Origin of the sequence: Pontibacter saemangeumensis, assembly GCF_039541895.1 — a bacterium.
In the GTDB taxonomy this organism is placed as follows: domain Bacteria; phylum Bacteroidota; class Bacteroidia; order Cytophagales; family Hymenobacteraceae; genus Pontibacter; species Pontibacter saemangeumensis.
Map to the genome: position 1 here is coordinate 1 of NZ_BAABHC010000005.1, position 57,671 is coordinate 57,671.

The window sequence follows — 57,671 nt, forward strand, 5'->3', positions numbered from 1 at the left end:
ACAGAGGAGCGCCCTCCCCGGAAACGGGGCAGGGCGCTCCCGCGTTTACAACCCACCCACCAAAGGGCAGACCGGCGCAGTGGGCATAGAGCAAAGGCGCCTGCCCCAGCCGTATGCGCCCGGGGCAGGCGCCTTTGCCATGGAAGCGGGCGTTCAGCGGGGCCGGCCCTGCCGGTCCCGCTGAACGCACAGCAAGGAGGCCCTGGCTATATATAGCCAGGGCTTTATTTCTGTTACCAAGATCCCTTTATCATCAACAATCCTCATACCGGCTATTTGCTGGTATAGCGTGCACAAAATTAAATAAGCATCCCCTGCTTAATTTCCAATCAAGGCCTTCGTTATATATACCATTGTCGATCTTGTAATACCTAAAGCATTGTATATTGGACTATATATAACTGCTGCTTCATTTTATAAGTATAGCACATTGGCAACTGTTGTTTTTCGGCGCTTTCCTCTATAACTTGTCGTATGGCTTTTTTATACCCGACTTTTCTTGCCGCCCTTGCTGCTGTGGCTGTGCCAATCATTCTTCACTTGGTGCAGCTAAGGCGGGCGAAACGGGTAATTTTCAGTAACGTCAGGTTTATTCAGGCTTCTAAGGACTTGACAGCCAGCCAGCGCAACCTGAAGGAACTGCTGATACTCCTGTGCCGGATCTTATTCATTGTTTTCCTGGTGCTGGCTTTTGCACAGCCTTTTCTTCCTGCCTCTGATGCCGCCGCACCAGCCGATGCCTCAGAGGTTGCCATCGTAGTAGACAATTCCTACAGTATGCAGAACCTGCATGCGGAACAGGATTTAACGCTGCTAAACATAGCGTCAGACAGAGCCAGGGATATCATCCGGATGTTTCCGGGATCCACTTCTTTTAAAGTAATATCGGGCAACAGTCCTGGCCATGGAGCACCGGTGCAGGAATCGGAGGCAGAAGGATTTTTAACCGAGCTTGATTTTTCTGCAAAAGACTTAGTTTTCTCCCGGACAGCTACGGCGAGTCGTGCCTCCCACACTTTTATATTGTCTGACTTTCAGAAAAGCACTTTTAAGCCTTCGTTGCTGCAAGGATATGACAGTACAACCCAGGTGCACCTGGTGCCTATCGCAGCGGCAGCCACCTCAAACGTCGCGATTGATTCTGTTTATTTGGAAGATGAGTTTATCCGTTCCGCAGCGGACAATGTGCTTCATGTGAGTTTGTTCAACGCAGGCGAAGAAGCGCTGGAGGACGTGCAGGTCAGGCTCATTGTCGAGAACCGGCAGGTGGCGGCGCTAAGCGTGAACCTACCCCCGCAGCAAGCGACAGAGGCAGTGATGAATTTCAGGGTGGAAGGTGCCGGAACGAAGCGCGCTTATATAGAAGTGGAGGACTACCCCGTAGAGTTTGACAACACCTATTACTTTGTGTTATCGCCGGCGTCCAACATTGCCGTTACCGAAATTACGGACAATGCTTCCTCATCGCTGCAGCGCCTGTATCAGAACGAGCCTTTTTTCAGCTTTACCTCTTATACGGCGGGCAATATAAATTATGCGCAGGCAGGCACTTCAGATATTATTATATTAAACGGTGTCGCCAACCTTTCTTCTGCGCTGGCTGCCACGGTCGCTAATTTCGTGAAGGAGGGGGGCACCGTGGCTGTTATACCCCCTGCCGGTGGCGAGGAGGCAGGGTATGCTGCCCTGTTCCAAAACCTGAACATTCCTGCCAGCTTTACCGGGGCAACTGCCGCAAGCAGCAAAACCAACGTTGCCCCCCCTGATCCAAACAACCCTTTTTTCAGGACCATCTTCTCTGAGTACGACCCAAAAATGCAGATGCCGGCGGCTGTGCGCAGTGTTGCCTGGTCAAGGGCGTCCGAAGACATTCTGAAGTACAGGGGCGGCGCGCCCTTTCTGTCAAGGTTCGACAGAGGCAACGGCCACCTATATATGATGGCAGCGCCGCTGGAACAGGACTTTAGTGCTTTGGCCAATCATGCGCTCTTCGTACCGATCATGTACAAACTGGCGATCGGGAGTTACAAGCAGCAGCAGGCGCTGGCCTATACCCTGTCTGGCAGCACGATTCAGGTGCCCGCCATCAGCAAAACAAAGAAAGAAGGTGTATATGCGCTGCAGAAAGACAGCCTTGCGTTTATACCGGAGCAACAGGTAAGGGGCGGCAAGCTCTTTTTTGATACACCGGCAGCCATGGACGAGGCCGGCTTTTACACGCTCCAAATGCAGGATTCCACCATCACCACCCTGGCATTTAACTATGGCAAGGCCGAGTCCAATTTGGCGCAATACGCGCCGGATGAACTGCGGGCGCTGGTGGGGCCGGGCCGGGAGAACGTGCACATATATGATGCGGAGGATGCCTTCTCGGTGAAGGATGCGTTTGAAAAAAGATATTTTGGCGTGAAGCTTTGGAAATATTGCCTAATATTGTGTCTGTTTTTCCTGATGGCCGAAATAGCTCTTATTAGATTCCTCTAGCATGAAAATACTTCTCCAAGCAGCAACAATCTACAACCCGCAATCCGACTACCACTTACAGCAGCAGCATATCCTGATCGAAGACGGCATTATTACCTATATAGGCCAGGAAGCGAGAGAGGCGGACGAGACTGTCGCCGCGGAAGGCCTTTGTGTGTCGGCGGGGTGGGTAGATCTGCATGCCTTTGTGGGGGAACCCGGGCTGGAGTATAAGGAAGACCTGCATTCTGTGGCGGCGGCAGCGGCGGCGGGGGGCTTTACCGAAGTGGTTTGCCTGCCGAATGTAGAGCCGGTGGTACAGTCGAAAGGAGGCGTGAGTTATATCCGAAACAGGTCGCTCCACCTGCCTGTCACGCTGTTGCCGGCAGCAGCCATCACCGTAGGTGCGCAGGGAAAGGACCTGACGGAGATGATTGACCTGCACCAGGCGGGAGCCGTTGCGTTTACCGACGGCACCAACCCGCTGCAGGGCGCAGACATCCTCCTGAAAGCGCTGCAGTATGTGCAGCTGTTTGATGGCCTGCTCATGAACAAGCCGGAGCACACGCGCCTGACAGAGCACGGGCAGATGCACGAGGGAGAAGCCAGCACCCGCTTGGGTATGAAAGGCATTCCATCGCTGGCAGAGGAAGTGATGGTGACGCGCGACCTGCAGTTGCTTGCCTACACGGGCGGCAGAATCCATTTCTCCCTGCTGTCCACGGCAGCGGCCATAGAGGCAGTGCGGCAGGCGAAAGCCGCCGGACTGCTGGTTACCTGCGATGTGGCCAGCTACCAGGCAGCATTTACCGATGCGACCATCCTTCCATTTGACACCAATTACAAAGTGGCGCCCCCCTTCAGAAGCGATGCCGATGTGATGGCGATCAAGCAGGGGTTGCAGGACGGCACCATCGATGCCCTTGTGTCGGCGCATATGCCCCACGACACCGAGGCAAAAAAACTGGAGTTCGACCTGGCGGACTTTGGCATCATCAACCTGGAAACTGCCTTCGCCGTGGCCAGCACCACCCTGAGAGATGTGCTGACAGTGGAGCAGCTGGTGGATAAATTCACCTCTGGCCCACGCCGCATCCTGCGTTTGCCGGAGCCGCGCATCGCCGTGGGGGAGGCCGCCAACCTGACCCTGTTTAATCCGAATGCCACCTGGACGCCGACGGCGGAAGCCACGAAGTCAAAATCCAAGAACAGCCCGTTCTTTGGGCAGCAGCTACGGGGGGAAGTGATCGGCACTATTCACCAGGGGCAGGTGGTGCTCCGTTAATCTTTTTAATTTATTTATATTATATTGAGGTGGTGTTGCCGCAATGGCAACAGCGCCCGCAAGCAGCATGTTGAATCAGACAATAATAAGAGTCGGGATACGCTACGGCGTTGTTGGCAGTGTGGCTTGTTTCGTGCTGGTGCTGGTCCTGTACTTTTTGGGTTATAACCCCTTCGGAGACCTGGGCCGCCTGACTTACCTGCCGATCCCGGTATGCATCTTTCTGGGGATACGGTATTTCAAACTTTTCCATGAGGGGGATGTTGGGTTTGGCAGGGCGCTGCGGGTAGGCCTTTCAGTGGCTTTTTACACGGCGCTTACCACCGCGATGCTGGTGTTCCTGTTTATATATATAGCCGGCGCCGAAGTGCTGCAGAACCACGTCGCGGAGATGAAGGCGCTGCTGGAGGAAACAAGGGAGGAACAGGTGCGGCTGCTGGGGGAGAATATGTACAACGAGGGATACAAAGCTTTAGATAACATTACGCCTGGCATGCTGGCGGCCGACGACTTTGTGAGAAGAATTTTTGTGGGAGGGATATTCTCGTTGATTGCGGCTGTTTTTTTCCGGAAGTAGAAACGTAAAACCTATATAACCCAACCCCATGACATTGTCTGAGAAACAACCCTCCGTCGCATCTGTCGCTTTAAAGTACGGGGCCATCTTTGGCCTGATCGGCATCATCTACCAGGCCATCATCATGATAGCTGACCTGGGCGATAACCGCTGGCTGAGCAGTGTGGCCTATATCATCCTGATCATCGGCCTGGTGGTAGCCATGAAAAACTACAAGGAACTGAACTTCGGCTATATGTCGTATGGGCAGGGGCTTGGCCTGGGCACCTTGCTGTCGGCGGTTTTTGGCTTCTTCACGGGCATCTTCACCTGGATCTATACCTCGTTTGTAGACACCGGTTATATGGGAAGGATTATCGAGAAGCAGCGGGAGCAGATGATCGAGCAGGGCCTGTCTGACGAGCAGATAGATGCAGGCATGGCAATGGCGCAGAACTTCCAGGGGCCGTTGACCATGATTTTGGGAGGAACGGTTATCACCTTAATTATCGGTTTTATCCTGTCGCTGATCATCGCTGCGGTGATGAAGAACAGCCGGCCGGAGTTTGAATAACACATGCAATACCCCTATGATATTTCGGTAGTGGTTCCCCTCTTCAACGAGGAGGAGTCGCTGCCTGAACTGGTGCGCTGGATCAAACGTGTGATGCACGCGCATGAGTTCTCTTATGAAGTGATACTGGTGGACGACGGCAGCACCGACCGCTCCTGGGACGTGGTGTGCGACATCAGTACCGAAGACAATACCGTGAAGGGCATCAGCTTTAACCGCAACTACGGCAAGTCAGCCGCCCTGAACGAAGGCTTCCGGCGCTGCTCGGGCGAGGTGGTCATCACGATGGATGCCGACCTGCAGGACAGCCCGGAGGAGATTCCGGCGCTGTACGACATGATCAAGAACCAGAAGTATGACCTGGTGAGCGGCTGGAAAAAGAAGCGCTACGACCCCCTGAGCAAAACCGTCCCCACGAAATTCTTCAACGCCGCCACGCGCAAACTGTCCGGCATACAGCTGCATGACTTTAACTGTGGCCTGAAAGCCTACCGCCAGCTGGTGGTAAAAAGCATTGAGGTGCACGGCGAGATGCACCGCTATATACCCGTTATCGCGAAGTGGAACGGTTTTACCAGGATAGGTGAAAAGGTAGTACAGCACCAGGAGCGAAAGTACGGCACCACCAAGTTTGGGCTAGAGCGCTTCGTGTACGGCTTCCTCGACCTCCTTTCCATTACGTTTGTGAGCCGCTTCAAAAAGCGCCCGATGCACTTCTTCGGCACGGCGGGCACGCTGATGTTTGTGGTGGGGCTGGGCATAACTCTGTGGCTGATCCTGCAGAAGGTGTTCGGCATATACCAGAACGGCCGCGTGCGCGACATCGTGGACCAGCCGCTGTTCTTCCTGGCGCTGGTAGCCGTGATACTGGGCGTGCAGCTGTTTCTGGCCGGTTTCCTTGCCGAGATGATCTCCCTGGCAGCCAACAAACGCAACGAGTACCTGATTAGGGACCGGGTAGGGGCGCTGAGGAAATAATGGCGGCACGGCGCGTAATCATCGTGGGCCCGTCATATCCTTTGCGCGGCGGCGGCATGGCCACGTTCAACGAACGCCTGGCCTACGCTTTTCAGGAGGCGGGGGACGAGGTGGAGATCGTGACGTTCAGCCTGCAGTATCCTTCTTTCCTGTTCCCCGGCAAGAGCCAGTACTCGGAGGAGCCGGCCCCGGAGGGCCTTCGCATCAAAGTCCTGCTTAACTCCGTGAACCCAGTTAGCTGGTGGCGCACCGGCAACTATATATATAAGCAGCAACCTGACCTCGTGATTTTCCGTTACTGGTTGCCGTTCATGGGGCCTGCTTTCGGGACCATCGCGCGCCTCATACGACGGAACAGGCACAGCCGCATCCTGGCGATCACCGATAATGTGGTGCCGCACGAGAAGCGCCCCGGCGACGTGCCCCTCACCAAATACTTCCTCAGTGCCTGCCACGGCTTTATTACCCTCTCCCGCGCGGTGCTGCAAGACCTGAAGAAGTTTGAGCCCCACAAGCCAAGCCTGTACCTGCCGCACCCGCTCTACGACAACTTTGGCGCTGCCGAGCCCAAAGCCGTTGCCTGTGCGGCGCTTAACCTCGATCCAAGCTACAATTATATCCTGTTTTTCGGCTTCATCCGTGCCTACAAGGGGCTGGACCTGCTGCTGCAGGCCATGGCGGAACCTGCCCTGCGGCAGCGCCCCGACATCAAGCTGATCGTGGCCGGGGAGTTTTACGAAGAGGACGCTCCCTACCAGCAACTCATCGCGGACCTTCACCTGCAGGACCGCCTGGTGCTGCACACCGATTTTATACCCAACGCCGCCGTGCGCCACTATTTCAGTGCCGCCGACCTGGTGGTGCAGCCTTACAGGCACGCCACGCAAAGCGGGGTAACGCAGGTAGCCTACCATTTCGATAAGCCGATGGTGGTGACAAACGTGGGGGGGCTGGCAGAACTGGTGCCGGACGGGGAAGTGGGTTATGTAGTAGCGCCCGATCCGAAGGAGATTGCCGCCGCGGTCACCCGCTTCTACACCTGGAACCAGGGAGAGACTTTCAACCAAAACATCCAGACCTACAAAAAGAAATTCAGCTGGGATTATTTTGTGAAAGCCGTCTGGGAGCTTGCCGGGAAACGATAAGGAAGTCCTTCCCGTGCTTCACATTATATGATGCAGACAAGTGGGAGATTTCCAACAGAGTCGGAGGCCCTTGAGCAAATTCTCTATAACCGGAGAAATAATTATCACTTTCCGGAAGCCGGATTCGTAGGCATGTTAATTTTTACCTGCGCCTGGCTTCCGGAAAGGTAGATTTCATAACAAGTCGCTTAAACCTTCTTCCATCTACGGCTTAAGCTTTTAGAATAATACGGGAGCAGCATCTTTATTATAGAGAAGGTATATATAAGCTGGTATTATATATAACAAACATCGCTGCATGTTATATAGAGAAAGCTGTCAATTCTGCTGATGCTGCGCTCCGGTTGAGCTTTATAGCGGCCGATGGCGTGCAGACGTGGCTATACCATGGCACTGCGCCTATATAATCCACCTTAGAACGGAATTACAGACTGGGTGCGGCAGGCGAAACGGGAGCGGCTACGGCTACATTTTATCTCATCCTTTAGCCTGTTTTGGCCAGGTGAAAAAGAAAGTCGAGCCCTTCCCCAGCGCCGACTTGATCCAGACGCGGCCGCCTTTGTCCTCCACGATCTTTTTGACGGTAGATAGACCAATACCTGATCCCCGTGCTTTTTCTGTGTCACGCAGGAGGCGCTCGAATAAGCCGAATACTTTATGTTGATGCTGGTGCGGAATGCCGGGTCCGTCGTCTTTTACACAGAAGGTATAGCGCTTCGCCGTCTCCTCCGCTTCTATCCATATATTGCCTTTGCCCGTGTGATGGTACTTAAAGGCATTGGAGATCAGGTTAGCGAACACCTGCTGCAGCAGCACCTTTTCAGTGGTGAAGACAGGTAAGTCAGGCGAAATATGGACCTTGATATCCGGGGACGTGCTGTACTCCTCCACCAGCCCCTGTACCAGGTTTTGTACGTTCACCTTCTCTTTGGGCAGGTCCTTTATCTGCACCATTGCATACTGCAACAGCCCCTGCACCAGGTTTTCCATGGCGGCGGTCCGTTCCTTTATCAGGCCCAGGTTCTCAGAAAGGCTCACGTAATCTTTAGCAGCCAGGTCATCCTGCAGCCATTCTGCCAGACTGTTTATGTTCATGATAGGCTCGCGCAAGTCATGCGATACCATGTGCACAAACTCATCCAACTTCTCGTTCGTGGCATACAGTTGCTGCTTCTCCTTTTCCAGTTGCTTCTGTTTCAGGCGAAGCTCCAGGTTCACTACCACTTGCCTGGCAAGCACAAGTAAGGCTGTTTTCTGTTCCTCTGTCAGCTGTTTCGGCACCGTGTCCATTACGCAGAGAGTTCCCACTTTGTAGCCTCCGGAGCTTATGAGCGCAGACCCGGCATAGAACCTGATATGCGGCGGGCCCGTCACAAAGTTACTGTCCCGGAAGCGGTCGTCTTCAAGGGTGTCTTTTACCTCCAGAAGACCCTCAGTGACAAGTGCGTGCTGGCAGAAGGAGATGGCGCGGGGTGTTTCCGCAATATCAAGCCCTACTTTCGATTTTAGCCACTGCCTGTCGTTGGTGATAAGGCTGATAGAAGAGATGGGTGTGCTGCAGATATGCGACGCAAGGGTAGTGAGATCGTCAAAATCTTTTTCAGCAGGTGTGTCAAGAATTTCATAAGCTTCCAAGGCTCTAAGCCTCTCCTTCTCCACGTGATCAACTGAGCCCATTGCTTTCTATCCAAACATTGGTTTTAGTTCTTTATGCTTATAGAATTATATACGTATAAATGAGATTTTCAAGCATTAGATAAAATTTTAAATATTGAACTGGATAAAACCATTGGAAATGCCGTATAGGTGCGGCTACCTACGGTATTGAACAAATGTAAAACGCTCGCTAAGTGCTTTATCTTATCGTTTTGGTGAAAAACAGCAAAGCCCCAGCAGGCATCCTGCTAGGGCTTCTTCGTTTGCTGCTATATATAGCTTTGCTTAAATCAGATCAACACCAGTGTAGTTGAAAGGGGAAATCTGCTTCAGTTCGGCCTTTACCGCATCGCTCACCTGCAGGGTGTCGATGAAACGGTGAATGCTCTGCTCCGTCATTTTCTCGTTTTTGCGGGTCAGTTCTTTCAGGGCCTCATATGGCTGCGGGTAGCCCTCGCGGCGCAGCACCGTCTGTATGCCTTCGGCCACTACCGCCCAGTTGGCCTCCAGGTGCGCATGCAGGGCTGCCTCATTCAGTTCCAGCTTCCCGATACCGCGCTCCAGCGATTTCAGGGCCACCAGGATATGCGCCAGCGGCACCCCCACGCTGCGCAGCACTGTAGAATCTGTCAGGTCGCGCTGCAGGCGGGAGATAGGCAGCTTGGCAGACAGGTGCTCAAGCACAGCGTTTGCGATACCGAAATTCCCTTCCGCGTTCTCGAAATCAATGGGGTTCACTTTATGGGGCATGGCCGACGAACCCACTTCTCCGGCCCTGATCTTCTGCTTGAAATACCCCATGGAGATATACTGCCATACATCCCGGGAGAAATCCAGCAGAATGGTGTTCAGTCGCTTCAGCCCGTCGAAATAGGCAGCCATGTTGTCATAATGCTCAATCTGGGTGGTGTACTGGCTGCGGCGCAGGCCCAGCGTTTCCTGCACGAAGTTGTTGCCGAACTCGGGCCAGTTAATACCCGGGTAGGCCACGTGGTGTGCATTGAAGTTACCGGTTGCGCCACCGAACTTAGCCGAGAAAGGCACCCGGCGCACCTGGTCCAACTGCGCTTCCAGGCGCTCAGCAAACACCATAAACTCTTTGCCCAGGCGGGTAGGCGAGGCAGGCTGGCCGTGCGTGTGCGCCAGCATCGGTATGGCTTTCCACTGCCGGGCCAGGTCGGCCAGTACCACGCATATGTTCTGGTAAGCCGGTTGCAGCACCTGCGTGTCAGCCTCCAGCATCGAGAGCGGGATTGCGGTGTTGTTCACATCCTGCGAGGTAAGCCCGAAATGGATAAACTCCTTGTGGTCGCCGAGGCCCAGGGTATCAAACCTGTCCTTGAGGAAGTACTCCACGGCCTTCACGTCGTGGTTCGTCACTTTCTCCGTCTCCTTGATGAGCAGGGCGTCCTTTTCAGAGAATTCAGCATACAGGGTGCGCAACTGCGGGAACAGGTCCTTGTCAACGCCTGCCAGTTGGGGCAGGGGCAGCTCGCACAGTGCAATAAAGTACTCCACCTCTACCAGCACCCGGTAGCGGATCAGGCCGAATTCAGAAAAATAGCCGGCGAGTTCGGAGGTATGGCGGCGGTAGCGGCCATCTACCGGCGAAATAGCAGTAAGTGAGGTCAGGTTCATACAGGAGGTAATGCTTTGTCCAAAGATACACAGGTTTGCCGCAGGATGCCAAAAGCACACCCGCTGATTTCGCTGCACGGGGTTCCCGGATAAATAAGTTTGCTTCTAACTTCCTGCTAATTATATGTTTATATGGGCGGGATACCGTAGCTTTGGCACTATGCTTGTATAAAGGGCTTGTATAATATATCTTAACCTACATACTTCCGTAGAACGAGTGGTGTGATTGCGCCGCTCTCCGGCATGAAATTGACTATATTGTGTGCTGCCTGGGCAGAAGAAAACCATTTTTAATTCGCATCAGAACATTTTGGACCATCGTTTAAGAAACAGACTATTAGCTATATTTGGCGGTATCATCGCCTTCTTTTTGCTACTCATTGTACTGCTTTTCGCCTTCAGAAGCCGGGTGCTGCAGTATACCCTCGGCCGGGTGGAGGCGAAAGTGGAAAACAGGTACCCCGCTGACTTCAACATTGGCAGTGCCGAGTTTGATGACTGGAATTCTGTGGTTCTCACAGATATTTCCTTCGTGCCGCATCAGCAGGACACCCTTTTCAGGACCGACAGCGTGTATGCGGCCATCAGTGTCCGGTCTATCTTTGCAGGTCGCATCGTGTTCAAGCGCCTGGAGGTGGATAACACTTACCTGACGGCGGTGAAAGACGAAAATGGCTCAAACTTCAGTTTTCTTCTGAAGAAGGAGGAGGTACCCGGTAAGAAAGATGCCGCACCGCCGGCAGACTCCACTGCCGAAGAGCGCAACTACGGCGCCCTGCTCAACCGCGTAATTGAAACCGCTTTCAAGAACGTGCCGGACCAGGTCGACTTTAACAACCTGAACGCCTCTTACGTCTCCACCAACCGCACCATCAACATGGCCATGCCGTACCTGCGCATTAACGACGGGCAGATCGCCTCCCAGTTGTCGGTGCAGACAGACTCGCTGGAGAATAACATGCGGGTGTTCGGCACCATCGACCCGAAAGCTTACCGCATTGCAGGCCGCTTATATGCCTACGACGACATGGGCGTGCGCATCCCGTACATCAAAAAGAAGCTGGACGCGGCCGTTACGTTCGACACCGTCCGCTTTAGCCTGGATAGCAAGCAATTCAGGAATGAGAAGCTGACCATCCGGGGAAGTGCCATGGTAAACAACCTGACGCTGAACCACCCGATGCTGTCCGGCGAGGATGATATAAATGTGCGGGAGAGTGAGCTGGACTATGTCGTCACGCTTGGGCCCAACCTGTACGTGGTCGACAGCCTGACGGAGGTGCGTGTGAACAGGGCAAAGGCCAATTTTTATGCCTCCTACGAGAAGGTGGATACCACCAAGATCATCGACCTGATGGTGAAGACAGAGCAGATGCCGGCAAATGACTTTTTCCAGTCGCTGCCCACCGGCCTTTTCGAAAATCTGGAGGGCATACAGGCGCAGGGCTGGCTGCAGTATGACATGAAGTTCCACGTGAACATGGACAGCCTGAACCAGCTGGTATTCAACTCGGATTTGGATGCCTCAGAGGACTTTGAGATAAAGGAGTGGGGCAACACGAACATTGAGAAGATTAACCGTTCTTTTGTGCACACGGTATATGAGTATGGCAAACCGGTGCGCACGTTCACGGTGGGGCCGTCAAACCCTTTTTACAGCCCGATTAGCGAAATCTCACCGTACCTGCGCAACGCGATCCTGAGTGCCGAGGACGCAGGCTTTTACAGCCACAACGGTTTCCATGAGGAGGCGTTCAGGCAGGCGATTATTAAGAACCTGAAAGAAGGCGAGTTTGCCCGCGGCGGCAGTACCATCTCCATGCAGTTGGTAAAGAACGTTTTCCTGTCCAGGAAAAAAACCGTAGCCCGCAAAGTGGAAGAAGCCATCATTGTCTGGCTGATCGAGAACGAGGATCTCGTCTCTAAAAACAGGTTGTTCGAGGTGTATCTCAACATTATTGAGTGGGGCCCGAACGTATATGGCGCCAAAGACGCTTCCCGGTTTTACTTCGGGAAGCAGCCTTCGGAGCTGAACCTGGCAGAAGCCATTTTTCTGACGAGCATCATCCCAAGCCCGAAACGCTACCGCTCTTCCTTCGACAGCTATGGAAACTTGCGCAGCTACAAAGGCGGATACTACCGGCTGATTGGCGGCATAATGCGCCGGCGTGGCCTGATTTCGCAGGAGGAGTACGAAAACCTGACCCCGAACGTAAGTCTCTACGGCCGTGCCCGCGACCTGATCGTGACGGCGCAGGACACTACCGCTGTGGAAGAGGATACTACCAGGTTTGAGCTGGAAACCATCGACCTGCTGGAGTTTTAAAAGAAAGCGAACCTATATACAACGGCCCCGCATGTTTGTGCGAGGCCGTTGTGCTTTCATTTAAGACTGTGGATAGATTATAAGTAGCGGGTAGTAAAGTTTATGCTTGGACTTCTGTCAGGAACCGAAGCAATTCATTGAAACCAAAAGTAAAAATCATATATAGTTTTATGTCTTGTGCCATGATAAGGGTGCCGCTTAACCTGCTTGTCCCATGAAAAAAGAGCGACAGGCAACCGAGGGGCTGGTGGGGCTTATCCCGAGAGCCGGCGCATTGGCGGCCCGGGCGGGGCTGGATTGGTTTCTGCTGGCTCTGATCGGAATGATCTTATTGGCCTGGCTGTTTCCGGAACTCGGTGTAGACCGGGAGCCGCTTTCGCTGGGCGATGTGGCGAATTACGGCGTGTCGCTGATCTTCTTTTTCTACGGGCTGCGTCTGAGCCCCGGTAAGCTGAAGGCCGGCCTGAGCAGCTGGCGCCTGCACCTGGTGGTGCAACTGAGCACTTTTGTGCTGTTTCCGCTGCTTATTCTGCCGCTGCGCTCTTTTTTTGAGGGAGGTGAGCAGGAACTGCTCTGGCTGGGCACGTTTTACCTGGCTGCCCTGCCGTCCACGGTGTCTTCGTCGGTGGTGATGGTGTCGATAGCGGGAGGCAATATCCCGGCGGCCATTTTCAACGCCAGTATCTCCAGCCTCATCGGCATCTTTGTGACGCCGCTTTGGATGGGGCTGTTCCTGACCAGCAGCTCCGGAGCGTTTGATTTAGGGAGCGTGATGGGCAAGCTGGTGCTGCAGGTGCTGCTTCCCGTGGTGCTGGGCATCGTGCTGCACCGCTACTGGGGAGTTTTCGCGGAGCGCAACAAGAAAAAGCTGCGGATTTTTGACCAGGTCATCATCCTTCTCATCGTGTTCACCTCTTTCTGCGAGTCCTTCGCCCGTGATATGTTCAGCGGCTACAGCCTCTTAGACTTAACAGCGCTTGGTGCAGCCATGGTGGGGTTGTTTTTCCTGGTATACGGCATCACGAGCGCCATCAGCCGCCTGCTGGGCTTTAACCGCGAAGACCGCATCACCGCCATCTTCTGCGGCTCTAAAAAGTCGCTGGTGCACGGCACGGTCATGTCCAAAGTGCTGTTCCCGGACGCCAACATTGTCGGCATTATCCTGCTGCCGATCATGCTCTACCATGCGCTGCAGCTGCTCGCCTCCAGCGTCATAGCCCAGGCTACCGCGCGTAAAGCCGGATGGGAGGCAACAGGGGAATAGTGTGGTGTGGTTTAGATAAAAAAGCCAGCCGGCTATATATAACCGGCTGGCTTTTTTATCTAAACCACATATAAACCTAAGCGGTTTGCCGCTGACGGAGCGCGGCTTTTTCCTCCTCTGCGTGCAGCAGCTTTTTATCCAGGATAAACGGGCCGAAGGGCAGGAGAGAGGCAAGCACGCCGGCGGCCACCTTCAGCACAGACCAGCGGTGCACCAGCGTTACCTGCAGCAGTGCCACCATATATAGGACAAAAAGCACGCCGTGCGCCCAGCCGACATATTTCACAACTTCCGGAATTCCCAGCATGTACTTGATCGGCATGGCTATGCCCAGCAACAGCAGGTAAGAGATTCCTTCGTAAATGCCCACAGTGCGGAGGCGGGAAATAGGAGTTTTCATGTTGAAAAAAGCTTAAGTTTGATGCTGCTTTGCAACAGCGCAAAGGTAAAAAACGTGCCCTTGCTAACACAGTTTCACCGCAAGTTTCTGCCCGGCCGTGCCTATAAAAGGCGAAGCGTTATAGCTGCTACGGCCATAACGCTTCGTCTCTATTCATATATGAGAACATATAGCATACCCTATGCCTTGCTACCGGCTATATGGAGCCGGAATGGGCTTGGGTTTCAGTTACTTCTCTACGGAGCTTTCTGAGGTTTTAGGCGCCGGAGCGGCATTCATTACCTCGTTCTGTACACCGATAGAATGCTGGTGAATAGCGTCGAAGATAGCTTTGATAAAGCCTTCGTCCACACCGATTTCGTTAGCCAGCCTCAGTCTGTCCTGCACGATCTCTTTCCAGCGGCCTGCCTGAAAAATGTCAAGCGCATTGGCACGCTTGTACTCCCCAATGCGCTTCGACACATCAGAGCGCAGGAACAGCAAGTTCACCAGGTCGTGGTCCAGACGGTCGATGAGGCTGCGCAGGTCCTGCAGCTGTCCCGGTCCTGCCACATGCTCATGGTCAAGGTCCAGGCTGTTCAACAGCAATGTCAATCCTTCCGGCGTTACCTGCTGCGAGGCGTCGCTCAGGGCCACATCCGGGTTTATATGCGATTCAATCATCAAACCGTCCACGCCTAGGTGCAGTGCCTGCTGGCTTACGGTTTGCAGCAGGTCGCGACGGCCTGCTATATGGCTTGGGTCGCAGAACAACGGAATGCCCGGTGCCAGCGCACGGATCTGCTGGATGGTTTCCCACTTGGGGTGGTTGCGGTAAGGCTTGTTGTTCGGGGTGGAGAAACCTCTGTGAATTAGTCCCAGGTCCGTGATACCGGCACGGTTCAGGCGCTCCAGGGCACCCAGCCACAGCTGTATATCCGGGTTTACCGGGTTTTTCACCAACACAGGAATATCCACACCCTGCAGGGCATCAGCCACTTCCTGCACCGAGAACGGATTAACCGTTGTGCGCGCCCCTACCCATAGAATATCGACACCATACTCCAGCGCCTCTTCCACGTGCTGCGTGTTCGCCACTTCTACGGCAGTTGGCAAGCCTGTTTCCTGCTTCACGGTCCGGAGCCACTCTAAACCTACTCTACCTACTCCCTCGAACAAACCCGGGCGCGTGCGTGGCTTCCAGATACCCGCTCTGAAAATATGCACCCGGTGGTCTTTGATCAGCCCGCGCGCTGTCTGAAGCATTTGCTCTTCGCTCTCGGCGCTGCAAGGGCCACTGATGAGGGTAGGAATGGTACGACTTTTCAGAATTTTTGAGTCGGTAGTGATGTTTAGTTTTGAATTATTTGAGCTCATGGTTAATGGTTTGTAAAGTATGATGTTTGATTCTTTTGGTGGCTTCTTCTAACAGGGCTGCTGATACACAAAGCGATACACGTAAATATCGTTCCCCCTGGCTGCCGAAAATTTTACCTGGCGTGATAAAAACCCCTGCTTCGTAGAGCAGTTCGTCCAGGTACGCTTCCACATCGGCAATGTGGTCCGGCACGCGCGCCCACACAAACATGCCCACCGTGTTGGGCTGGTAGCGGCAGTGCAGCGTGTCCAGCAACTCAAGCACCAGCTCCTTGCGGGCGGCATATACCTGGTTGCGCGCCTCGTGCCAGGCACTGTCGTTTTGCAGGGCCTCCACGGCCGCTTGCTGCACAGGCAGGAACATGCCGGAGTCCATGTTGCTTTTCACGGCCAGTATGGTAGCCAGGTACTCCGGGTTGCCGAGCACCATGCCCACGCGCCAGCCCGCCATGTTATGCGATTTGCTCAGCGAGTTCAGCTCCAGGCAGCAGTCCTTCGCGTCCGCTATGCTTAATAAACTCAGCGGTGACTGATTCGGCAGCACGAGGCTGTAGGGGTTGTCGTTGATGAGCAGGATCTGGTGCTGGCGGGCAAAGGCCACCAGTTTCTCGAGCATGCCGGCAGTGGCCTCGGTGCCGGTAGGCATATGCGGATAGTTGATCCACATCAGCTTTACGCCACCCTCCTGTACCAGTTGCAGCAGTTCCTGCTCCTGCGGGAGCCAGCCGTTTTCCTCGCTCAGGGTATAGCTTACCGGCTCTGCGCCAGCCAGTCGGGCCGCTGAAGAGTACGCCGGGTAGCCCGGGTTTGGCACCAGCACCTTGTCACCGGGGTTCAGGAACGCCAGCGATATATGCACGATGCCTTCCTTCGAGCCCATCAGCGGGAGCACCTCAGCCTCCGTTAGCGTTACACCATATACCTGGCTATACCAGTCAGCCACCGCCTGCCGGAAAGCCGGAATACCGTTGTAGGGCTGGTAGCCGTGGCTCTGAGGCCCGGAGGCCGAGGTGTGCAGCGCATCAACGGTCGCCGTGGAGGGCAATTGGTCGGGGTTGCCGATGCCAAGGTTGATGATCTGTTTGCCCTGCGCGTTGAGTGCCCGCACTTCGGCCAGTTTCCTGGCGAAGTAGTATTCCTGCACGTGCTGGAGGCGGTCTGCTTTCGGAATGATCATGGGTTAAGCTTGTAAGGTCTTCACCTTCTTTTTAGGGTTCGGGTGCTCCGGGTATTTCGTCTTGTGGTAGAGCCCGAGCAACTGCTGGTACTCCACCAGGGGCTCCAGCGACGCGATGGTCTCCTGCAGGTTCACGCTCGATTCTCCCTCCAGCTCTATCACCATATAATGCGCGTAGCTGCGGGCAATGGCCGGAAGCGTCTGTATCAGCGCGGTGTGGATGCCGTGCAGGCTCAGTTGCGTGAATATATCAGCCAGCGACCTGTCATGCGACACCTGCAGCAGGAGCGTTGCCTTGTTGGCCGTCCCAACTTCCTTTGGCCGCTCCCGGTTCACCACCAGGAAGCGGGTGAAGTTGTCGCGCCGGTCCTCGATGTTCTCTGCCAGCATCTCCAGGCCATAGAGGGCTGCTGCCTGCTTGCTTGCAATGGCGGCTACGCCTTCCAGGCCTTTTTCCCTGATTTCTTTTGCGCTGTCAGCGGTGTCGTGGCTTTCCTGCAACTGCAGCTGCGGCTGCAGCGTCAGGAACTCGGTGCACTGGTTCAGGGCCATCGGGTGCGAGACCACTTTGCGCAGGTCCTGCAGCTGCTGGCCCGGCAACGCCATCAGGTTCTGCTCGATCGGCAGCCACAGCTCGCCCGTCACAAACAGGTTGTACTGGTGCAGCAGGTTGTAGTTCGGCAGAATGCTACCCGCCAGGGTGTTCTCGACAGCCATCACGGCCTGGTCGGCCTTGCTTTTGTGCAGCACCTCGCACAGTTCCCGGAACGACTGGCACGGCATGCTTTTTACTTCATACTCGGGGAAGTACTGCTGGGCGGCCACCTCGTGGAAGGAGGCAGGGCCTCCCTGAATCGCTACTTTAATTTTTTTCTGTATCATGTAAAGAAAAAAGCCCCGCTTAAGGCGGGGCTTCCTGAGTTATATACTGTGATGCACTTACACAATAGCTTATCTCTGGAGCCCCGGCGGAGTACCAAAAAAGTAGTAGCTAAAGTAAAGTGTAATGTGCTGTATCATTGCCTGCTTCTAATATCTGGGCTAAACTTAGTAAAGTAATTCTGTAAAGTCAAAACTTTTCTGTTTTTTGTTGCTAAAAATTGAAAAAAAGGACAAAAGCGGTTCCAAATTGGTGATGTTGCCGTTGCTCTGGGCAGCTGCCCCATATAAATTCAGATGAAGGGCACCATGCGGTTGCGCTATATATAGCTGTTCTGTTTTCTCTTTCTTTCCCCCCTGAATACAACCTATATAAACAAAAGGCGGTACCTGCCCTATATGCCCGGCAGGCACCGCCTCTGCTCCCTAAATTATCGCGGACGCCCCTAACCCGGTGTTGCGAGTGTTCTGCTGCTGCAGCTCATTCAGGACTGCCGCCACCAAGCTTTTATCGGCGCCGTTGGATGTGGTGCGCTGCAGCCATTCGTGCAGCTGCTTCTGCCAGCGCTGTGCCTGCAGGCTGGGTTGCAGGTCACCGACCTGGCGCTGGCTCATTTTCTTCGACATCGCCGTGCGGCGCAGCAACAACTCCATCAGTTCATCATCGAGGCTTTCGATCTGCTGGCTCAGCTCATCCAACTGCTCTACCAACTCGGTGGTGCCCGTCAACTTCACCTTAGATGCCACGGCATTCACCAGCAAGTCCAGCTCCTGCGGCAAGAGCTGCTGTTGCGGACTGCTAAGGGCAGCCGGCGGGTTGGTGTGCGACTCAAACAGCAAACCGTCAATTCCCAGATCCACCGCCTTCTGGCTCACCGGGTACAGCAGGCTGCGGCGGCCCGCTATATGGGCGGCGTCGCACAGCACCGGCAGTTCCGGGTACAGGTCCTTTAACTGCAACATGTGGTCCCAGCGCGGATGGTTGCGGTACGGGTACTGCTCATCAGTGGAGAAGCCCCTGTTTATCACCCCGAAATCAGACAAACCGGCCTGCTGCAGGCGCTCCAGCGCCCCGATCCACAGTTCCAGGTTCGGGTAAACGGGGTTGTTTACGAGCACCGGCATATGGGTGCCCTTCAACACCGCGGCTATCTCTTCCATGGCAAACGGGTTCACCGTGGCCCTGCCGCTGATGGTCAGCAGGTCGATGTTGTGCTTCAGGGCAGCTTCGGCATGCTGGGCATTGGCAATCTCGCAGGCTGTGCGGAGCCCGGTTTCCTTTTTCACCATGTCCAGCCATTGTAGCCCCACCGTGCCGACGCCTTTGAAGGAGTCGGGGCGTGTGCGCGACTTCCAGATGCCTGCCCTGAAGACTGAAATGCCCTTGATGGCTTTCAGTTGCTGGGCTGTCTTCAGCATCTGTTCTTCGCTTTCTGCACTGCACGGTCCAGCAATCAGCACCAGGGAGCCGTCCGGGTTGCGGAAGCTGCTCTGCGGCGCTACATTGATGGTTGTTCTACTTGCTTTCATGATTACCTGAATTTAAATTGAGTTTATGCTTGTTTGGGCTTAAAATGAATAATTGGCTGTAAATGAAAGAGGCCCCGTTTTTAGCGGGGCCTCTTAGGTATATTTAGTTCGAAAACTATGTGCAACGCACTACCATGGGAGCCCCGACTGAGGAACCTTGAAGGAATTGGTTAGAATTTGCGCGACTAGCCTTGTCATATCTTTTCTTATTTCGAATCAAAGGAAATAAATAATTTACAGTAATGCAAGTGATATATAGATTATTTGATAATGTTTTAATGATTCGAATTTTTTTATTTAAATTTTTCAAAAGTCTCTTTCTTCTAATACGGAATTGGTTAAAATCAGGATAAAAAAATGATAATTTTTTATTAACGAGTAGCACAAAAGGAGTGAAACGCTTTAAAACAGGGTGCATCCGCATATCATTTCACAGTTTGGGTTAAATTAAAACAGCCGGCCGGCGTTTGTATAGCTGCTATACAGGCGCCGGCTGGCTGTTTTGCCAAGGCTATATATAATTACTGATGCACCGGAGGCTGGGGCTGCTCTTCCTCTTTCTTCGGGAACAGGAGCGATGCGATGACTGAGATCGCAAGGATTGCGCCCACCACCACCAGCGCATAGCGCATGTCAACTTCCACGATGTCGCTCAGGAGCAGCTTCACCCCGATAAACACCAGGATCGCGGAAAGCCCGTAGTGCAGGTAGTGGAACAGCTGCATGATGCCGGCCAGGGCGAAATACAGCGCCCGCAGCCCCAGCAGGGCAAACACGTTGGAGGTATATACGATAAACGGGTCCTTGGAAATCGCCAGGATGGCCGGGATGGAGTCGGCGGCAAACACGACGTCTGTGCTTTCCACCATGATCAGCACCAGGAACAGCGGGGTGGCGTAGAGCTTGCCGTTCTGCTTGGTGAAGAAGTTACCCCCAACGGCCGTCTTGGTGATGCGCATGTGCTTGCTGACCCATTTGATCAACGGGTTGTTCTCGGGGTGTATCTCCTCGTCACCGTGAGAAAATGCCATCCGGATACCGGTGATCACCAGAAAAGCCCCTAGTATATAGATGATGAAGTGAAACTTGGCGATCAGCGCCACGCCCACCAGAATGAAAGTAGCCCGCAGCACCAGCGCGCCGATTATGCCCCAGAACAGGATCTTGTGCTGGTACATGAGCGGCACTTTAAAGAAGTTGAATATGAGGATGAACACAAACAGGTTGTCCACGCTCAGCGATTTCTCGATCAGGTAGGCCGTCAGGAACTCCAGGGCAGGGGCGGGGCCCTTCCAGTAATAGATAAACACATTGAAACCCAGCGACAGGCATATCCAGAAAAGGCTCCAGAGCAGCGCCTCCTTTATCTTTACCTCGTGTGATTTGCGATGAAAAACAAACAGGTCCAGCCCGAGAAGCAGGAGCACAAAAGCATTGAATAAGACCCAGAAAGTAATGTCATTCATATAGAGAGACGTAAGCAAGTGTACCCGGCGCAGATCAGAAGAACTACGCGCGCTAAACCCGTAAATTTAATCGGAAAAGGTCAAAGTACGGCAAGCCGGCTGAAGTATAATTTACAGAAGCTGTAAAAAGAATCAGGGCAGGCAGGTTGCTCCAGTCCTGACTATAAGTAGGTTATATGCCGTATAGAGGGCCCGGGGATATGTGCCGCGATCAGGGGAAACAACCTACGGCAGGCGGGAATAGGACTTCCGTAACTGCAAGGCCGTTCTTATATTATATATAGATAGCTGCCTGTGGTCCTGTGCGGCGGCCGTTTTGGTCAATAGCGGTCGAAGTGGCGGAAGTAGCTGTTGATCTTCATCTGCAGGACACCTAGCACGGCCTCCTTAAAGATGCCGGACGACATTTTAGACACCCCGCGGGTGCGGTCGGTGAAGATGATGGGTACTTCCTTTATTTTGAAGCCGTACTTGTAGGCCAGAAACTTCATCTCGATCTGAAAAGCATACCCCACGAACCGGATCTGGTTGAGCTGGATGGTTTCCAGCACTTTGCGGCGGTAGCATTTGAATCCGGCAGTGGTGTCGGCGATGGGCATGCCGGTGACCGTGCGCACGTAAGAGCTGGCGAAGTAAGACATCAGCACGCGGCTCATGGGCCAGTTCACCACGTTCACGCCCTGTATGTAGCGGCTGCCAATGGCCAGGTCGTAGCCGTCGACGGCGCAGGCGTAGTAGAGGCGCATCAGGTCGTCGGGGCTGTGCGAGAAGTCGGCGTCCATCTCAAAGATATACTCATAGGCGCGGTGCAGGGCGTACTTAAAGCCGTGGATATAGGCGGTGCCCAGCCCGAGTTTGCCCTGTCGGGTCTCGAGGTACAGGCGCCCGGGGAACTCATACTGCAGGTCGCGCACAATGTTGGCTGTGCCATCCGGCGATCCGTCGTCTATCACCAACAGGTCGAACGGGTGACTCAGCTGCATCACCTTCCTGATCATTGCCTCAATGTTCTCCCGTTCGTTATATGTTGGGATAATCACCAACGAATCTTTCATGCCTCAAATATAGGCAATCACCTATTGAGGTTTTCAGGGCGCTTTAAATTAATTTTATGCGCCAGCTCCTTTGCATAGCGGAGGCAGCGTGCCACCGACACGCCCGATTGCCAGTTAGCGGCGATAAAAAGACCCTCCGGCTCCAGGCTTTTCGCCATTTGGTGAGCGTCCTCTATATACATGTCGTACTGCGGCAGGGAGTGCTTCCAGAGGTGGGCGTACTGGAAATTCGGTTTTTCAGCCGAGATCATGTGCAGCGCCGCCAGCTCCGTGTGCACCCGCTCCATCAGCTTCGTTCGCTCCGTCAGGGCGTTTTTAGGGGCCTGGCTGCCGCCCACAAACGTGGTGAAAAGCACCTCATGCGGCCGGCAGCGGCCATCGAAGACAGAACTGCTCCAGACGGACCCGGATGCAAAGGCCGCTTCGGTCTGCGGGTGTAGCGCCCCAAAACCCTTCAGCTGGCCCGTTACTTCCTTTCTGTTATATACCGAGTGCACCACAGCCAGGGGCGGGTAGTTGATGTTCTGCAGCGCCGCCGATAGCCCGGGGAAGGTGTAATGCAGCAGTTCCGCCGCCTGGTGGGCCGGGAGCGCCAGCACCAGCAGGTCGTACTCCTCAGTGTCATAGTCGCCGGAGGAGGCGCACGACACGATATACCTGCCCTGGCTACGGGTGATCATCTCCACGCGGTGCTCCATGTGCAGCGAAACGAGCTTGTCGGCGATGGCATTGGGCAGCGTGCGCATCCCTTTGGCAAATGAAAACGACTTCTGGCGGTTAAAGCCCCTGTTCTGCAGTGTCAGCCCCTTCAGCACAGACCCGTAGCGCATTTCAAGTTCCTTCAGCCCGGGCAGCACCTTCTTGATAAGTTGCCGTTGCTGGTCTCCGGCATATAGGCCGGTCAGGAAGGGGTTTACCGTATACTGGGCAACCTCTTGCCCGAAGCGGCGCTCAAAAAACTGGGCCACGGTCTCGTAGTCTATGTCGGCGGGCGGCACGTTTTTCTCCTGCAGGATGCGGTATTTTGTTTTCCAGGAGAAAAAATTGCTGGACAGGAGCGCGAAAGGAGAGGAGGGAAGCCGTTTATAGATGCCGTCGCGGAGCACGAAGCGGTGGTCGTTTTCGGGAGAGGCGTGTATCACGTCCCGCTCCAGTTTCAGCTCCCGCACCAGCTCGTCCAGCTCAGGCGTGCACTGGAGCGAGTTGGGGCCCAGTTCCAGCAGGTACTCGTGCATTTTCACTGTCCGGATGTTGCCCCCCACTTGCGCGCCCGCCTCAAACAAATCGTAGGGCACGCCTAGCTTCTGGAGGTAGTACGCCAGCGAAAGTCCCGATATGCCCGCACCAATTATTGCTACTCTCATGTAAAACTACCTCTTGTATATATACGTGAGTAAGCGGCTCAGTTTTAGTTTCCAGGCTGATGCTTACCTCCCGTTCCGCTTTTAGTGCTTAGACCTAAACGTAATATTCCCTATTTTAGCGCCTGTACCCATTCTGCTACACCCATGCAAAAGCAAAAATGCGTCTTCCTGGACCGCGACGGCGTGCTGAACCGCGAGCGGGGAGACTATACCTATAAGTTGGATGATTTTGAGGTGCTGCCCGGCGTGCCGGAGGCCCTCGCGCTGCTGAAGGAGAACGGCTTTCTGCTGATCGTGGTTACAAACCAGGCGGGCGTGGCCAAAGGGCTGTACCAGCGCAAGGACGTGCTGGCCTGCCACCAGAAGCTGCAGGAGGCCAGCAAAAGCCTGATCGACGCCATCTACTACGCCCCGCATCACCCGGATTATTCTGAGTCGCTGTCGCGCAAGCCCGACAGCCTGATGCTGGAGCGGGCCATCGCCAGGTATGGCATCGACCCGGCGCACTCGTGGCTGGTGGGTGACTCGCTGCGCGACCTGCAGGCGGCAGCCAGAGTGGGCGTGAAGGCGGTGCTGGTGGGCGCACAGCACCCCCCGCAGACGCACGCGTGGCAGACGGCCGACCTATGGCAGGCGGCCCAACTGATTTTAGCGCAAACAAAAAAGCCGGCTTAGTGCCGGCTTTTTTTATGGTAAGATCTTATCTTCTGTGATTTTAGCTGTTAGAAACCTCCGCTGTTTTCTGCACGGGGGCAACTGCTGTTTCTGTTTCCTGAGCCGATGTCTCAACTGTAGCATAGTTGTAGGCCGGGCAGTAGGTCTTACAAGAGGCCATGCCTAAGGCTAAGCACATGGAGCCCATTAAAATTACTTTCTTCATGATATAAGCTTTTGGAGGATTTCAGATCAAATATAGCGTTTTTCTATTGAATGCAAAATAAGCCGGATAATTTCTTTTCTCTCAAGCATTTATATACCTGCCCGGGCAAAAGACACAAAACACCGGCCTCTTTGGTTCAACGTATTGACTCACTTTATATTATATATAGCCAAGACGGGGCGAATATGCTCCCCTTTGTTGGACTTTCCTATACTTCGTAGCCTAAAATTTTCATCATCGACTCCGGCGATTGCTCCGGCGCAAACTGCCGCGTAATAATGTCGCCGTTTTCATCGCGGTCCACCAGTATGTGCTGCGGCGAGGGGATGAGGCAGTGCTTGATGCCCCCATAACCGCTCAGCTGCTCCTGGTAAGCGCCCGTGTGGAAAAACCCGATGTACAGCGGGTCGCCCTTCGGGATGTTCGGCAAAAACACCTGGAACGAGTGCATCTCGGAGTTGTAGTAATCCTGGCTGTCGCAGGTCATGCCGCCGAGCTGTATCTTGCGGTACTCCTTGTCCCAGTGGTTGACGGCCAGCAGCGGCCAGCGCTGGTTCAGGGCCCACGCATCCGGCAGGTTCGTGATAAAGGAACCATCGATCATATACCATAGTTCCTTGTCGTTCTGTAGTTTTTCGTCCAGAATCGAATATATGTTCGCGGCGCTCTCGCCCACCGTGAAAATCCCGAACTCCGTGAAGATGTTCGGCTGCGGCACGCCTTCCTCCGCGCAGATGCGCTGGATGATGCGCAGGATCTCCCCGATCATATACTTGTAATCGTAATCTACCTGGATAGAAGTCTTGATCGGGAAACCGCCGCCAATGTCGATCGTGTCCAGCTCCGGGCAGACCTTCTTCAGTTCGCAGTATTTGCGCAGGAAGCGGCTCAGCTCAGACCAGTAGTAGGAGGTGTCCTTGATGCCCGTGTTGATGAAGTAGTGGAGCATTTTCAGCTCAAACCGCGGGTCGTCCTTTATCTGCTTCTCGTACAGGTCGATCACGTCGTTGTAGCGCACGCCCAGGCGGGAGGTATAGAACTCGAATTTCGGCTCCTCGTCCGACGCCAGCCGCATCCCCACCTTCGTTTTCACTTTCACATGCTCTTTGTAATAGTCTATCTCGCCAAGGTGGTCCAGGATCGGCATGCAGTTCACAAAGCCCTCGTTGATCAGCTCTGATATCCAGTGGCGGTAGCGCTCGCGCTTAAAGCCGTTGCAGATGATGTAGGTGTTCTTGTCGAGCTTGCCTTTTTTGTAAAGGGCGCGCACAATCTGCATGTCATAGCCCGAGGAGGTCTCGATGTGGATATCGTTCTTCAGGGCCTCCTCCATCACAAAAGAGAAGTGCGAGGCCTTGGTGCAGTAGCAGTAGGTGTAGGTGCCCTTGTAATCCAGCTTCTCCATCGACTCAGCAAACAACCGCTTTGCCTTCTGAATCTGGGAACTGATCTTGGGCAGGTATGTTAATTTGAGAGGTGTGCCGTACTCTTTGATGATGTCCATCAGCGGAATGCCGTTGAAATGCAGCGCATTGTCAACAACCTGGAACTCTTCCGTGGGGAAGTCGAAAGTCTGGTGTATGAGGTCTGTGTATTTATCCATTTACGGGGGCAGTGATATAAGAAAAAATGCAATATTGTTCGTTATTTACCATCTTTGCAAAAACTTTGTTCGGATTATGTAGCGCGCGCCCTGATATATTTCAGAATCGGGCAGCAAAGCCGGTGGAAAAGCGCACAGGCGTTCCACAAGGGCCGCTGAGGAGCTAACGACAATTTATGAAAAAAATTAAGCTGATAGAAGTAAGGTCTGAGTTGGGAGCCGGGACACGCGGGGCCAGCATGGGCATCGAAGCCTTGCGGGTGGCCTGCTGGGACAAGGGCTCTGACTACTTCAAGCGCTTCAACTCCGTCAGTGTGCCCGACCTCAACTACACCCTGTTCGACAAGGACATGTTCCCGAATGCGCACCGCATCGACAGCATCCTGACGGTGCAGAAGAACATCGCGAACGCCGTGGAGCAAACCATCGCCATCGACATGTTCCCGCTGGTGCTCTCTGGCGACCACTCCAATGCCCACGGCACCATCGCCGGCATCAAGGCGGCTTACCCGGACAAGACACTGGGGGTGATATGGATCGATGCCCACGCCGATATCCACTCGCCGTACACCTCGCCCTCGGGCAACGTGCACGGCATGCCGCTGGCCATGGCCCTGAACATCGACAACCTGGACCGCCAGATAAACGAGCCCGCCCCGGAAACTGTTTTCTTCTGGAACTCCCTCAAAAAGCTGGGCTTCGACGGCCCGAAGCTGCGGCCAGAGCACCTGGTTTATATCGTGGTGCGCGACACCGAGGAGCCTGAGGATTACCTGATGGAGAAACTGGGAATCAAGAACTACACGTACGCCGAGTTCACGCAGAAAGGGGCAAAGCAGGTGGCAAAAGAGGCGCTGGAGCGACTGCGCGGCTGCGACATCATCTATGTCTCGTTTGATGTGGACAGCCTGGACTCCAAATTCTCAAAAGGCACCGGAACGCCCGTAGCCATCGGCCTGACCGTGGAGGAGGCGAAGCAGTTAAATTACCTCCTGCTGCAGGACCCGCGCGTGGTGTGCTATGAGATGACCGAGATCAACCCGACCCTAGACACAGAGAACACGATGGCCGAGAACGCCTTCGAAATACTGGAAACGGCGACTGCCGCTATCCTACACCGAGAATCTAAAAGTACAGCGATACACTAATGCTACTTCAAAACGCCCTAAGCCAGCACATCAGCGAGGCGCTGCAGGCCTTGTTTTCTATTTCAGTTGACGCCGGCCAGGTGGCCCTGCAACCAACCCGCAAAGAATTCGCAGGCTCTTTCACCTTCGTTACCTTCCCCTATACCAAACAAGCGGGCAAGGGCCCGGAGCAGATTGGGCAGGCGCTGGGCGAGTACCTGAAAGAGAACGCCGCCGAAGTCCGCGGTTTCAATGTGGTAAAAGGTTTCCTGAACCTGGAGATAGAAGAAACCGAGTGGCTGCGCCTGTTCCGCAACCTGATGCAGGACGCCGACTATGGCCAGGGCGAACCGAGCGGGCGGAAAGTGATGGTGGAGTATTCATCCCCCAACACGAACAAACCGCTCCACCTCGGGCACCTGCGCAACAACTTCCTCGGCTACGCCACCTCCGAAATCCTGAAGGCAAACGGCCACGAGGTGATGAAGGTGAACCTGGTGAACGACCGGGGCATCCATATATGCAAGTCGATGCTGGCCTATGATAAATTCGGCAATGGCGAGACACCGGAGAGCAGCGCCATCAAAGGCGACCACCTGGTGGGCAAGTACTATGTGCTGTTCGACAAGGCGTACAAAGAGCAGGTAGAAGAGCTGGTGGCGCAGGGCACCGACAAGGAGGAAGCCAAGAAAAAGGCCCCGCTCATGCTGCAGGCACAGGACATGCTGCTGAAATGGGAGCAGGGCGATGCGCAGGTGGTTAACCTCTGGAAGAAGATGAACGGCTGGGTATATACCGGCTTCGAGGAGACCTACCGGACCATCGGCGTTGACTTCGACAAGTTTTACTACGAATCCGAGACCTATATGCTGGGCAAGGAGCGCGTGGAGGAAGGCCTGCAGATGGGAGTTTTCTTTAAGAAACCGGACGGCTCGGTGTGGGTAGACCTGACGGAGGAGGGGCTGGATGAGAAGCTGCTGCTCCGCGCCGATGGCACTTCCGTCTATATCACACAGGACCTGGGCACCGCGGAACTCAAGTACAACGACTTCCCCTACGACCAGTCGGTGTACGTGGTGGCCGATGAGCAGAATTACCATTTCCAGGTGCTGGCCGCCACGCTCAAGAAACTCCAGAAACCTTATGCAGAGGGTATATACCACCTGTCTTACGGCATGGTGGATCTGCCGTCCGGCAAGATGAAATCCAGGGAAGGCACCGTGGTGGACGCCGACGAACTGGTGCAGGAGATGGTGGACACGGCGCGCCAGCAGACAGAGGAACTGGGCAAGATCGAAGGCTTCACGCCGGAGCAGGCGCAGGAGCTATATCATACGCTGGCGATGGGCGCGCTCAAGTACTTCCTGCTGAAAGTGGACCCGAAAAAGCGCATGCTGTTCAACCCGCAGGAGTCGATTGATTTCCGGGGAAACACCGGCCCGTTTATCCAGTACTCGCACGCCCGTATATCCGCCATTCTGCGCAAGGCAGCCGAAATGGGCATCAACGTTGATGTGGCGAATTTCGATAAAGTGGCGAGCCTGCATGAGACGGAGCAGGAGGTAATCATCCAGCTGGTGAATTACCCGGCGGTGGTAAAAGAGGCCGGCAGTTTGTTCGCGCCTTCCATCGTGGCCAATTATGCCTATGAACTGGCCAAGGCGTATAACCGCTTTTACCAGGAGGTGTCCATCTTCAACGAGAATGACGAGCAGGCGCGCAATTTTCGCATTGCCCTCTCCGCGATGGTAGCCCGCTTTATCCGCCACAGCATGCGCCTGTTGGGCATCGAGGTGCCGGAGCGCATGTAGGTTTTGGAAGATTTATATATGCTGCTGGTAGGCAAAAGTGAATAGAAAAGATATATGAGAACAATGAAGGCTGCAATGCTGATTTTACTTGCTATTTGCTTTAGCTGCCAAGATGAATCAAATCCAAACTTTCCTGACATTAAAGTAGCGATGAATGATATAAGTGGAGTAGCCATTTCTGATTCAGTTTACTATATCATAGCCGATACCCTTCCTAACATAGTTACAGCTGTCTCGGAAGTTTCAGACGCTGACATGTTCTACTCTGTAAATAATGCTGCATTTACAATGAGAATTAACGAACCCATACCTCTCCAAAAGCAGGATACGGTACTTCAGTTCCACCTTACTAAGAAAGGTTATAATGAGTCCGGACTCAAAACCGTCATCTTACAGGCGCACTCAGAGAAATTCTTAGAGAAAGTAAATGTTAGCAGCCCAGTTTCTGATTCAAGCCTTACCATTAGCATGGATGATAAGTCCAGAGGAATGATGCAGATTGAAATATTTAGTACTACTGGAAAAAGGCTGCTTCGGCGCAATCATCTAAAAAACGTGGATTCATTCATTATCAATTATGCATTACCAGAATACCCAAAAGGAATCTATATGGTGTTTGCTGCATATGGGAAAGATAAAAAGGTGTATAAATTCATAAAAGAATAATTACCTATGCCCAACACTGCAAAGTTGTAGCTGCTGACGCTTATGCCGACATATATAAACATACTGCCGGTCTGCCTGTTAAAATTACCCATTACATATATTTGATACCATAATGACGAACACGTCTACTTTTTTAATGCAGGTGGCAGCACTAATGGGCCTGCTCACTGCTTTTGTCGCTTGCCAGGATGGCGCAAGCAAGACCTTAACCACAGATACGATGGCAACAGAAACGAAAACAAACACAAGCACCACTGCGCAGGCCAGTGACTTCTATGGCTTCCAGATGAAAACCCTGGATGGCAAAAGCGTTGACTTCTCACAGTACAAAGGCAGGAAAGTGCTCTTGGTGAACACCGCTTCCGAATGCGGTTTTACGCCGCAGTATGCCGAGCTGCAGCAACTGCACGAGCAGCTTGGCAACGAGGTTGTCGTGTTGGGCTTCCCGGCGAATAACTTTGGCGGCCAGGAGCCCGGCAGCAACGAGGAGATCGCCTCTTTCTGCCAGAAAAACTACGGGGTCTCTTTCCCGATGTTCGAGAAGGTGTCGGTGGTGGGCCAGGACAAGCACCCGCTGTATGTGTGGCTGCAGCAGCATAGCCCCAACCAGGAGGAGCCGAGCTGGAACTTCTGTAAATACCTGGTGAATGAAGAGGGCCAGGTGGTCGCATTTTTCCCGTCGAAGGCAAAGCCGATGGGCGAGGAACTGCTGGCAGCCATCAGGCAATAGAGCACGGCCTATATAGCTGACCTGACTCGTGGCAATTTCCCAGTTAGCTATATAGGACTGTTGTATGAGGTAGAATAGCAAAAGCATCCTATATAAATTGGACACCACCGAACATATATCCCCGAATCCAGGTCTGGCAAAGGCCTGGATTTCGGCTTTTAGGCCCCGCACGCTGCCGCTGGCGCTATCTTGCATTGGCATGGGCGGGTTTATGGCGGCTGCCCACGGGGTTTTCAACGGCACCGTTGTCGCGCTTTGCGTACTCACCACGCTGTTCCTGCAGATCCTGTCGAACCTCGCCAACGACTACGGCGACTCAAAGCACGGTGCCGACAGCGTGCACCGCGAAGGGCCGAAGCGCGCAGTGCAAGCCGGCCATATACAGGCGGCGCATATGAAAAAGGGCATGCTGGTGTTCAGCCTGCTCTCGCTGGTGTCGGGGCTCTCGCTGCTGTGGGTGGCTTTTGGAGCGGAAGGGCTGCTGCTCTTCCTGGTGTTCCTGGTACTCGGGCTGGCCGCCATATGGGCGGCCATCAATTACACGGCCGGTGACAAGCCCTATGGCTACGCAGGCCTCGGCGATATAGCCGTGTTCGTGTTTTTTGGGCTGGTAGGCGTGTTGGGCACTTATTTTCTGCAGGCGCAGGAGCTGCAGGCGGAGGTACTGCTGCCCGCGCTGGTTTGCGGCTTTTTCGCCACGGCGGTGCTCAACGTCAACAACATCCGCGACATCAAGTCGGACACGCTGGCCGGTAAAAACTCAATTCCGGTGCGCCTGGGCCCAAAGCGGGCGCGTATCTACCACCTCGTGCTGCTGCTGGGCGGCGTGTTGAGCGCTGTTCTATATGTGGTGCTTACGTTTTACAGTATATGGCAGCTGCTGTTTGTGCTGGCGCTGCCGCTGGTGGTGGCAAACGGCCTGAACGTGTGGCGCAAGCAAACGGCGCCGGAACTGGACCCTTACCTGAAGCAGATGGCCCTTACCACGCTGCTGTTCGTGCTGCTGTTCGGGATCGGGCAGGTGGTGTGACTTTTGATGGCGCTCTAAAGCAAAGCCGGCAGCACCCAGTGGCAATCGCCGGCTTTCCTCTATAAACAAGCGAAGCGGGTCTCGTGTGGAAAAAAGTCAGCACTGGGACTCCATCACGCCTCCAGCCCGTTGCAGAACCGGAGCAGTTCTTTCAGGTCCTCCTCATCGTTCAGGTCCGGGGAATGCTCCTTCAAATATCCCAAAATTTCTTTTTTATGCGCCGGGAACAGTCGCAACAGGTTGGCCTTGTTTACCTTGTAGAACAGGTTGTTCTGGTCTACCAGCAGGTAATCCACTTTCTCCGTGAATAAGACATCCCCTTTTTGCACCAGCTTGTACCCTTTGCTGTTTGCATCTACATAGGTGCTGGTGTTCCTGATGGAAGAGGCGCCCGATGACTGGTTGTAGGCTCCTACCTTTTCAGCTCCTGCAAACCCCAGCTTTTGTCTCTTCCCCAGCTTTACTCGGCTGTTATCCGCTACCACTTCCAGGAAGCCCTCCTGTGTATTGTATAAATAGGTGCTTTCCCCGACGAGGACTGATTGGATCGTCGGCCCGCCGGCCATGGACATCGTGTCACCTTTCGGGTCGATGAACTGCATTTCTTCAAGCAGGAAATTGTAGTTGATCATCGCAGGTGAGGAACTGCCATTTATATAGACCACCTTACCCTTTTGGAAAGAGGGGTAGCGGTACTTGATTTGGTTGGGGATCACTTTTGCCGCATCCTCTCCGCCTTTCACCCGGTAGGAGGAGGGCGCATCCTGGGCCAGTGCGAAGCCGCTGCCGCTCAGCAACAGCAAAAGGCACCATGCAATCTTTTTCATAAGCCTAAAGTTAAATGTGACAAAAGTTAAAGTTTATCAAGCTCTTATCTATAAAGATAACTCTTTTGCAGGGGAAAAGATTTATCCGGGCGCAGTTTCTGGTCTCCTCACAGGCTAGCGCATATTTTGAACCCTTCCAAAAACCAGGTTTGTATATATAAACCTGAACGCCATAGCCTGATGCGTGCTGTTTCCGCCCGTGCTTTCGCCACCTTTTAGGTCATCATTTTGATGCCGCGCCAGTTCTTCTGGCGTTGCTGTACATATAAGCGCACGCGTTTTTTCCGGCTTGGCACAGGAAGTACCAGTGCTCTCTTTCAGACCTATTCCCTTCTTCTTTGCCCATATCGCTGACTTAAAAGCTAAAGCACGATAAACAAAATAGCGGATCCTGCTTCTTTACCAGTACAAGGCAGGGAGCGCCTGTCACCTATCACTATTTTGGATTAAAGACTTCTTGTTTAGACACTGTATGCTTTTTGATAACAATGCATTATGTTTAAGGCTTCTGAATTTGCGGTAGTAGTTTTTCACGATTATGACTACTTTCACAAACTATACTGCTAGGAAAGCCTGCCTCAGCGTTGTGAATAAGCACCTATGTTGAAGGCTGAATAGAATAGGAAAGAAGTTAAACAATAAAGAGACAATATGTTTTTGAAGAGAGCCTTTGTGTTTTTACTGTGCCTGTATGCTTTCTCTGTAAGTGGGCAGAACTGGCATAAGAAGCAGGCTGCGGTTGTGCTGACATATGATGACGCGCTGAATGTGCACCTGGATCAGGCTGTTCCTGCCCTGGATTCCTTGCAGCTGAAAGGGACCTTCTTTCTGACTGCCGCGTCGCCGGCTTTCACAAAGCGCCTGGGCGAATGGGAAAAGGTGGCCGCCAACAAGCATGAGTTGGCGAACCATACGCTTTTCCATCCATGTAATGGAAGCCAGCCGGGCAGGGGCTTTGTCACACCGGAGTATGACCTTGCCACGTATTCTGTTCGCCGCATCACCGATGAGATTAAAATGACCAACGCCGTGCTGCAGGCACTTGACGGGAAACGGGAGCGTACGTTTGCCTATCCGTGCGGCGACACAAGGGTTGACGGTGCCTCCTATATAGATTCCCTTAAAAATGACCTTGTTGCCGCGCGCGGGGTGCATGGCGAAATGATACCGAACAAGGCGACTGACCTATATAATGTGGGTTCCTATATGATCAATGGCCAAACCGGGGAGGAGTTGATCGCGCTGGTAAAAAAGGCGATGCAAACCAAAAGCATGATCGTGTTCCTTTTTCACGGCGTGGGCGGAGAGCACTCCTTAAACGTATCGCTCGACGCGCACCGGAAACTGCTGCGCTTTCTGAAAGACAATGAGAAGAACATCTGGAATCCCACATTCATAGAAGCGGCGCAGTACATTAAGGCCAACAGCACCGTTAAATAAACCGGCAGCTAAAAGCGCCTCCTGTTCTATACCTGCTCCGAACGGGGCAGCGAGAAGGGGCCAGGATATAAATTGCTTGCGTTGCGCCAATCAATTGGGAAAGCCTCCTGCAGCGCCTTGAAAAGCATGTTACAGAATGCTGTGGCTTTGCACGATTTCCCCGCCACCGGCTGTAATATGCAGCTTCGCCTTTTCGAACCCTTCGGGACTGATGGCGCGGGTTGCGTCTTCAATGATATAGGCTTTGAAACCCTCCTGCAGGGCGTCTTTCGCAGAGTAGTAGACACAGTAATCGGCGGCCAGCCCGGCAAGGTACACCTCCGTGACATCCTTGCTGCGCAGGTAGTCGGCCAGGCTGGTGCTTCTCAGGTGGCCGTTGTCGTAGAAGCCGCTGTAGGAGTCAATCTCAGGGTCCATGCCCTTGCGGAAGATCGCCTCTACCTTGTGCATCCGGAGTTCTTTCGAAAAATCAGCCCCGGCGGTGCCCTGCGCGCAGTGGTCCGGCCAGAGCACCTGCTCCAGCCCCTGCAACTCCACCACATCATACACCTCTTTGCCGGCGTGCTGCGAGGCAAAGCTCCTGTGGTTTTGCGGGTGCCAGTCCTGCGTCGCCACCACCAGCCCGAACTGCTCCTGCAGCCTGTTTACGATGGGGATAATGGCGTCCCCATCGGGCACAGCCAGTGCGCCTCCCGGCAGAAAATCATTTTGTATATCAATTAGGAGTAAAGCACGCATATATAATAAATGTTCGCTTCGTGTACGGTCGCCGCAAAGATAGGGGAATGCAACTGCCTCATCAAGGTTTTCCTGCGTTTGGGTGAATACCGAGTGGAGGGTAAGTATATGGTATTACATAAAACAGAGAGAGCCGCTTCCAAAAAGCGGCTCTCTCTGTTTGTATGCTGCCTTTAAGAGGCGGGCTGCTGGTTTTCGCCCTGCGGCTTGTTGCCTTCGCCACCACGGTTTCTATTGCGGTTGCGGTTGTTGCGTTTCTTTTTTTCGCCTCCTCCAACTGCTACGGCCGCTTCTCCCTCGCCCTGCGGGCGCGGGGTATGGCTCGCTGGCTTTATCGGCCTGCTGTTGCCGTCTTCGTGGCGCCTGCCTGTGTGCTTGCTGCCTCCACCATGGTGCTTGCTCCGGTGGTCTTTGCCTCCAGCGCCGGGGCGTCCGCCGCTTCTGTGGCGGGGGCTGCCGCCGTCATGGCGTTTGCCCGGGTCATAGGCCGGTCCAGGTCCGAAATCATCCGGCAGTGGCAGCTTGGGCACTTCACGCTCTATCAGGCGCTCCACCTTCTGCACACGGTACATGTCTTTCTCGTTCACAAACGTAATGGCCATGCCCGTGGAGGCGGCGCGTGCCGTGCGGCCCACGCGGTGCACATAGTCCTCGGCGTCCTGCGGCATGTCGAAGTTCACGACGTGGCTCAGGCTGTCGATGTCGATGCCCCTGGAGAGGATGTCGGTGGCCACCACAATCTGGTACTGCTTGTTCTTGAAACCCTGTAGGGCCTTCTCGCGCTCGTCCTGCGTCATATCCGAGGAGATGCCCTCGGCAGTGAACTTCAGCTTCTGCAGCGACCGCACAATCGGGTTCACATTCGATTTGCGGGACGTGAAGATGATCATGCTCTGCACGTCCAGCTCGCGCAGGATGTGCTCCAGCAGGGGCAGCTTCTGGTTATCATAGGTCAGGTAGATGCGCTGGTCAATGCCTTCGGCCGGTTTGGCGACCGCCAGGTTGATCTCAGCCGGGTTTTGCAGAATCTGCTGCGCCAGGTCGCGGATCTTGCGCGGCATAGTAGCAGAGAAGAGCAGCGTCTGGCGCTTCTTCGGCAGCTGGCTGATGATTTTCAGGAGATCGTCCATAAAGCCCATATCCAGCATCTTGTCGGCCTCGTCCAGCACCAGGTGGTTCAGCTGGTCCAGCTTCACGTAGCCCATGGCCAGGTGCGAAAGCAAACGGCCCGGTGTGGCGATGATGATGTCGGCTCCCGTGGTAAGGGCACGCTTCTGCAGGTCCCAGTCGTCTCCTTTGTTGCCGCCATAGATGGCGATGGAGGAAACGGAGGCAAAGTAGCCGAAGCCTTCCACCTGCTCGTCTATCTGCTTGGCCAGCTCACGCGTCGGCACCAGGATCAGGGTACTGGTGTGGTCGTAATTGCCATGGGAAATCCGGTCGATGAGGGGAAGCAGGTAAGCCGCCGTTTTGCCGGTGCCGGTCTGGGCGCAGGCAATCATGTCCTGGCCTTCAAGTATAAGCGGAATGGCCTGTTCCTGTACGGGAGTGGGGCTGTTGTAGCCCATCGAGTTTATTCCCGTTGTTACATCCTCGTGTAAATTAAAAGAACTGAAATTCAAAGTCTGGTTGATTTTGTGTTTGGTATCGCGGCTCCTGTATATGCTTTACACAGAGCGTCTGCAGGGTAAAGATACTAAAATTATGGCTTTTTTCCAGTCGTGCACCTATGAAACATTTTCTCTTGAAATATTTAAATTCAATTGGGATAGTACTATTATTTGTTTTAATTTGCTCTAATATTCGCGAGTGCAAAATATGAAGTGGCATTGTTCACCGTTTTATAGCACGAAGAGGGGTAATAGGGGCAGAAAAGAAGCATTTGATCTAAATATGTTAATCTATATATTTAGATATTTATTTAAAAAGTCATAGACGGCGCAACATTGCACCGCCGCAGGCGTAAAACTGCTTATAATTGAAAAAAAAGAAAGCGTCTAAATAAATATATAATACATTATATATAGTCATGAAAAAAGTTATACAGGAATCACCTAACTTCTTTTTGCTGGTAGGATTGAACATCGTAAACGCCATCTTTATGTTACTGCTATAGAGTAGCGTTTTAACATAGGAAACAAAACGGAAAGAGCAGCCTCGCTACAGGAGCGGGGCTGCTCTTTTGTGTATCCGCCGGAATCAATGCACACACTTGACGTGTTTCTGTAGCAGACTGCCTGTCTGTATTAGCTTTCTCACATGAAATATATAGCATATGTCAGGACATAACAAATGGTCGCAGATCAAGCGTAAAAAGGGTGCCTTGGATGCCAAACGGTCCAAGGTTTTCACCAAGCTGATCAAGGAGATCACGGTAGCGGCGAAGGCGGGCGGCCCGGACCCCGACGGCAACCCGCGCCTGCGCCTGGCCATCCAATTGAGCAAGGCCGCCAACATGCCCAAGGATAACATAGAGCGCGCCATACAGAAAGGCGAGGGCACCGGAGGCGACTACAGCGAGGTGACATACGAGGGCTATGCCTCCAACGGGGTGGCCGTGTTCATCGAGTGCCTCACCGATAACATTAACCGCACGGTCCAGAACCTCCGCACCGTCTTTAACAAAGGCAACGGCAGCCTGGGCACCAACGGCTCGGTCGAGTTCCTGTTCGATAGGAAAAGCGTTTTTGTGGTGAGGCGCGACCCGGAGCCGCCCCTGGACGAGGAGGAACTGACGCTGCAACTGATAGACGGCGGCGCCGAAGAGGTGGTGTTCGAAGACGGGCATATCACCATCTACTGTGCCATGGAGGATTTCGGGGCCATGCAGAAGCAGGTGGAAGCGCTGCACCTGGAGCTGGAAAGCGCAGAACTGCAGCGGATCCCACAAACCACCGTCACGGTGGAAGATCCCGAGGCCGTGCGAAAAATCCTGCACCTGCTGGACGCGCTGGAAGACGATGACGATGTGCAGAAAGTGTACCACAACCTGGAGCTGAGCGAAGAGGTGCTGGCCGTACTGGAGTAGCGCACCCTCTATCGGCAGACTGCTGCGGAGCACGGGCTGCGGCAGGTGGCTTTCCGGGTGGCAGGGCAGGAGCAGGCAGCACTGTTGCCCCCGCCTGCGTACGACTCTTCGGGCTGAGACGCTGAAGCGGCATCTGACACTAGTAAGATATTAGTCTCTGGTTTACAGGGCTTCAGCGGGAGCAGGAGAACAAAGTTCGGCTCGAAAGGGTTAAATAGAACGTCCTATTTACAAATTGCGCTACTGCGACAGATTATGGAAGATAAATTAGATGATATTGTAAACGGGCTGCACCAGAAGTCGAAGACAAAGCAGGCCATTTACCGCTATACTAAAGAGACCTTTGACCGCCTGAAGGTAATTTCGCAAAAATTGGTGGAAGAGCTGACTGAGCGGATCACAAAGCAGGACGCGGAAATACTGATTGAGTACCGGAACATCGGGGAGCATGAGTTCCAGATCAAGTTCTCAGGCGACCTGCTGGTGTTTGTGATGCACTCCAACATCATCACATTTCCGGAAGATTACGAGATCATGCGAAGCGAGTATGTGGAGGAGGACTTCAGGCGCAGGTTTTTCGGGCACATCATGGCCTATAATTTTATGGCCGACACCATCAAGTACAACCGCCTGGATGACCCGGGGTACCTGGTAGGACGCATGTTGGTGAACATCGAGAAGCACTTCTGCATCGAGGGGGTGAAACAGCTGGACTTGCCTAAGGAGAAAATCACGAACATCCAGGGAAACATCGTCAATGACAAGAACCTGCGCCTGATCGTTGAAAGCGCCATGATAGCCTCCGTGAACAACGACCTGATGGGGCAGGATGTCAGCGACATCGAGCGCATCACCCTAAAGCAAAAGTTAGAGAATTCGCAGCTGAGCAAGCCGCGGAAGCTCGGATTCCAGATCAGCCCCGAACTGACGCATTAGCCAGGCTGTCATCTGATTGGAAGGAAAAGCACAGCCATATAGGACTGCATATACGCCACAGCACCTGGTTGATTCAGCATATGTTTTCCGGTTAATTATATGCATGGATCGGTCATCCCTGCTTATCAAGCTAAGTATCATAATTGATATAGGGCTGGTGCTATATCATATATAAGGTTGGTTTTTACCCTCTCTTTTTCCAAATCTCACCTTCTATATAGCAAAAGGTTTTCGCCTGTTGCTATATAGAAGGCATTGTAGCGTTCCATAGCTCATTTTCGCTTATTTGTATCCCCTTTCCTGCCGCGCGCCTCTTTGCCTTGTCTCATCCAAAAAACAATTCTTCATTCTGCATCGAAGGGAAGTTTCGAAGGCGTGATTTTACCTTTGGTTAGCCCCCTGCCCGCTATGCGGGAAAACGCGGCCTTTGCGGGTTAATGCCAACTTGATGTCTCTGAAATACAGGTGTTTATATATAGATTCTCTTTAGTATAGGAGTGGCTTATATTTTTTCTTACTCGTATATAAGTATAGGTCAATTTATCCTGTAAATGTTGTTATGGCTATGGAGGCATATAACTCTCCGATCACGAGAAAAAGGAGCCGCATAAACACGTTCGCCTGTATATGCTATTGCATGTTAGCCGCTTTCCTGCTGGGGTTCCTTCCTGCCTGCAGCCTTACCGCCTCCAAGAGCGGGAAGGGCCTGAAAACGCAGAACGTGGTGATCGTAGTTATTGATGGCCCCCGGTATTCAGAGACATGGGGCAACACGCCCGGGCTGATCCCCAACATGTCGACCGTGCTAAAGCCGAAGGGCGTTTTCCTCAGCAATTTTCTCAACGACGGGTTTACCTATACCAACTCGGGGCACGCGGCAATTACCACTGGCGTAAACCAGCCTATCGATAATTACGGGGAGGAGTTTCCTGCCAACCCCTCCATCTTCCAGTACTGGCTGAAACAAACAGGGAAGCCTGCCACCGCCGCCTGGCTCGTGACCAGCAAAGATAAACTGCACATCCTGGCCAACACCACGGACTCGCTGTGGCATGATCAGTTTTTGCCCTCCGTGAACAGCGGTGTCAACGGCCCCGGCACAGGGTACCGGGCTGACTCGCTGACGCTGGTGGAGGCCAAGCGGATCCTGACGGAGCATAAACCGAACCTGATGCTCATCAATTTTATGGAACCGGACGGGTTTGCGCACGCCGGCAACCAGGCCTACTATATCAGAGGGATCTACAGGAGCGACCGGTATGTGCAAGACCTCTGGGACTTCCTGAGCAAAGATGAACACTATCGAAAAAGCACCGCCCTGCTGGTCACCAACGACCATGGCCGGCATTTGGACGGAATTGACGGCGGCTGGCAGGAGCATGGCGACAACTGCAAAGGCTGCCAGCAAATCAGTTTGCTGGCGTTAGGACCCGATTTCAAAAAAGGAGCAGAGCCGGAGACACCCTACACCTTAGTGGATATCGCCCCCACCGTCGGTAAGCTGCTTGGCTTTAAAATGGACTCCACGGTAGTCGTTCCCCGACTGGACACAACGGTAGTAGCTGTTGCGGCCGACTCTACCCTTGCGGTGCCTGCGAAAGACTCCCTAGTTGTGGTGCGCAGCATGGAGAAATCGGTTTTGAAGGGGCGGGTAATCAGGGATTTATTCAAGGAGGGAATGCTTCCTTAGCTGCTGCGCCCCAGGCAAACCCAAGTATCGATGGCTCTTGCCTAATGTTACATGAACAGATACCTGGCTTTCAGGTGATGTTATTTGCGCTCTGTATATAATCGGGCTGAATATTCACCCGTGTTCTATTGGTTACACATCATGCATTTATGGCCTGTCCGAGCAGGTGCCGGACCTCCTCCTAAATGCAATGACTTGATTCGTCGGCGTGCTCCTGTAAAGCATTTTTTTAAACCGGAATGAAAAGTATCCACAGGTTTATATATATACTGGCCCTATTCGTTAGCTTGCCTTTCCCTGTTCTGGCACAGGTGTCGGATGAGCGAACGAGGCAGGATGCTGCGCTACAGGCTGGCGGTGAAGCAGAAGATATTGAGAATCCCCTGTATACAGACGGGGATGTCCTTCAGTTTAGGCTTGCGCTCGATTACGAGGCGCTGCTCAAAGACCGCGGTGATGAAAGGGGTTACCACCCGGCGACCCTGGTCTATAAAAATGCTGCTGGTGAGGAGGAGGCTGTGAAACTGAAAGTAATGGTGCGGGGAAACCACCGCCGACAAACGCAGACATGCCGGTTCCCGCCGTTACTCCTCAACTTCGCCCGCAAGACAACAAAAGGCACCCCTTTCGAGCATGTGAATAAAGTGAAGATGGTGACCCACTGCCTGAACGAGGACTATATACATAGGGAGTTCCTGGTCTATAAAGCGTATAACCTGCTGACGGATAAGAGCTTCAGGGTGAGGCTTTGCCGGGTGGAGTACGAGGACGTGAAAAGCAAACGGAAAGAAGAGACAAAGTTCGCTTTCCTGATAGAGGACGACAACGAAATGGCCAGGAGAAACAAGGGCAGGATCGTGCCGAAAGAACTCGCCCTCGGCATGGAGGGAACAGAAATGAAGTCGATGGCCACCTTAGCGGTTTTCCAGTATATGATCGGGAACACCGACTGGTCTGTGCCTTACCGCCACAACATCAAACTGCTGTCCCTCGACTCCCTAAGGGCGCCTTATCCCGTGCCTTATGATTTCGACTATTCCGGCATTGTGGCGCCGCCCTATGCCATTCCGCCGCCGGAGTTAGGCATTTCCTCGGTGCGGCAGCGGCTGTACAGGGGCTACGATTTCCCGGAGCCGGTTTACGCGGAGGTCATCAGCACTTTCAAGGCGAAGCGTGCGGCGATCTATGACCTCTACCGAAACTTCCCTTATTTAGAGAAAAGCACCCAGCGGATGACCCTGAAGTTTTTAGATGACTTCTACGAAATCATAACAGACCCCAAAGATTTTGACAGGCAAATCGTGCGGGTCGGGCAAAAGAACCAGAAAGGCTACGTGGTCGTGAAGGGGTTAAAATAAAGCAGGCAGGATAACGTGCGTGTTTCCCTGCCTGCTTTCCATATGGCTTCAGATACGCGCCTGTGAAGAATTTAGATTATTTCAGCCAGCTCCAGCCAGCGGAATTCCTTCTCCTCCAACGCGTCGTTTATCTGCTTCAATTCCTTTGCCCAGGCCGTTAGCTGTTCGTGGTCGGTGGTGGTACCGGCGTTCATAATGTTAAACAGCTCTGATTTCCGCTTCTCCAGCTTAGCAAGTTCTTTTTCCAACTGCTCGTACTCCTTCTGCTCTGCGAAGGTGGCCCTGCGCCTGTTTCCTGGCTGCTCGGTTTTCTTCTCCACCGCAGGTACAGCGGTTTTCTTCGTCTCCAGCTCCTGTTTCTCCTGGCGCTCCTGCTCTTTCTGCCACTCGCGGTAGTCGGTGTAGTTGCCCGGGAAGTTGCGTATTTTGCCCTCCCCCTCAAACACGAAAAGGTGCTCCACCAGCCGGTCCATGAAATAACGGTCGTGGCTCACGATGAGCAGGCAGCCCCCGAAATTAAGCAGGAAGTCTTCCAGGATGTTCAGCGTGATGATGTCCAGGTCGTTGGTCGGCTCATCGAGGATCAGGAAGTTCGGGTTTTTGATGAGTACCCGCAGCAGTTGCAGGCGGCGCTTCTCGCCGCCGCTCAGCTTGCTCACGAAGGTGTACTGCTGTGGCGGCGCAAACTGGAAGTGCTGCAGAAACTGGCTCGCCGTGATCACCTCGCCGTTGGCCATCTCCACCACTTCCGCGATCTCCTTCACAATGTCAATCACCCGCTGGTCGTCTTTAAACGTCAGCTCGTCCTGGGTATAGTAGCCGAAAACGGTAGTTTGCCCGGCGTCTATCGTGCCTGTGTCCGGGGCCAGCTTGCCCGTCAGCATATTCAGGAACGTGGATTTCCCGGCCCCGTTTGGCCCTACCACGCCGATGCGGTCTTTCTTCTTGAACACATAGGTGAAATCCTCCACGAGCATCTTGCCGTCGAAGGATTTGGAGATGTGCTCCACCTCCATGATTTTGCCGCCCTGACGCGTTGTTTTCACGGACAGTTCCATCTGCGGGCCGGTTACCTTTTTCGCTGCCTTTTCTTTCAGTTCCTCAAAGGCGTCTACCCGGTATTTGGCTTTGGTGCCCCGGGCTTTCGGCATCCGCCTGATCCACTCCAGTTCCTTGCGCATCAGGTTGCGCGCCTTCTCGGTCTCGGCTACGGCCGCCTCTTCGCGCTCTGCCTTCTTCTCCAGGAAATAGCTGTAATTGCCTTTGTAGGTATATAGTTCCCCGTTGTCGAGCTCCACGATTTCGTTTGCCACCTTGTCCAGGAAATAGCGGTCGTGGGTTACCATCAGCAGCGTTGTGTTTTGAGTAGACAGCAGGCCCTCCAGCCACTCAATGGTGTCCAGGTCCAGGTGGTTGGTCGGCTCGTCCATGATCAGCATATCCGGCTCGTCTATCAGCACCCGCGCCATGGCCACGCGCTTGCGCTGCCCCCCCGACAGGTTTTTCACTACGGCGTTCAGGTCGTTGATGCCCAGTTTAGAGAGCACCTGCTTCACCTTCACCTCAAAATCCCAAGCCTGCAGCTCGTCCATGCGCTCCATCAGTTCCTGCATCTGCTCCCCGCTGGTATGCGGGTCGGCCATGGCAGCCTCGTAGTCCCGTATCAGGTCGAGGGTGGCGTTCTGGCCGGAGAAAATATTCTGCTGCACGGTCAGCTCCTCGTCGAAGACCGGATTCTGGCCCAGGTAGCCGATGCTCACCTCTTTCCGGACGCTCACGCTTCCCTCGTCAGGGGGAAGGTAACCCGCCAGTACGTTCAACAGGGTGGTTTTTCCGGAGCCGTTCACACCCACCAAAACGATGCGCTGGCCCTGGCTGATGCCGAAACTCAGGTTTTTGAAAAGCCAGCGGTCGCCGAAGCTCTTTGATATATTGTCTGCTGATAAAAAATTCATAGGTGCAAATTTACGCATTTATCGGCACAGGTGCACCCAAAATAAAACAGGCCAGCCACTGGGCCAGCCTGTTTTATTAGTAACAGTTACGCGTTTAGCGCACGGTGTTGTGCTGCGGGTGGGGTCTTCTATACGACTCGCTGGGCACACGGTGCGTGGTCAGCGAAGAAAATACCCCCGATCAGGTGTGGGGCATATACCTGGTCTGCAAAGAAACACATCCATGGAGACAGTACCGGGATAACACCCAGCCCAAAATCAACCATCAGGTGCGGCTGCATCGGGACTTTGTGGATGATACCCACTTCAAAATCGTGAATATAGTTTACAGTGGTGCGGCAACACCTGCTAGCACGATGGTCCAGGTTACCCAGGCCACGTCTGAAAAACCGAATAGCCAGCGGTACGCTATAAAAAACAGGCCCACCACGTAGTCCAGTATCCCGTGAAAACGGGTTGGGGTAAACCTTATAATAATCCTGCTTTCGATTAGTTTCAACAACTATATATCCTGTTCTTGAAAGAGAGGAGGTGCAACCATGCAATTTTTGGGGAACGGTCAGTTTGTAACTACCACCGTGCCCGAGATGTAGTCGTGCAGCGCCTGCTTGCGGCGGGTGGAGAGCACCAGCAGGAAACCCAGGCAGAGCGGCAGCACGGAAAGAGCCCTGGCGAAGTAGCGGAAATTGGCCCGGGCAAAGCTGATGCGCTTGCCGCGAAGATCGGTTACCCGCAGGCCCAGCGTGAATTTGCCGATGGTGGCCTGCTTCAGCGACGATTGCAGCACCGTGAAATAGAGCCAGTGTATCACGGGGAAGTAAGGGTTGTAAAACACCATTTTGCTTACCGCCACCAACTGCTTCAGGATTTCCCCGCTCTGGAACATGTTTTCCCAGCTGTAGAGTTGCTGTGTCGTATCGCTGATTCCGTAGAGCACAAAGGAGTACGAAAACACCAGTAGCGTGGTATCCACCAGAAAAGCGATAAGGCGCGCTGTGAGGCTGCCGTACAAGGCAGAACTCTTTATCGTAGGTGTCTGTAAAGTAAAAGTCTTTTGCATACCGCTGGTGCTGTTTTACGCTTGTTGTTTACTCTGCTACGTCTGTCCGGAATGTGCTGCGGTGTGAAAAACCTGCATTTTTCAATGCGGTTTTTCACCGGGTAGGTGGTGCCGTGCTACTGATGATCGAATTTACTATATTGTTCTAATCTAACAAATTCTTACATATAATTTATTTTACTCTTCACTATTTATTAATGTGGGTTGTTATAATTTAACTTTGCGGAGGGGATAATGATATCAAAGAGAAGCGGTAAATCAGTAGACGGGCAGTTTTTATTAGCCGGGATGGCTTTTGCCTTTTTTTAGCTAAATTCGCTCTCGATGGTGGACAACAAGAGACAAAGGCCGATCGGAATTTTTGACAGCGGCATCGGCGGGCTTACGGTGGCGCAGGCAATCATCCATGTGCTGCCGAACGAGCGCATCCTGTATTTCGGTGATACGGCCCACCTGCCGTACGGCGATAAATCGACAGCGGCCATTCAGGCCTATGCCATTAAAATCTGCGACCTGCTGATCAGGCAAAACTGCAAGCTGATTCTGATTGCCTGTAACTCGGCATCGGCGGCGGCCTACGAGCTGGTGAAGGAATATGTGGGCAGCAAGGCCAAGGTGCTGAACGTGATCGACCCCACTGTGCAACACATCGGTCGGCTGTACCCTCACAAAACGGTCGGGCTTATCGGGACGAAGCAAACGGTGAACTCGAATGTGTACCGCAAGAAGGTGGATGAGCTTGACCTGGGCATTACCCTGAAGTCGCATGCCACCCCGCTGCTGGCCGCCATGATAGAGGAAGGCTTTTTCAACGACTCTATCTCCGAGAGTGTGATCCATGCCTACCTCTCTGATCCGGCCCTGGAAGGGATAGAGGCGCTCATCCTGGGCTGCACGCATTACCCGCTCATCAAAAAGCAGATAGAGAATTTTTATAAGGGGAAAGTGGACGTGCTGGACGCCAGCCAGATTGTAGCGCAGCATGTAAAGGCGTACCTGGAAGAACAGGGCCTGGCTTCAGAGCGGCTAACGGGCGACCACACGTTTTACGTGTCCGACTTCACCCGCTCTTTCGAGGAAAGTACCCGCATCTTCTTCAGGCGCCAGGTGCACCTCGAGCATTACCCCCTTTGGGAGTAGGCGCACCGCGCCCGATAATCTTTCAGGGTTATAGTTTATATATACCGTCTACAGGGATCCTGTGGTAATGCGACTGGTGAAAATCAGGCTGCCCCCTGCCGATTACACGTAAAAGGCATACCACCCTTCCATCAAAACAACTTATGAAAAAGCGATATCTTTCTATCGGCGACTTCAGGCGCAACGCCTTTATTGTAGCGGCAGCCGCCTGCATGGGCCTGACAGGCTGCGACAGCGGCTCGGGCCAGAACGAATGGAACTCCGGCAGCGAAGTGGCGGTGCCCGACGGCGTGATCACCGAGATGACGGAGGAGGCGCCCGACCAGTGGAAAATCACGGATGAGCGCACCACCGCCCCAGGCAAGAGCATGGCGATCCTGAAGTACAGCGACGGCCGCGTGGACACGCTGCAGGGGCTGGAACTGGAAAACCGGCTGCAGGACCTCTCCCAAAACCAGAATACTTACCAGCAAGGGGGCTTCGGCATGAGCAGCGTGCTGTGGTGGAGCGCCCTGGGCTATATGGCAGGCCGCAACATGGCCCCGCGGGCGGGCTATTACGCCAACCCGAACCTGATCAACCGCACCGATGCCTGGCGGCAGAACGTGCAAACCTACCGCCAGCGCGCGGCAGCGCCCGCTTCTGGCCGAAGCGGGTTTTTCAGGGGCCGCAGCGGCGGTGCCGGGGCCTGATGGAGCGCTTCGCCTAAACAGATTTATATATGCAAAAAGGAACTGTGCGCCTGACCACCCATGGCGGCGACGTGGAAACAGCTGTGCGTGGCCTGGGCTGGGAGTGGTGCGTGGAAGACGGCTGCGCGAATTACGTGCCCGGCGAGGCGGTGGTGCTGACAGAGAAAGAGGCGGATGCGCTGCTGGATGCCGCCGACACGCTGTACGATATGCTGGTGCAGGCTGTGCCCGACGAGCTGCCCGATGCTTTCCTGAACGTGCTGGGCATTCCCGAGAACCTTTGGCCACTGTTGCGGCAGTCGTGGAACGACGAGCGGCACTGGCACCTGTACGGGCGTTTCGACCTGGCGCAGACACCGGAAGGCCCGAAACTGCTGGAGTTTAACGCCGATACCGCCACCTCGATACCGGAGACGGCCGTGGTGCAGTGGGCCAGCCTGGCAGCGGCCGGTAAGAAAGACGCCAACCAGTATTCCGGTCTGTACGAAGCGCTGGTAACGCAACTCAGGACATGGCGTATGCTCAACGACGACCTGCCGCCCGCGCTGCTGCTTGCCTATATAGGGGCCAGCCCCGAAGACGAAACGAATTGCGCCGTCATCGCCCAGGCTGCCCGGGAGGCCGGCTTCGACGCGCACCTCTGCCCGATAGAGGATATAAGCGTTTCCACGGAGGGAACTGAGAAAGGCATCTGGGCGCAGGTAGGGTCGGAGCAGTGGCAACAGTTCCCGTTCCTGTTTAAGCTGCTGCCCTGGGAGCAGATCGCCTGGGAGGAGCCGGAACTGCTCGAAAGCCTGACGCTGCTCTCCCGCACCCGTAACGTGGTGATAGCCAACCCGGCATACACCTTGCTATTCCAGAGCAAAGGCATGCTGGCGTGGCTCTGGAAAGCCTACCCATACCACCCGCTGCTGTTAGAGGCCGATCTGCAGCCTTTGAGCGGCAAGTACATCCGCAAACCCTACTTTGGCCGCGAGGGGCAGAGCGTGGAGGTGGTGGACAGGGTGCGCATCACGAAGTTGGAAGGCGAGTACGATGCCCAGCAGCAGGTGTACCAGCGCTGGTGCGAATTGCCCGGGGACAAGCAGGGCTATCTGTACCAGGCGGGCGTGTTCTGGTCTGGCGATGGCTGCGCCATCGGATTCCGCCGCGAGAAAGGCATTATCACTAACCTGTCGCAGTTCGTGCCGCATGTGGTGGAGGGGTAGAGATAAAGCGCAGTTATATGAGTTATATACACCCAAGTATATATAAACAAGCTGTTATATATGAAGACCTCGCGGAGTCCGAAGGTCCCGCGAGCGTCTGGATGGAAGGCCGAGGCTATATATAAAAGGCGCTTAGTATATATAAACCATACGCTCGCAGGCGCTGCGCACGCTTGGAGGCCTTTCGGCACTGCTACTGGCATATGCTATTAAAAATCCACTTCTTTTTATCAACCTTACCGATTCATATATAAAAGGTGCCTGAATTAGGCTACTTCTATATAGTTTAGTAAGTTATACCTCCAACGGATATAACTGAAAAACGCTCCATGAAAATAGTTGTCGCCCCGGATTCTTACAAAGGAAGCTTAACCGCAGCCGAAGTCGGCCTCACGATCAGGGAAGCCCTTGAAATGGAAATCCCGGGGGTACGGGTGGAGGTGATCCCGATGGCGGACGGGGGGGAAGGCACGCTGGATGCGCTGCTTTTCGCGACAAGTGGCGAAAAGCTTGAGGCTACAGCCACGGGTCCGTTGGGGGAAGAGGTAAGGACATACTACGGCGTACTGGGTGATGGGGAAACGGCCGTTATCGAGATGGCCCAGGTGGCAGGTTTGCCGATGGTGCCCGAAGGGAAGCGGAACCCGATGCGAACGACTACCTATGGCGTGGGCGAACTGATAGCAGCAGCGCTTGAAAAAGGCATTCGTTCGTTTATTGTCGGGCTGGGGGGGAGTGCGACGAACGATGGGGGGCTTGGCATGCTCCAGGCATTGGGGGCTGTCTTCCTCGACCAGGAAGGGAATGATGTAAAGCCGACCGGAGAGGGGCTGCAGAAGATTGTAAAAGTGGATTTCAGGGACCTTCATCCAGCCTTAAAGTCCTGCAGGTTCAGGATTGCCAGCGATGTGGAAAACCCGCTGTGCGGCACAAACGGCGCCTCCTTTGTCTTTGGCCCACAGAAAGGGGCCACCGAGGCGCAGGTGCGGCAACTGGACAAAGGCCTGCAGCGGTATGCCAGCCTGGTAGAAGCCCACCTGAAGGTGCAGCTGCAGGACATACCCGGGGCAGGGGCGGCCGGAGGGCTGGGCTTTGGCTTCCTGGCATTGGGCGGGGAGATCATACCCGGCGCGCAGGTCGTGGCGGAAGCAACCAATCTGGAAGACCAGATCAGAACCTCGGATTGGGTGATAACGGGGGAGGGGCAAAGCGACTTCCAGACCTTATATGGCAAGGCTCCCTTTTTTGTGGCGGGTTTAGCGAAAAAGCACGGCGTCGGCACCATTCTGATTTCGGGGGGATTGGGAAAAGGGCATGAGCAACTGCTGGAGCATTTCGTGAGCTGCCATTCTATTGCCAATGCGCCGATGCCCCTGGAGCAAGCCATTGCCAACGCCCAGCCGCTTTTGTTTTCCTGCGCACGCAACATCGCACGCCTGCTCTACAAAGCATCTGAATCAAACTAAATCACCCGAACGATCTACATGGTACAAGGCCCCTTGCTTATCCTGATTCTGCTGCTGGGCGTAGGATTCATCGTGCTGGCTACAGCCCGGTTTAAACTCCACCCGTTTTTCGGTTTGCTGATCGCCGCTTTCGGTGTGGGCATAGCCGCCGGTGTGCCACTGAACGACGTGGTAAAAGCGGTGAACGAAGGCTTCGGCGGCCTGATGAGCTATATCGGCATCGTGATTGTGGCAGGCACCGTGATCGGCAAGATGCTGGAGAAGTCGGGGGCGGCGCTGCGGATGGCGGAGGTGGTGCTGCGGGTGGTGGGAGAGAAGCGCCCGCAACTGGCTATGTCGCTGATTGGCGCGATCGTGAGTATCCCGGTTTTCTGCGACTCGGCCTATATCATCCTTTCCAGCCTCAAAAAATCGCTGGCGCACCGGGCGAAGGTCCCGCTGGCGTCGATGTCGATTGCCCTGGCAACGGGTTTATATGCCACCCACACCCTCGTGCCCCCCACGCCGGGGCCTATTGCCGCTGCCGGTAACATCGGGGCCAGCGCCTACCTTGGCACCATTATACTGATAGGCTTGTTTGTGGCTATCCCGGTGGTAACGGTGGGGTATATATGGGCTGTCAAAGTCGCTTCAACGATTCATATCGAAGGGGAAGACGAAGTGGCATATAGCTACGAGGAGGTGGTGAAGGAATTCGGAGTGTTGCCCTCTACCGCCAAAGCGTTCACACCCATTTTCCTCCCCATTTTCCTGATCGCCATGGGCTCCATTGTAAGCTACCTGCAGTACGGCGGAGCGCTGGCAGATTTCCTCCTTTTCCTGGGCACCCCCGTCGTGGCCTTGCTGATTGGCGTGTTTGCGGCTTTCCCGCTCATGCCGCGCTGGAACGAGGAAACGCTGACAGGCTGGATCGGTGAGGGCCTGAAAGACGCCGCCATCATTCTCTTGCTGACAGGCGCGGGCGGCGCCTTCGGCTCCGTGATCAGAGCAACCGCCGTAGCGGACCTGATAAAAGGCCTTGCGGGGGATGGAGCCGTGAGCGGTGCCTTTATCTTGCTGCTGCCTTTCTTTGTAGCAGCGGCTTTAAAGACGGCGCAAGGCTCTTCTACGGCAGCCATGGTGATTACCTCGGCACTCGTGGCGCCCATGCTGGCGCAGGCGGGGATTGTAACAGCGGTGCCTCTGGCCCTGGTGGTGATGGCCATCGGGGCTGGCGCCATGGCGGTAAGCCACGTCAACGACAGCTATTTCTGGGTGGTCACGCAATTCAGCGGCATGAAAGTGACGGATGCCTACAAGGCGCACACCATGGCTACGCTGATGCAGGGCATCGCTGCCATCGTGGCAACGATGCTGCTGTGGTACGCTTTCGTATAGACGGCAGGCGGCATCGGTTTCCTGCTGCATTTTCCGAGGCTATATAGGACCCTGCTTTCCGAAACGTCAATTCCCCTGCCTCCTGATTAGCACATTCGCACATTAACCCCTAACTTTACTGCCTTAAGAAACCCCGGTTGCCTATGCTCGCTTTCCTACTGACACTTATGCTCTTACTCGGAGTCGTGATTGTGCTGGCGTACGCGGAGCGAAAGGTGGCGGCTTTCATGCAGGACCGCCTGGGCCCGACCGAGGCGGGGCCCTATGGCTCGCTGCAGGCGGTGCTGGACGTGCTGAAGCTGCTCCAGAAAGAAGACATCGTGCCCACGCAGGCTGACAAAGGCCTTTTCAAGCTAGCACCCATCCTCATCTTTGCTGCTGTTTTCGCTGGTTTCGCAGTAATACCTTTCACCCCTGACCTGGTGCCTGCAGGCATTGGCATCGGCGTTTTTTACCTGCTGGCCATTATTTCGCTGGATGTGATCGGGTTGCTGATGGCCGGCTGGGGCTCCAACAACAAATACGCCATGCTGGGGGCCATGCGCTCGGTAGCCCAGATTGTCTCTTATGAGATTCCGGCCGGGCTGGCTATCCTGTCTGCTGTGATGATCTGCCAGTCGCTGGACTTCCAGGAAATCAGCTACCAGCAGGGGGTGCTGATGAATGCCTTTCCGGGATTGGGATATGAAACAAACTGGCTCTTCGGCATTCAGGCGCTGGGCATCGACACCACCAACATTGGCGGCATCACCACCTGGAACATTTTCCGGGCCCCCATGCTGCTGGTAGCCTTCATCATATACTTCATCGCCTCGCTGGCCGAGAGTAACCGTGCCCCGTTCGATATACCGGAGGCAGAATCGGAACTGGTGGCGGGTTTTCACGTGGAATATTCCGGCTTCCGTTTCGCGGTATTGTTTCTGGCGGAGTACAGCATGATGGTGCTGGTGAGCCTGGTGGCGGTTATCCTTTTCCTGGGGAGTTGGAACACGCCGCTCCCGAACATTGGCCCCGCACACCTTGCCAACTGGACCACCGGTACGGTCGGCGAGATTTCCGGCATCCTGTGGGGAGCTTTCTGGCTACTCTCTAAAACGTTTGTGCTGCTGTTTGTGCAGCTGTGGGCACGCTGGACATACCCGCGCCTGCGCGTGGACCAGCTCATGCACCTGTGCTGGAAAGTGCTGACCCCGACGGCATTGATAGTGGTATTATTAGCAGGCTTATGGCGACTACTGATGATATGAAGACGATAGAAAAAAAGGCATATAAACACGAGACCGGGTTCTGGCACGTGGTGAAGTCGCTGGTGAGCGGGGCGCGCCTCACGCTTCGGCACTTCTTTAACGCCAACGAGCGCCGCAAACCGGTTTACGTGTCCGACGACAGCTACTTCAAGCAGCCGGACGGTCTGGCGACGCTCACCTATCCGTATGAAGCGCTGCCCGTACCCGACAACGGCCGTTACCGCCTGCATAACGAAATTGACGATTGCATTGTGTGCGACCTTTGCGCCAAGGTTTGCCCCGTCAACTGCATCACCATCGAGTCGGTGAAGGCGACGGAGGACATTGGTGTGACCTCAGACGGGACCAAGAAGCGCCTGTACGCGCCGGTGTTCGACATCGACATGGCCAAGTGCTGCTACTGCGGCCTCTGCACTGCCGTATGCCCCACTGACTGCCTGACGATGACGCCGGTATATGATTTCGCGGAAGTGGACATCAAGAACATGATATACCATTTCACCGACCTCTCGCCGGAGCAGGCCCAGGAAAAGCAGCGGCTGTTTGAGAAGCAGCAGGAAGAAATGGCAGCGGCCAAAGCAGCAGCGCTGGCAGCCCGGAAGCAGCAGGGGTAAGAACAGGAACTATACCACATATGACCATATATAGCATCGATAAAGAAAAGAGCTATAAAGCAAGCAAGGTTACTCCTACTAAGTTTGCCTTAAAGTACGGACTCTTGTATGTCATACTCTTCTGGATATTGTTTATAGGGAAGACTCTTGCTTTAGAAACTCCTTATGCTGTGGTATTTTTCTTTGTCATAATCTTCATCACGGTGCTTGGTGAGAAAATGATAATGTCAAAGTTGCTCAATCAAAGGCTTAACAACCAATATGTTGAATTGACAAGTGATGAGCTAATCAGACATGATAGAGGAAGGAGGCTAAAAAGTGTTTTTTTAAATAGAATTGTGACTGTTGAAGAAAAGAAGGCCCACCTTTATGTTAAGACACAAGATAATACATATATAGTAATTCCAGATATATTTGATGGGTATGATGACATCAAGCGGGCTTTGTTGAAAAAAGCACAAGTTTAAGCTTTTTATATGTTGATAATTGATCGATGTTAACTGATAACTGAGAAGAATGCTTTTCTACATCTTCGCCTTACTGGCCGTACTTTCGGGGGCATATATGGTGCTGACGCGCAACCTGCTGTACGCGGGCTTTGCGCTGCTAGTCACGCTGCTGAGCGTGGCGGGCATCTACGTGCTGCTGTTCGCGGATTTTGTGGCGGTCACGCAACTGATGATCTATGTGGGCGGCGTGCTGGTGCTGATCCTGTTCGGTATCATGCTGAGCAGCCGGGTGCACGACCAGTCGGTGCTGTCGGAGAGCGTGAACAAGGTGTGGGGAACGGTGATCACGTTTCTCATCCTGGTTGGCCTGAGCCACACCATCCTCCATGCCAACCTCAGCGCGCTGCCCTGGTTGCAGGCCGCCGACACGAATGTGCTGGGCGCTCAGAAGAGCACGGTGCAAACCATCGGTATCAAGCTGATGACCGACTTCGTCATTCCGTTTGAGCTGGCCTCGCTCCTCCTGCTGATCGCTCTGATGGGAGCCGCCTATATAGCCACCGATAAGCAGAACGTATAGTAATGGAGGAAATCCCGTTAGAACATATCTTGCTTTTGAGCGCGGCGCTGTTCAGCCTGGGCGTAATGGCTGTGATCACGAAGCGGCATGCGGTGGTGGTGCTGATGGGCATCGAGCTGATATTCAATGCGGCAAACCTGAACCTGGTTGCCTTCAGCCGGTACGATGCCACGCTGATGCAGGGGCAATTGTTCTCGCTGTTCGTGATGGTGGTGGCCGCCGCCGAGGCTGCCGTGGCGCTGGCCATTGTCTTGCGGGTGTACCAGTACTTCAGAACGGCAAACCTGAACCAGATCAATCAACTTAACAAATAGCAGCACACGTTGGATCTCCCCTCACTTATAGCGCCGCTGGCGGGCACCCCCCAGACAACCCTGGCCCTGCTTATCCTGTTGCTGCCACTGCTGGGCTTCGCAGCCCTTGCCCTGTTCGGGGGGCGCCTGCCGCGCCGCGGCGACTGGCTGGGAATCGGGATCGGGGCGCTTGCCTTTGCCTTGTCCCTCCGGCTTTTCGCCCAAACCTGGAACACCGCCACCTTTCACAGCCGCACCGTCTGGTTTAGCCTGCCGTCGCTTGGCGGCACCGTCACTGATTTTACGGCTGGCGTGCTGCTCGACAACCTCACCGTGCTGATGCTGGTGATCGTCACGTTTATATCCCTGCTGGTCCAGCTTTTCTCGGTAGGCTATATGCACGGCGACCAGGGCTACAGCCGCTACTTCGCCTACCTTGGCCTGTTTACCTTCAGCATGCTGGGCATTGTGCTGGTGGATAACCTGCTGCTGCTTTTCATGTTCTGGGAGCTGGTTGGCTTCTCTTCTTATTTACTTATCGGCTTTTGGCTGGAGCGGCCCGCGGCCATTGCGGCCAGTAAAAAGGCCTTCCTGGTGAACCGGGTGGGAGACATTGGCTTGCTGCTGGGCCTGTTCGCATTCTATACCTATTTCCGCACCTTCGATTTGGAAGCGTTGCGGGCACTGATCGGCACCGGCGAATGGACAGCAGAGGGGTTTGCGCTGACCTATATCGTGAACGGGCAGACGTGGCTGGTGGAAATGCCGACGCTGCTGCTGACGTTTGCCGGCTTGGGCTTGTTTATGGGGTGCGTTGGAAAGTCGGCGCAGTTTCCGCTGCAGGTCTGGCTGCCGGATGCCATGCAGGGGCCGACGCCTGTCTCCGCCCTCATACACGCCGCAACCATGGTGGCTGCCGGGGTCTATCTGCTCGCCCGCTGCTATGCTTTTTTCACCCTGGATGCCCTTACGGTTATCGCTGTTGTGGGCGCCGTCACGGCTTTGTTGGGGGCCATTGCCGCGCTCACCCAGTATGATATCAAAGCGGTACTGGCTTTTTCCACTATTTCGCAGTTGGGCTATATGGTGATGGGCATGGGCACCGGCGCGCACGATGCCTCCCTTTTCCACCTCACCACGCACGCGTTTTTCAAGGCGGCTTTGTTCCTGAATGCCGGGATCATCATCCACGCCATGCACCGCGGGCTGCACCACACCCACCAGCCCCACGACGTGGACGCGCAGGATATCCGGAACATGGGCGGGCTGCGCAAAGTGCTGCCGCTCACGTTTTATACCTACCTGCTGGCCGCCGCCGCCCTGGTCGGCCTGCCGCTCTTCTCCGGTTTCCTTTCCAAAGACGCGATACTGTCCGGTAGCTGGGCCTGGGCGCAGGCCATGAGTGCAGGGGGCAACTTCTTGTTTTATATAGTGCCGCTTATTGGCTTTTTGGTCGTGTTACTGACGGCTTTCTATATGGGCAGGCACCTGTGGTTTATGTTCTTCGGCGCGTTCAGGTTGCCGTTTGATGTACGGGAACTGCGGGTGTCGGCGGGGCAGGAGGTGGAGCGCGTGATGGCTTTGCCCGTGGTGTTGCTGGGTGTTCTATCCCTCGGGGTTTTCTTCTCGCTCAATCCTTTCAGTTTCAGCAGCAGCTGGGTCATGCAGGGCATCAGCCTGGAACAACAGACAACCGAAGGGGCGCTGCTGGCTGAAAAGTTGCTGCAGGCGGTGGCGGCGCAGGACGAGGCAAACCAGACGGCACACATCATCATTGGCGTGCTGTCGGCAGTGCTGGGGGTGGCCGGCATCGGGCTGGCAGTCGCGAAATATAAGAGCAGAACCCCGGAGGCACTGCGGCAGGAGCAGCCACAGACCGCTTTTGAGAAGCTCTCCTTCCAACACTTTTACCTCGACCGGCTCTACCTGAAAATCTTTGTGCAGCCGACGCAGCTGTTATCCCGTGGCCTGTACCGCCTGGACAAGCGCGTGATCGATTATAGCCTGAACTACGGCAGCAAATGGCTGGTGGTGCTGGCGAAATTCATCGGGGGCTTCGACAGAGTGATCGTGGACGGGGCCGTTTGGCTGGTGGCGGTTCTGCCGCGGCTGTTTGGGCGCGTGGGCCGTGGACTGCAGAACGGGAAGGTGCAATCATACTATGCGTACTCCCTCTTCGGATTTATTTTGATTATCCTGTACATCCTCATGTTTTGATGGTTAAGTTTGCAGGCTGAAAGGGAGATGGCTGTACAGACATGCTATATATGCGGCGGATGCATGGGAGAAAGAGGGGATATATAAAGCCTGTGTCTGACGTCTTGGTAATTATGTCTATATAATATTGATGGATTTTATACTCAGTAGTCTCATTTTTTCACCGTTGCTGGCGGCGCTGGTTGTGCTGCTGCTGCCGGCGCACCTGCAAAAACCGATTAAGGTGGTGGCGCTGCTGGGGGCGCTGGTGCAAATGGGCCTGGCTGTGCTCCTGTATTCCCGCTTCGACGGCGCTGCCTTTGCCAATGGGCAGCAGGGTTACCAGTTCCTGGAAAAGGTCCGCTGGATCGGTTTCTCGCTCGGCAACCTGGGCCGCTTTCAGATCGACTACTTCCTGGGCGTGGACGGCATCAGCGTCAGCCTGGTGCTGCTCACTGGCATTGTCGGGGTGATTGGCGTGGTCTCCTCCTGGACGATCACCAAAAACCTGAAAGGCTATTTCCTGCTCTACCTGCTGCTGCTCACCAGCGTGATGGGCTGCTTCCTGGCGCTTGATTTTTTCCTTTTCTACCTCTTCTTCGAGTTCATGCTCCTGCCCATGTATTTCCTGATCGGCATATGGGGCGGCCCGAAGCGCGAGTACGCGGCCATTAAGTTCTTTATATATACCCTCGTCGGCTCGCTCCTTATCCTGATCGTGATGATCGGGCTCTATACCTCGGTCGTAGATCCGGCGGCTACAGCGCTGCAGATAGGGCTAGCAGGGGAAGCCGGCATCACCAGGGATGTGATCCGGCAGGTGCAGCAGATGCTGCAGCAAAACGAGATCAGCAGCCAGGACATGGTCCACACGTTCAGCATCCCGGCCATGATGGAGGCGGCCAACTTTGTGCCGGACAGCCTGTTGCATGTGCTGTCGGGGGTGCGGCTGTGGGATATGCCGATACGATTTGTGGCGTTCCTGCTACTGTTCGCCGGTTTTGCCATCAAGGTGCCGGTCGTGCCGGTGCATACCTGGCTGCCCGATGCGCACGTCGAGGCGCCTACCCCGATCTCGGTGCTGCTGGCCGCCATCCTGCTGAAGGTGGGCGGCTACGGCCTTATCCGGATCGCTTTCCCTGTTTTCCCGGATGCCGCCGCCTACTTTTCGGTGCTGGTTGGCGGGCTGGGCGTGCTCTCGATTATATATGGCGCGCTGAACGCACTGGCCATGAACGACCTGAAAAAGCTGATCGCTTATTCCTCGGTGTCGCATATGGGGTTTGTGCTGCTGGGCCTGGCCTCGCTCACCACCGAAGGCGTGAACGGCGCGGTCTATATGATGTTCAGCCACGGTATTATATCGGCCATGCTCTTCCTGGTGGTGGGGGTTATATATGACCGCACCCACGACCGCGTGATTCAGAATTTCCGGGGCCTCGCGGGTGTGATGCCGGCCTATACCACGTTTGTGGTGATTGCGTTCTTTGCCTCACTGGGCTTGCCCGGCTTCTCGGGCTTCATTGCGGAGCTGCTGGTGTTGGTGGGGGGCTTCAGTGCCCCGGAGGCAACGGGCATGCTGCCGCGCTGGCTCACGGTGGTGGCCGTCTTCGGCCTGCTGCTGGCGGCGGCGTATTATTTGTGGGCGCTGCAGCGCATGTTCTTCGGCAAATACTGGATTTTCCCGGAGTTGCGCGAGCACGCTGTTATGACCGACCTCAACACAAGAGAGTACCTGATGCTGGTGCCGCTGGCGCTGCTGGCGCTGCTGTTCGGCATTTTCCCGCACCTGCTCCTCGATAAGACAGGCGTGGCCGTGAACGGGTTCACCGAAATGATGCTGCTGAACGGGCAGGAGCAGCTCGACATGGTTTTATCCTCCATTTTACGCTAAGTGAACGAGCAGGCGGCATACCTTTCCCAGACCATTGACGCCATTGTGGCGGGAGCGGGGGCGCTGCTGCCCGAGCTGCTGCTGGCCGGGTTTTTCCTGCTGCTCGTTACCTTGGATCTTTTCAAGTCAGCTACAGTAAAGCGCCTGTTGCCCTGGCTGGCCCTCTCCGGGTTTTTCGCCGCGCTGTTGGTGCAGATCTCCGGGGGATATTCCGATGGCGAGGAGGCTTTCCTGAACCTGCTGCTGTCTGACGGGCTGGCGCGCTATGCGGGCATTTTGTTCAGCGCGGCCGGTATCTTCACTGTGCTGCTCTCGTTGCAGAACAGGCAGCTGGAGCGGCTAATAGCTGGCAAAGGCGAATATTACGCCCTGCTGCTGATGCTGGTGCTCGGCCTCAACCTGATGGCCAAATCGGTGAACCTGCTGATGGTTTTCCTGGCCATCGAGACCGTTTCCATCGCCTCCTATATATTAACCCTCACGCTAAAGGAAGAGAAACGGGCCGTGGAGTCTGGCTTGAAATA

At 54.4% G+C, this 57,671-nt stretch carries 51 protein-coding genes (1 of these 51 running past the window's edge); 33 read left to right on the forward strand and 18 right to left on the reverse strand.

Translation table 11 applies throughout. From position 1 onward, the window contains the following. From ABD920_RS06305 to ABD920_RS06335, 7 genes are all read left to right on the forward strand, one after another. Nucleotides 1–184 (forward strand): hypothetical protein (locus tag ABD920_RS06305; protein WP_345157620.1); only part of this gene is annotated, 184 nt, incomplete at its 5' end. Nucleotides 185–474: 290 nt separating this feature from the next. Continuing rightward, nucleotides 475–2,484, forward strand: coding sequence for a BatA domain-containing protein (locus tag ABD920_RS06310; RefSeq protein ID WP_345157621.1), 2,010 nt, complete (start codon nucleotides 475–477; stop codon nucleotides 2,482–2,484). 1 nt (nucleotide 2,485) lies between these two features. Beyond that, complete coding sequence (locus ABD920_RS06315) at nucleotides 2,486–3,748, forward strand: dihydroorotase (RefSeq protein ID WP_345157622.1); 1,263 nt, start codon at nucleotides 2,486–2,488, stop codon at nucleotides 3,746–3,748. A gap of 67 nt (nucleotides 3,749–3,815) precedes the next feature. Further along, entirely contained in the window at nucleotides 3,816–4,325 is a 510-nt protein-coding gene (locus ABD920_RS06320; RefSeq protein WP_345157623.1) for a DUF4199 domain-containing protein, read from the forward strand. A 28-nt stretch (nucleotides 4,326–4,353) separates the two neighbouring features. Further along, nucleotides 4,354–4,878: a DUF4199 domain-containing protein gene (locus tag ABD920_RS06325; RefSeq protein ID WP_345157624.1), complete on the forward strand. Its 525-nt coding sequence runs from the start codon at nucleotides 4,354–4,356 to the stop codon at nucleotides 4,876–4,878. A gap of 3 nt (nucleotides 4,879–4,881) precedes the next feature. Next, on the forward strand, nucleotides 4,882–5,856 hold the full coding sequence (locus tag ABD920_RS06330; RefSeq protein ID WP_345157625.1) for a glycosyltransferase family 2 protein: 975 nt from the start codon (nucleotides 4,882–4,884) through the stop codon (nucleotides 5,854–5,856). After that, the gene (locus ABD920_RS06335; RefSeq protein ID WP_345157627.1) at nucleotides 5,856–7,001 is read left to right on the forward strand and encodes a glycosyltransferase; all 1,146 of its coding nucleotides are present in this window, start codon (nucleotides 5,856–5,858) and stop codon (nucleotides 6,999–7,001) included. The genes ABD920_RS06330 and ABD920_RS06335 overlap by 1 nt, the downstream gene beginning before the upstream one ends. Before the next feature lie 477 nt (nucleotides 7,002–7,478). Here the strand turns inward: ABD920_RS06335 and ABD920_RS06340 are convergent, their stop codons facing one another. Both ABD920_RS06340 and purB read right to left on the reverse strand, forming a co-directional pair. Beyond that, nucleotides 7,479–8,678, reverse strand: coding sequence for a sensor histidine kinase (locus ABD920_RS06340; RefSeq protein WP_345157629.1), 1,200 nt, complete (start codon nucleotides 8,676–8,678; stop codon nucleotides 7,479–7,481). A 264-nt stretch (nucleotides 8,679–8,942) separates the two neighbouring features. Beyond that, nucleotides 8,943–10,295 (reverse strand): adenylosuccinate lyase, encoded by a 1,353-nt coding sequence (gene purB / locus ABD920_RS06345; protein WP_345157630.1) that lies wholly within the window; start codon nucleotides 10,293–10,295, stop codon nucleotides 8,943–8,945. A gap of 370 nt (nucleotides 10,296–10,665) precedes the next feature. Between purB and ABD920_RS06350 the strand changes: the two genes are divergently transcribed. Further along, nucleotides 10,666–12,621, forward strand: coding sequence for a transglycosylase domain-containing protein (locus ABD920_RS06350; RefSeq protein WP_345157631.1), 1,956 nt, complete (start codon nucleotides 10,666–10,668; stop codon nucleotides 12,619–12,621). A gap of 214 nt (nucleotides 12,622–12,835) precedes the next feature. Next, nucleotides 12,836–13,885 (forward strand): bile acid:sodium symporter family protein, encoded by a 1,050-nt coding sequence (locus ABD920_RS06355; RefSeq protein ID WP_345157634.1) that lies wholly within the window; start codon nucleotides 12,836–12,838, stop codon nucleotides 13,883–13,885. A 76-nt stretch (nucleotides 13,886–13,961) separates the two neighbouring features. On the opposite strand, the gene ABD920_RS06360 is transcribed toward ABD920_RS06355, so the two are convergent. The 8 genes from ABD920_RS06360 to hemG all read right to left on the reverse strand — a co-directional run bounded on the left by ABD920_RS06360 (nucleotide 13,962) and on the right by hemG (nucleotide 23,112). After that, nucleotides 13,962–14,285: a DUF3817 domain-containing protein gene (locus ABD920_RS06360; RefSeq protein WP_345157636.1), complete on the reverse strand. Its 324-nt coding sequence runs from the start codon at nucleotides 14,283–14,285 to the stop codon at nucleotides 13,962–13,964. Between the two features lie 228 nt (nucleotides 14,286–14,513). Then, nucleotides 14,514–15,641: a chorismate mutase gene (locus tag ABD920_RS06365; protein WP_345157638.1), complete on the reverse strand. Its 1,128-nt coding sequence runs from the start codon at nucleotides 15,639–15,641 to the stop codon at nucleotides 14,514–14,516. Further along, entirely contained in the window at nucleotides 15,628–16,818 is a 1,191-nt protein-coding gene (locus ABD920_RS06370; protein ID WP_345157639.1) for a pyridoxal phosphate-dependent aminotransferase, read from the reverse strand. Before ABD920_RS06370 ends, ABD920_RS06365 begins: the two co-directional genes overlap by 14 nt. Nucleotides 16,819–16,821: 3 nt before the next feature. Beyond that, entirely contained in the window at nucleotides 16,822–17,700 is an 879-nt protein-coding gene (locus ABD920_RS06375) for a prephenate dehydratase (protein ID WP_345157641.1), read from the reverse strand. Between the two features lie 423 nt (nucleotides 17,701–18,123). Next, a complete protein-coding gene (locus ABD920_RS06380) occupies nucleotides 18,124–19,227 on the reverse strand; it encodes a chorismate mutase (RefSeq protein WP_345157643.1) in 1,104 nt (367 codons plus the stop codon). 521 nt (nucleotides 19,228–19,748) lie between these two features. Beyond that, entirely contained in the window at nucleotides 19,749–20,693 is a 945-nt protein-coding gene (locus ABD920_RS06385; protein ID WP_345157645.1) for a TerC family protein, read from the reverse strand. 320 nt (nucleotides 20,694–21,013) lie between these two features. Continuing rightward, the gene (locus ABD920_RS06390; protein WP_345157646.1) at nucleotides 21,014–21,748 is read right to left on the reverse strand and encodes a polyprenol monophosphomannose synthase; all 735 of its coding nucleotides are present in this window, start codon (nucleotides 21,746–21,748) and stop codon (nucleotides 21,014–21,016) included. Nucleotides 21,749–21,765: 17 nt separating this feature from the next. Further along, complete coding sequence (gene hemG / locus ABD920_RS06395; protein WP_345157650.1) at nucleotides 21,766–23,112, reverse strand: protoporphyrinogen oxidase; 1,347 nt, start codon at nucleotides 23,110–23,112, stop codon at nucleotides 21,766–21,768. A 144-nt stretch (nucleotides 23,113–23,256) separates the two neighbouring features. Between hemG and ABD920_RS06400 the strand changes: the two genes are divergently transcribed. Beyond that, complete coding sequence (locus ABD920_RS06400; protein WP_345157653.1) at nucleotides 23,257–23,787, forward strand: D-glycero-alpha-D-manno-heptose-1,7-bisphosphate 7-phosphatase; 531 nt, start codon at nucleotides 23,257–23,259, stop codon at nucleotides 23,785–23,787. Nucleotides 23,788–23,827: 40 nt separating this feature from the next. Here ABD920_RS06400 and ABD920_RS06405 read toward each other — a convergent pair whose 3' ends face one another. Next, nucleotides 23,828–23,992: a hypothetical protein gene (locus tag ABD920_RS06405; protein ID WP_345157656.1), complete on the reverse strand. Its 165-nt coding sequence runs from the start codon at nucleotides 23,990–23,992 to the stop codon at nucleotides 23,828–23,830. 208 nt (nucleotides 23,993–24,200) lie between these two features. Beyond that, entirely contained in the window at nucleotides 24,201–25,595 is a 1,395-nt protein-coding gene (locus ABD920_RS06410; protein ID WP_345157658.1) for a type III PLP-dependent enzyme domain-containing protein, read from the reverse strand. A gap of 176 nt (nucleotides 25,596–25,771) precedes the next feature. On the opposite strand from ABD920_RS06410, the gene rocF reads away from it, so the two are divergent. The 5 genes from rocF (at nucleotide 25,772) to ABD920_RS06435 (ending at nucleotide 30,959) form a co-directional block, all read left to right on the forward strand. Continuing rightward, on the forward strand, nucleotides 25,772–26,743 hold the full coding sequence (gene rocF / locus ABD920_RS06415) for an arginase (protein WP_345157660.1): 972 nt from the start codon (nucleotides 25,772–25,774) through the stop codon (nucleotides 26,741–26,743). Next, the gene (gene argS, locus ABD920_RS06420; protein WP_345157661.1) at nucleotides 26,743–28,533 is read left to right on the forward strand and encodes an arginine--tRNA ligase; all 1,791 of its coding nucleotides are present in this window, start codon (nucleotides 26,743–26,745) and stop codon (nucleotides 28,531–28,533) included. Before rocF ends, argS begins: the two co-directional genes overlap by 1 nt. Nucleotides 28,534–28,587: 54 nt before the next feature. Continuing rightward, nucleotides 28,588–29,199 carry a T9SS type A sorting domain-containing protein gene (locus tag ABD920_RS06425; protein ID WP_345157662.1) on the forward strand — a complete coding sequence of 204 codons (612 nt, stop codon included), beginning with the start codon at nucleotides 28,588–28,590 and terminating at the stop codon, nucleotides 29,197–29,199. Between the two features lie 220 nt (nucleotides 29,200–29,419). After that, nucleotides 29,420–29,929 (forward strand): glutathione peroxidase, encoded by a 510-nt coding sequence (locus ABD920_RS06430; protein ID WP_345157664.1) that lies wholly within the window; start codon nucleotides 29,420–29,422, stop codon nucleotides 29,927–29,929. 97 nt (nucleotides 29,930–30,026) lie between these two features. Beyond that, entirely contained in the window at nucleotides 30,027–30,959 is a 933-nt protein-coding gene (locus ABD920_RS06435; protein WP_345157665.1) for a 1,4-dihydroxy-2-naphthoate polyprenyltransferase, read from the forward strand. Nucleotides 30,960–31,072: 113 nt separating this feature from the next. Here ABD920_RS06435 and ABD920_RS06440 read toward each other — a convergent pair whose 3' ends face one another. Continuing rightward, a complete protein-coding gene (locus tag ABD920_RS06440; RefSeq protein ID WP_345157666.1) occupies nucleotides 31,073–31,786 on the reverse strand; it encodes a hypothetical protein in 714 nt (237 codons plus the stop codon). A gap of 651 nt (nucleotides 31,787–32,437) precedes the next feature. Between ABD920_RS06440 and ABD920_RS06445 the strand changes: the two genes are divergently transcribed. Next, on the forward strand, nucleotides 32,438–33,226 hold the full coding sequence (locus tag ABD920_RS06445; protein WP_345157668.1) for a polysaccharide deacetylase family protein: 789 nt from the start codon (nucleotides 32,438–32,440) through the stop codon (nucleotides 33,224–33,226). 129 nt (nucleotides 33,227–33,355) lie between these two features. Here the strand turns inward: ABD920_RS06445 and pncA are convergent, their stop codons facing one another. Both pncA and ABD920_RS06455 read right to left on the reverse strand, forming a co-directional pair. Then, nucleotides 33,356–33,964 carry a bifunctional nicotinamidase/pyrazinamidase gene (gene pncA, locus ABD920_RS06450; protein WP_345157670.1) on the reverse strand — a complete coding sequence of 203 codons (609 nt, stop codon included), beginning with the start codon at nucleotides 33,962–33,964 and terminating at the stop codon, nucleotides 33,356–33,358. A 173-nt stretch (nucleotides 33,965–34,137) separates the two neighbouring features. Continuing rightward, complete coding sequence (locus ABD920_RS06455; protein WP_425568562.1) at nucleotides 34,138–35,586, reverse strand: DEAD/DEAH box helicase; 1,449 nt, start codon at nucleotides 35,584–35,586, stop codon at nucleotides 34,138–34,140. Nucleotides 35,587–36,239: 653 nt separating this feature from the next. Between ABD920_RS06455 and ABD920_RS06460 the strand changes: the two genes are divergently transcribed. The 4 genes from ABD920_RS06460 to ABD920_RS06475 all read left to right on the forward strand — a co-directional run bounded on the left by ABD920_RS06460 (nucleotide 36,240) and on the right by ABD920_RS06475 (nucleotide 40,976). Next, nucleotides 36,240–36,992 (forward strand): YebC/PmpR family DNA-binding transcriptional regulator, encoded by a 753-nt coding sequence (locus ABD920_RS06460; RefSeq protein WP_345157671.1) that lies wholly within the window; start codon nucleotides 36,240–36,242, stop codon nucleotides 36,990–36,992. 255 nt (nucleotides 36,993–37,247) lie between these two features. Continuing rightward, on the forward strand, nucleotides 37,248–37,928 hold the full coding sequence (locus tag ABD920_RS06465; protein ID WP_345157673.1) for a hypothetical protein: 681 nt from the start codon (nucleotides 37,248–37,250) through the stop codon (nucleotides 37,926–37,928). A 637-nt stretch (nucleotides 37,929–38,565) separates the two neighbouring features. Further along, nucleotides 38,566–39,618 carry a sulfatase-like hydrolase/transferase gene (locus ABD920_RS06470; RefSeq protein WP_345157674.1) on the forward strand — a complete coding sequence of 351 codons (1,053 nt, stop codon included), beginning with the start codon at nucleotides 38,566–38,568 and terminating at the stop codon, nucleotides 39,616–39,618. Nucleotides 39,619–39,857: 239 nt separating this feature from the next. After that, nucleotides 39,858–40,976 (forward strand): hypothetical protein, encoded by a 1,119-nt coding sequence (locus ABD920_RS06475; protein ID WP_345157675.1) that lies wholly within the window; start codon nucleotides 39,858–39,860, stop codon nucleotides 40,974–40,976. A gap of 71 nt (nucleotides 40,977–41,047) precedes the next feature. Here ABD920_RS06475 and ABD920_RS06480 read toward each other — a convergent pair whose 3' ends face one another. From ABD920_RS06480 to ABD920_RS06490, 3 genes are all read right to left on the reverse strand, one after another. Next, the gene (locus ABD920_RS06480) at nucleotides 41,048–42,931 is read right to left on the reverse strand and encodes an ABC-F family ATP-binding cassette domain-containing protein (RefSeq protein ID WP_345157676.1); all 1,884 of its coding nucleotides are present in this window, start codon (nucleotides 42,929–42,931) and stop codon (nucleotides 41,048–41,050) included. Between the two features lie 325 nt (nucleotides 42,932–43,256). Beyond that, nucleotides 43,257–43,430, reverse strand: coding sequence for a hypothetical protein (locus tag ABD920_RS06485; protein ID WP_345157677.1), 174 nt, complete (start codon nucleotides 43,428–43,430; stop codon nucleotides 43,257–43,259). 60 nt (nucleotides 43,431–43,490) lie between these two features. Beyond that, complete coding sequence (locus tag ABD920_RS06490) at nucleotides 43,491–43,991, reverse strand: RDD family protein (RefSeq protein WP_345157678.1); 501 nt, start codon at nucleotides 43,989–43,991, stop codon at nucleotides 43,491–43,493. Nucleotides 43,992–44,315: 324 nt separating this feature from the next. Here ABD920_RS06490 and murI point away from each other — a divergent pair, with 324 nt between their 5' ends. The 13 genes from murI to ABD920_RS06555 form a co-directional block, all read left to right on the forward strand. Continuing rightward, nucleotides 44,316–45,131, forward strand: a complete 816-nt coding sequence (gene murI / locus ABD920_RS06495; RefSeq protein ID WP_345157680.1) for a glutamate racemase — start codon at nucleotides 44,316–44,318, stop codon at nucleotides 45,129–45,131. 143 nt (nucleotides 45,132–45,274) lie between these two features. Next, nucleotides 45,275–45,823, forward strand: coding sequence for a Cj0371 family chemotaxis-regulating polar lipoprotein (locus tag ABD920_RS06500; protein ID WP_345157681.1), 549 nt, complete (start codon nucleotides 45,275–45,277; stop codon nucleotides 45,821–45,823). Between the two features lie 29 nt (nucleotides 45,824–45,852). After that, the gene (locus ABD920_RS06505; RefSeq protein WP_345157683.1) at nucleotides 45,853–47,031 is read left to right on the forward strand and encodes a glutathionylspermidine synthase family protein; all 1,179 of its coding nucleotides are present in this window, start codon (nucleotides 45,853–45,855) and stop codon (nucleotides 47,029–47,031) included. 329 nt (nucleotides 47,032–47,360) lie between these two features. After that, the gene (locus ABD920_RS06510) at nucleotides 47,361–48,497 is read left to right on the forward strand and encodes a glycerate kinase (RefSeq protein WP_345157685.1); all 1,137 of its coding nucleotides are present in this window, start codon (nucleotides 47,361–47,363) and stop codon (nucleotides 48,495–48,497) included. An 18-nt stretch (nucleotides 48,498–48,515) separates the two neighbouring features. Further along, entirely contained in the window at nucleotides 48,516–49,874 is a 1,359-nt protein-coding gene (locus ABD920_RS06515; RefSeq protein WP_345157686.1) for a GntP family permease, read from the forward strand. 143 nt (nucleotides 49,875–50,017) lie between these two features. Then, entirely contained in the window at nucleotides 50,018–51,121 is a 1,104-nt protein-coding gene (locus tag ABD920_RS06520; protein WP_345157687.1) for a complex I subunit 1/NuoH family protein, read from the forward strand. Then, nucleotides 51,118–51,735, forward strand: coding sequence for a NuoI/complex I 23 kDa subunit family protein (locus ABD920_RS06525; protein WP_345157689.1), 618 nt, complete (start codon nucleotides 51,118–51,120; stop codon nucleotides 51,733–51,735). Before ABD920_RS06520 ends, ABD920_RS06525 begins: the two co-directional genes overlap by 4 nt. A 20-nt stretch (nucleotides 51,736–51,755) precedes the next feature. Next, nucleotides 51,756–52,202, forward strand: a complete 447-nt coding sequence (locus tag ABD920_RS06530) for a hypothetical protein (RefSeq protein ID WP_345157690.1) — start codon at nucleotides 51,756–51,758, stop codon at nucleotides 52,200–52,202. Nucleotides 52,203–52,251: 49 nt separating this feature from the next. Next, nucleotides 52,252–52,764 carry an NADH-quinone oxidoreductase subunit J family protein gene (locus ABD920_RS06535; protein ID WP_345157692.1) on the forward strand — a complete coding sequence of 171 codons (513 nt, stop codon included), beginning with the start codon at nucleotides 52,252–52,254 and terminating at the stop codon, nucleotides 52,762–52,764. Between the two features lie 2 nt (nucleotides 52,765–52,766). Further along, entirely contained in the window at nucleotides 52,767–53,078 is a 312-nt protein-coding gene (gene nuoK, locus ABD920_RS06540; RefSeq protein ID WP_345157693.1) for an NADH-quinone oxidoreductase subunit NuoK, read from the forward strand. Nucleotides 53,079–53,087: 9 nt separating this feature from the next. Further along, nucleotides 53,088–55,274 (forward strand): NADH-quinone oxidoreductase subunit L, encoded by a 2,187-nt coding sequence (gene nuoL, locus ABD920_RS06545; protein ID WP_345157694.1) that lies wholly within the window; start codon nucleotides 53,088–53,090, stop codon nucleotides 55,272–55,274. A 130-nt stretch (nucleotides 55,275–55,404) separates the two neighbouring features. After that, a complete protein-coding gene (locus ABD920_RS06550; RefSeq protein ID WP_345157696.1) occupies nucleotides 55,405–57,147 on the forward strand; it encodes a complex I subunit 4 family protein in 1,743 nt (580 codons plus the stop codon). After that, nucleotides 57,148–57,671, forward strand: partial view of an NADH-quinone oxidoreductase subunit N gene (locus ABD920_RS06555; RefSeq protein WP_345157697.1) — the start only. The gene runs 982 nt beyond the window's last position; the window shows 524 of its 1,506 coding nt (coding positions 1–524); it begins with the start codon at nucleotides 57,148–57,150; its stop codon lies off the right edge, out of view.

Coding starts and splice junctions, on each gene's coding strand:
- ABD920_RS06310 (WP_345157621.1), top strand. CDS start 475: ATGGCTTTTTTATACCCGACTTTTCTTGCCGCCCTTGCTGCTGTGGCT.
- ABD920_RS06315 (WP_345157622.1), top strand. CDS start 2,486: ATGAAAATACTTCTCCAAGCAGCAACAATCTACAACCCGCAATCCGAC.
- ABD920_RS06320 (WP_345157623.1), top strand. CDS start 3,816: ATGTTGAATCAGACAATAATAAGAGTCGGGATACGCTACGGCGTTGTT.
- ABD920_RS06325 (WP_345157624.1), top strand. CDS start 4,354: ATGACATTGTCTGAGAAACAACCCTCCGTCGCATCTGTCGCTTTAAAG.
- ABD920_RS06330 (WP_345157625.1), top strand. CDS start 4,882: ATGCAATACCCCTATGATATTTCGGTAGTGGTTCCCCTCTTCAACGAG.
- ABD920_RS06335 (WP_345157627.1), top strand. CDS start 5,856: ATGGCGGCACGGCGCGTAATCATCGTGGGCCCGTCATATCCTTTGCGC.
- ABD920_RS06340 (WP_345157629.1), bottom strand. CDS start 8,678: ATGGGCTCAGTTGATCACGTGGAGAAGGAGAGGCTTAGAGCCTTGGAA.
- purB (WP_345157630.1), bottom strand. CDS start 10,295: ATGAACCTGACCTCACTTACTGCTATTTCGCCGGTAGATGGCCGCTAC.
- ABD920_RS06355 (WP_345157634.1), top strand. CDS start 12,836: ATGAAAAAAGAGCGACAGGCAACCGAGGGGCTGGTGGGGCTTATCCCG.
- ABD920_RS06360 (WP_345157636.1), bottom strand. CDS start 14,285: ATGAAAACTCCTATTTCCCGCCTCCGCACTGTGGGCATTTACGAAGGA.
- ABD920_RS06365 (WP_345157638.1), bottom strand. CDS start 15,641: ATGAGCTCAAATAATTCAAAACTAAACATCACTACCGACTCAAAAATT.
- ABD920_RS06370 (WP_345157639.1), bottom strand. CDS start 16,818: ATGATCATTCCGAAAGCAGACCGCCTCCAGCACGTGCAGGAATACTAC.
- ABD920_RS06375 (WP_345157641.1), bottom strand. CDS start 17,700: ATGATACAGAAAAAAATTAAAGTAGCGATTCAGGGAGGCCCTGCCTCC.
- ABD920_RS06380 (WP_345157643.1), bottom strand. CDS start 19,227: ATGAAAGCAAGTAGAACAACCATCAATGTAGCGCCGCAGAGCAGCTTC.
- ABD920_RS06385 (WP_345157645.1), bottom strand. CDS start 20,693: ATGAATGACATTACTTTCTGGGTCTTATTCAATGCTTTTGTGCTCCTG.
- ABD920_RS06390 (WP_345157646.1), bottom strand. CDS start 21,748: ATGAAAGATTCGTTGGTGATTATCCCAACATATAACGAACGGGAGAAC.
- hemG (WP_345157650.1), bottom strand. CDS start 23,112: ATGAGAGTAGCAATAATTGGTGCGGGCATATCGGGACTTTCGCTGGCG.
- ABD920_RS06400 (WP_345157653.1), top strand. CDS start 23,257: ATGCAAAAGCAAAAATGCGTCTTCCTGGACCGCGACGGCGTGCTGAAC.
- ABD920_RS06405 (WP_345157656.1), bottom strand. CDS start 23,992: ATGAAGAAAGTAATTTTAATGGGCTCCATGTGCTTAGCCTTAGGCATG.
- ABD920_RS06410 (WP_345157658.1), bottom strand. CDS start 25,595: ATGGATAAATACACAGACCTCATACACCAGACTTTCGACTTCCCCACG.
- rocF (WP_345157660.1), top strand. CDS start 25,772: ATGAAAAAAATTAAGCTGATAGAAGTAAGGTCTGAGTTGGGAGCCGGG.
- argS (WP_345157661.1), top strand. CDS start 26,743: ATGCTACTTCAAAACGCCCTAAGCCAGCACATCAGCGAGGCGCTGCAG.
- ABD920_RS06425 (WP_345157662.1), top strand. CDS start 28,588: ATGAGAACAATGAAGGCTGCAATGCTGATTTTACTTGCTATTTGCTTT.
- ABD920_RS06430 (WP_345157664.1), top strand. CDS start 29,420: ATGGCAACAGAAACGAAAACAAACACAAGCACCACTGCGCAGGCCAGT.
- ABD920_RS06440 (WP_345157666.1), bottom strand. CDS start 31,786: ATGAAAAAGATTGCATGGTGCCTTTTGCTGTTGCTGAGCGGCAGCGGC.
- ABD920_RS06445 (WP_345157668.1), top strand. CDS start 32,438: ATGTTTTTGAAGAGAGCCTTTGTGTTTTTACTGTGCCTGTATGCTTTC.
- pncA (WP_345157670.1), bottom strand. CDS start 33,964: ATGCGTGCTTTACTCCTAATTGATATACAAAATGATTTTCTGCCGGGA.
- ABD920_RS06460 (WP_345157671.1), top strand. CDS start 36,240: ATGTCAGGACATAACAAATGGTCGCAGATCAAGCGTAAAAAGGGTGCC.
- ABD920_RS06465 (WP_345157673.1), top strand. CDS start 37,248: ATGGAAGATAAATTAGATGATATTGTAAACGGGCTGCACCAGAAGTCG.
- ABD920_RS06470 (WP_345157674.1), top strand. CDS start 38,566: ATGTTAGCCGCTTTCCTGCTGGGGTTCCTTCCTGCCTGCAGCCTTACC.
- ABD920_RS06475 (WP_345157675.1), top strand. CDS start 39,858: ATGAAAAGTATCCACAGGTTTATATATATACTGGCCCTATTCGTTAGC.
- ABD920_RS06480 (WP_345157676.1), bottom strand. CDS start 42,931: ATGAATTTTTTATCAGCAGACAATATATCAAAGAGCTTCGGCGACCGC.
- ABD920_RS06490 (WP_345157678.1), bottom strand. CDS start 43,991: ATGCAAAAGACTTTTACTTTACAGACACCTACGATAAAGAGTTCTGCC.
- murI (WP_345157680.1), top strand. CDS start 44,316: ATGGTGGACAACAAGAGACAAAGGCCGATCGGAATTTTTGACAGCGGC.
- ABD920_RS06500 (WP_345157681.1), top strand. CDS start 45,275: ATGAAAAAGCGATATCTTTCTATCGGCGACTTCAGGCGCAACGCCTTT.
- ABD920_RS06505 (WP_345157683.1), top strand. CDS start 45,853: ATGCAAAAAGGAACTGTGCGCCTGACCACCCATGGCGGCGACGTGGAA.
- ABD920_RS06510 (WP_345157685.1), top strand. CDS start 47,361: ATGAAAATAGTTGTCGCCCCGGATTCTTACAAAGGAAGCTTAACCGCA.
- ABD920_RS06515 (WP_345157686.1), top strand. CDS start 48,516: ATGGTACAAGGCCCCTTGCTTATCCTGATTCTGCTGCTGGGCGTAGGA.
- ABD920_RS06520 (WP_345157687.1), top strand. CDS start 50,018: ATGCTCGCTTTCCTACTGACACTTATGCTCTTACTCGGAGTCGTGATT.
- ABD920_RS06525 (WP_345157689.1), top strand. CDS start 51,118: ATGAAGACGATAGAAAAAAAGGCATATAAACACGAGACCGGGTTCTGG.
- ABD920_RS06530 (WP_345157690.1), top strand. CDS start 51,756: ATGACCATATATAGCATCGATAAAGAAAAGAGCTATAAAGCAAGCAAG.
- ABD920_RS06535 (WP_345157692.1), top strand. CDS start 52,252: ATGCTTTTCTACATCTTCGCCTTACTGGCCGTACTTTCGGGGGCATAT.
- nuoK (WP_345157693.1), top strand. CDS start 52,767: ATGGAGGAAATCCCGTTAGAACATATCTTGCTTTTGAGCGCGGCGCTG.
- ABD920_RS06550 (WP_345157696.1), top strand. CDS start 55,405: ATGGATTTTATACTCAGTAGTCTCATTTTTTCACCGTTGCTGGCGGCG.